This is a genomic window from Streptomyces sp. B93, assembly GCF_018070565.1.
In the GTDB taxonomy this organism is placed as follows: Bacteria; Actinomycetota; Actinomycetes; order Streptomycetales; family Streptomycetaceae; genus Streptomyces.
The window spans coordinates 228,031-285,014 of the sequence record NZ_JAGPXL010000001.1 but is presented as its reverse complement, the minus strand read 5'-3'; the positions used below and the strand labels follow the sequence as shown (position 1 = coordinate 285,014).

The 56,984-nt window shown below is 71.8% G+C and carries 55 protein-coding genes and 1 pseudogene (2 of these 56 only partly in view); 36 read left to right on the top strand and 20 right to left on the bottom strand.

Features of this window, described 5'->3' with window-relative positions:
• The 3 genes from KBY47_RS01330 to KBY47_RS01320 all read left to right on the top strand — a co-directional run.
• On the top strand, positions 1–807 hold the 3' portion of the coding sequence (locus tag KBY47_RS01330) for a TraR/DksA C4-type zinc finger protein (protein WP_374103048.1). It extends 39 nt beyond the left edge of the window; 807 of the gene's 846 nt are visible here — the last part of the coding sequence; the start codon falls outside the window, past its left edge; its stop codon occupies positions 805–807.
• A gap of 72 nt (positions 808–879) precedes the next feature.
• Positions 880–1,587, top strand: coding sequence for a signal peptidase II (gene lspA / locus KBY47_RS01325; RefSeq protein WP_210918954.1), 708 nt, complete (start codon positions 880–882; stop codon positions 1,585–1,587).
• A gap of 56 nt (positions 1,588–1,643) precedes the next feature.
• Entirely contained in the window at positions 1,644–2,588 is a 945-nt protein-coding gene (locus tag KBY47_RS01320; RefSeq protein WP_210918953.1) for an RluA family pseudouridine synthase, read from the top strand.
• A gap of 12 nt (positions 2,589–2,600) precedes the next feature.
• Here the strand turns inward: KBY47_RS01320 and KBY47_RS01315 are convergent, their stop codons facing one another.
• On the bottom strand, positions 2,601–3,728 hold the full coding sequence (locus tag KBY47_RS01315) for a mechanosensitive ion channel family protein (RefSeq protein WP_210918952.1): 1,128 nt from the start codon (positions 3,726–3,728) through the stop codon (positions 2,601–2,603).
• 107 nt (positions 3,729–3,835) lie between these two features.
• On the opposite strand from KBY47_RS01315, the gene KBY47_RS01310 reads away from it, so the two are divergent.
• Entirely contained in the window at positions 3,836–4,405 is a 570-nt protein-coding gene (locus KBY47_RS01310; protein ID WP_210918951.1) for a dienelactone hydrolase family protein, read from the top strand.
• Between the two features lie 5 nt (positions 4,406–4,410).
• Here KBY47_RS01310 and KBY47_RS01305 read toward each other — a convergent pair whose 3' ends face one another.
• From KBY47_RS01305 to KBY47_RS01285, 5 genes are all read right to left on the bottom strand, one after another.
• Entirely contained in the window at positions 4,411–5,403 is a 993-nt protein-coding gene (locus tag KBY47_RS01305) for a zinc metalloprotease (RefSeq protein ID WP_210918950.1), read from the bottom strand.
• A gap of 340 nt (positions 5,404–5,743) precedes the next feature.
• Positions 5,744–7,405 (bottom strand): alkaline phosphatase, encoded by a 1,662-nt coding sequence (locus KBY47_RS01300; protein ID WP_210918949.1) that lies wholly within the window; start codon positions 7,403–7,405, stop codon positions 5,744–5,746.
• Positions 7,406–7,512: 107 nt separating this feature from the next.
• The gene (locus tag KBY47_RS01295) at positions 7,513–8,313 is read right to left on the bottom strand and encodes a DsbA family protein (RefSeq protein ID WP_210918948.1); all 801 of its coding nucleotides are present in this window, start codon (positions 8,311–8,313) and stop codon (positions 7,513–7,515) included.
• 79 nt (positions 8,314–8,392) lie between these two features.
• Positions 8,393–9,079, bottom strand: coding sequence for a hypothetical protein (locus KBY47_RS01290; RefSeq protein WP_210918947.1), 687 nt, complete (start codon positions 9,077–9,079; stop codon positions 8,393–8,395).
• 70 nt (positions 9,080–9,149) lie between these two features.
• Positions 9,150–10,487: a DUF2252 domain-containing protein gene (locus KBY47_RS01285; RefSeq protein WP_210918946.1), complete on the bottom strand. Its 1,338-nt coding sequence runs from the start codon at positions 10,485–10,487 to the stop codon at positions 9,150–9,152.
• 230 nt (positions 10,488–10,717) lie between these two features.
• On the opposite strand from KBY47_RS01285, the gene dnaE reads away from it, so the two are divergent.
• The gene (dnaE, locus tag KBY47_RS01280; protein WP_210918945.1) at positions 10,718–14,257 is read left to right on the top strand and encodes a DNA polymerase III subunit alpha; all 3,540 of its coding nucleotides are present in this window, start codon (positions 10,718–10,720) and stop codon (positions 14,255–14,257) included.
• Between the two features lie 90 nt (positions 14,258–14,347).
• On the opposite strand, the gene KBY47_RS01275 is transcribed toward dnaE, so the two are convergent.
• Positions 14,348–14,512, bottom strand: coding sequence for a hypothetical protein (locus KBY47_RS01275; protein WP_210918944.1), 165 nt, complete (start codon positions 14,510–14,512; stop codon positions 14,348–14,350).
• A gap of 224 nt (positions 14,513–14,736) precedes the next feature.
• Here KBY47_RS01275 and KBY47_RS01270 point away from each other — a divergent pair, with 224 nt between their 5' ends.
• The 4 genes from KBY47_RS01270 (at position 14,737) to KBY47_RS01255 (ending at position 18,951) form a co-directional block, all read left to right on the top strand.
• A complete protein-coding gene (locus KBY47_RS01270) occupies positions 14,737–15,954 on the top strand; it encodes an NYN domain-containing protein (protein ID WP_210918943.1) in 1,218 nt (405 codons plus the stop codon).
• Between the two features lie 406 nt (positions 15,955–16,360).
• The gene (locus KBY47_RS01265; RefSeq protein WP_210919155.1) at positions 16,361–17,335 is read left to right on the top strand and encodes an ABC transporter ATP-binding protein; all 975 of its coding nucleotides are present in this window, start codon (positions 16,361–16,363) and stop codon (positions 17,333–17,335) included.
• 118 nt (positions 17,336–17,453) lie between these two features.
• Entirely contained in the window at positions 17,454–18,275 is an 822-nt protein-coding gene (locus tag KBY47_RS01260) for an ABC transporter permease (RefSeq protein ID WP_210918942.1), read from the top strand.
• Between the two features lie 34 nt (positions 18,276–18,309).
• Complete coding sequence (locus KBY47_RS01255) at positions 18,310–18,951, top strand: DUF2567 domain-containing protein (protein ID WP_210918941.1); 642 nt, start codon at positions 18,310–18,312, stop codon at positions 18,949–18,951.
• A gap of 293 nt (positions 18,952–19,244) precedes the next feature.
• Here the strand turns inward: KBY47_RS01255 and ybaK are convergent, their stop codons facing one another.
• From ybaK to KBY47_RS01240, 3 genes are all read right to left on the bottom strand, one after another.
• Entirely contained in the window at positions 19,245–19,757 is a 513-nt protein-coding gene (gene ybaK / locus KBY47_RS01250; protein WP_210919154.1) for a Cys-tRNA(Pro) deacylase, read from the bottom strand.
• A gap of 15 nt (positions 19,758–19,772) precedes the next feature.
• Positions 19,773–20,513, bottom strand: coding sequence for an LON peptidase substrate-binding domain-containing protein (locus tag KBY47_RS01245; protein ID WP_210918940.1), 741 nt, complete (start codon positions 20,511–20,513; stop codon positions 19,773–19,775).
• Between the two features lie 93 nt (positions 20,514–20,606).
• Positions 20,607–22,187 carry an oxidoreductase gene (locus KBY47_RS01240; protein ID WP_210918939.1) on the bottom strand — a complete coding sequence of 527 codons (1,581 nt, stop codon included), beginning with the start codon at positions 22,185–22,187 and terminating at the stop codon, positions 20,607–20,609.
• A 194-nt stretch (positions 22,188–22,381) separates the two neighbouring features.
• Between KBY47_RS01240 and hisD the strand changes: the two genes are divergently transcribed.
• From hisD to hisF, 8 genes are read left to right on the top strand one after another with little or no spacing between them, the layout of a single operon-like run.
• Positions 22,382–23,707: a histidinol dehydrogenase gene (gene hisD / locus KBY47_RS01235; protein WP_210918938.1), complete on the top strand. Its 1,326-nt coding sequence runs from the start codon at positions 22,382–22,384 to the stop codon at positions 23,705–23,707.
• Entirely contained in the window at positions 23,704–24,810 is a 1,107-nt protein-coding gene (locus KBY47_RS01230; protein WP_308404998.1) for a histidinol-phosphate transaminase, read from the top strand. The genes hisD and KBY47_RS01230 overlap by 4 nt, the downstream gene beginning before the upstream one ends.
• A complete protein-coding gene (gene hisB / locus KBY47_RS01225; protein ID WP_210918936.1) occupies positions 24,807–25,400 on the top strand; it encodes an imidazoleglycerol-phosphate dehydratase HisB in 594 nt (197 codons plus the stop codon). The genes KBY47_RS01230 and hisB overlap by 4 nt, the downstream gene beginning before the upstream one ends.
• Complete coding sequence (locus KBY47_RS01220) at positions 25,397–25,561, top strand: hypothetical protein (RefSeq protein ID WP_210918935.1); 165 nt, start codon at positions 25,397–25,399, stop codon at positions 25,559–25,561. The genes hisB and KBY47_RS01220 overlap by 4 nt, the downstream gene beginning before the upstream one ends.
• The gene (gene hisH / locus KBY47_RS01215) at positions 25,558–26,205 is read left to right on the top strand and encodes an imidazole glycerol phosphate synthase subunit HisH (RefSeq protein WP_247694015.1); all 648 of its coding nucleotides are present in this window, start codon (positions 25,558–25,560) and stop codon (positions 26,203–26,205) included. The genes KBY47_RS01220 and hisH overlap by 4 nt, the downstream gene beginning before the upstream one ends.
• A complete protein-coding gene (gene priA / locus KBY47_RS01210; RefSeq protein ID WP_210918933.1) occupies positions 26,205–26,933 on the top strand; it encodes a bifunctional 1-(5-phosphoribosyl)-5-((5-phosphoribosylamino)methylideneamino)imidazole-4-carboxamide isomerase/phosphoribosylanthranilate isomerase PriA in 729 nt (242 codons plus the stop codon). Before hisH ends, priA begins: the two co-directional genes overlap by 1 nt.
• Complete coding sequence (locus KBY47_RS01205) at positions 26,930–27,334, top strand: RidA family protein (RefSeq protein WP_210918932.1); 405 nt, start codon at positions 26,930–26,932, stop codon at positions 27,332–27,334. Before priA ends, KBY47_RS01205 begins: the two co-directional genes overlap by 4 nt.
• Complete coding sequence (gene hisF, locus KBY47_RS01200; protein WP_210918931.1) at positions 27,331–28,086, top strand: imidazole glycerol phosphate synthase subunit HisF; 756 nt, start codon at positions 27,331–27,333, stop codon at positions 28,084–28,086. Before KBY47_RS01205 ends, hisF begins: the two co-directional genes overlap by 4 nt.
• A gap of 28 nt (positions 28,087–28,114) precedes the next feature.
• Here hisF and KBY47_RS01195 read toward each other — a convergent pair whose 3' ends face one another.
• Entirely contained in the window at positions 28,115–28,750 is a 636-nt protein-coding gene (locus KBY47_RS01195; protein ID WP_210918930.1) for a TIGR03085 family metal-binding protein, read from the bottom strand.
• Positions 28,751–28,833: 83 nt separating this feature from the next.
• Between KBY47_RS01195 and hisI the strand changes: the two genes are divergently transcribed.
• The 11 genes from hisI (at position 28,834) to lgt (ending at position 37,702) form a co-directional block, all read left to right on the top strand.
• Positions 28,834–29,220 (top strand): phosphoribosyl-AMP cyclohydrolase, encoded by a 387-nt coding sequence (gene hisI, locus KBY47_RS01190; protein ID WP_210918929.1) that lies wholly within the window; start codon positions 28,834–28,836, stop codon positions 29,218–29,220.
• A gap of 11 nt (positions 29,221–29,231) precedes the next feature.
• A complete protein-coding gene (locus KBY47_RS01185) occupies positions 29,232–30,728 on the top strand; it encodes an anthranilate synthase component I (protein ID WP_210918928.1) in 1,497 nt (498 codons plus the stop codon).
• Positions 30,729–30,785: 57 nt separating this feature from the next.
• On the top strand, positions 30,786–31,430 hold the full coding sequence (locus KBY47_RS01180) for a TIGR02234 family membrane protein (protein ID WP_210918927.1): 645 nt from the start codon (positions 30,786–30,788) through the stop codon (positions 31,428–31,430).
• Between the two features lie 127 nt (positions 31,431–31,557).
• Complete coding sequence (locus KBY47_RS01175) at positions 31,558–31,806, top strand: HGxxPAAW family protein (protein ID WP_210918926.1); 249 nt, start codon at positions 31,558–31,560, stop codon at positions 31,804–31,806.
• A gap of 78 nt (positions 31,807–31,884) precedes the next feature.
• Complete coding sequence (locus tag KBY47_RS01170) at positions 31,885–32,331, top strand: DUF2752 domain-containing protein (protein WP_210918925.1); 447 nt, start codon at positions 31,885–31,887, stop codon at positions 32,329–32,331.
• A gap of 180 nt (positions 32,332–32,511) precedes the next feature.
• Entirely contained in the window at positions 32,512–33,321 is an 810-nt protein-coding gene (trpC, locus tag KBY47_RS01165) for an indole-3-glycerol phosphate synthase TrpC (RefSeq protein ID WP_210918924.1), read from the top strand.
• A 34-nt stretch (positions 33,322–33,355) separates the two neighbouring features.
• Positions 33,356–33,529, top strand: a complete 174-nt coding sequence (trpM, locus tag KBY47_RS37310; RefSeq protein ID WP_374103047.1) for a tryptophan biosynthesis modulator TrpM — start codon at positions 33,356–33,358, stop codon at positions 33,527–33,529.
• Positions 33,530–33,636: 107 nt separating this feature from the next.
• Positions 33,637–34,923 (top strand): tryptophan synthase subunit beta, encoded by a 1,287-nt coding sequence (gene trpB, locus KBY47_RS01160; RefSeq protein ID WP_210918923.1) that lies wholly within the window; start codon positions 33,637–33,639, stop codon positions 34,921–34,923.
• Positions 34,920–35,738, top strand: coding sequence for a tryptophan synthase subunit alpha (trpA, locus tag KBY47_RS01155; RefSeq protein WP_210918922.1), 819 nt, complete (start codon positions 34,920–34,922; stop codon positions 35,736–35,738). The genes trpB and trpA overlap by 4 nt, the downstream gene beginning before the upstream one ends.
• An 88-nt stretch (positions 35,739–35,826) precedes the next feature.
• Entirely contained in the window at positions 35,827–36,603 is a 777-nt protein-coding gene (locus KBY47_RS01150; protein WP_210918921.1) for a thioredoxin domain-containing protein, read from the top strand.
• Positions 36,604–36,676: 73 nt separating this feature from the next.
• Positions 36,677–37,702, top strand: a complete 1,026-nt coding sequence (gene lgt / locus KBY47_RS01145; protein WP_210918920.1) for a prolipoprotein diacylglyceryl transferase — start codon at positions 36,677–36,679, stop codon at positions 37,700–37,702.
• A 194-nt stretch (positions 37,703–37,896) separates the two neighbouring features.
• Here the strand turns inward: lgt and KBY47_RS01140 are convergent.
• Positions 37,897–38,228: pseudogene (locus tag KBY47_RS01140) on the bottom strand (ADP-ribosylglycohydrolase family protein); the annotation flags it as partial.
• A 248-nt stretch (positions 38,229–38,476) separates the two neighbouring features.
• Here KBY47_RS01140 and KBY47_RS01135 point away from each other — a divergent pair.
• The 3 genes from KBY47_RS01135 to KBY47_RS01125 all read left to right on the top strand — a co-directional run bounded on the left by KBY47_RS01135 (position 38,477) and on the right by KBY47_RS01125 (position 45,661).
• The gene (locus KBY47_RS01135; RefSeq protein ID WP_210918919.1) at positions 38,477–39,208 is read left to right on the top strand and encodes a VIT1/CCC1 transporter family protein; all 732 of its coding nucleotides are present in this window, start codon (positions 38,477–38,479) and stop codon (positions 39,206–39,208) included.
• Positions 39,209–39,606: 398 nt separating this feature from the next.
• A complete protein-coding gene (gene gltB, locus KBY47_RS01130) occupies positions 39,607–44,205 on the top strand; it encodes a glutamate synthase large subunit (RefSeq protein ID WP_210919153.1) in 4,599 nt (1,532 codons plus the stop codon).
• Positions 44,198–45,661, top strand: a complete 1,464-nt coding sequence (locus tag KBY47_RS01125; RefSeq protein WP_210918918.1) for a glutamate synthase subunit beta — start codon at positions 44,198–44,200, stop codon at positions 45,659–45,661. The genes gltB and KBY47_RS01125 overlap by 8 nt, the downstream gene beginning before the upstream one ends.
• Positions 45,662–45,771: 110 nt before the next feature.
• Here KBY47_RS01125 and KBY47_RS01120 read toward each other — a convergent pair whose 3' ends face one another.
• Complete coding sequence (locus KBY47_RS01120) at positions 45,772–46,695, bottom strand: chitosanase (RefSeq protein WP_210918917.1); 924 nt, start codon at positions 46,693–46,695, stop codon at positions 45,772–45,774.
• A 22-nt stretch (positions 46,696–46,717) separates the two neighbouring features.
• Positions 46,718–47,641 (bottom strand): rhomboid family intramembrane serine protease, encoded by a 924-nt coding sequence (locus KBY47_RS01115; protein WP_210918916.1) that lies wholly within the window; start codon positions 47,639–47,641, stop codon positions 46,718–46,720.
• A gap of 154 nt (positions 47,642–47,795) precedes the next feature.
• Here KBY47_RS01115 and KBY47_RS01110 point away from each other — a divergent pair, with 154 nt between their 5' ends.
• A complete protein-coding gene (locus tag KBY47_RS01110) occupies positions 47,796–48,515 on the top strand; it encodes a VWA domain-containing protein (protein ID WP_210918915.1) in 720 nt (239 codons plus the stop codon).
• Positions 48,516–48,530: 15 nt separating this feature from the next.
• Here KBY47_RS01110 and KBY47_RS01105 read toward each other — a convergent pair whose 3' ends face one another.
• Both KBY47_RS01105 and KBY47_RS01100 read right to left on the bottom strand, forming a co-directional pair.
• Positions 48,531–49,490 (bottom strand): acyl-CoA dehydrogenase family protein, encoded by a 960-nt coding sequence (locus tag KBY47_RS01105; RefSeq protein WP_210918914.1) that lies wholly within the window; start codon positions 49,488–49,490, stop codon positions 48,531–48,533.
• Positions 49,490–50,629: an acyl-CoA dehydrogenase family protein gene (locus tag KBY47_RS01100; protein WP_210919152.1), complete on the bottom strand. Its 1,140-nt coding sequence runs from the start codon at positions 50,627–50,629 to the stop codon at positions 49,490–49,492. Before KBY47_RS01100 ends, KBY47_RS01105 begins: the two co-directional genes overlap by 1 nt.
• A 72-nt stretch (positions 50,630–50,701) precedes the next feature.
• Between KBY47_RS01100 and KBY47_RS01095 the strand changes: the two genes are divergently transcribed.
• From KBY47_RS01095 to KBY47_RS01085, 3 genes are read left to right on the top strand one after another with little or no spacing between them, the layout of a single operon-like run.
• Positions 50,702–51,490, top strand: a complete 789-nt coding sequence (locus tag KBY47_RS01095) for an SDR family oxidoreductase (protein WP_210918913.1) — start codon at positions 50,702–50,704, stop codon at positions 51,488–51,490.
• A gap of 27 nt (positions 51,491–51,517) precedes the next feature.
• Complete coding sequence (locus tag KBY47_RS01090; protein ID WP_308404997.1) at positions 51,518–52,132, top strand: TetR/AcrR family transcriptional regulator; 615 nt, start codon at positions 51,518–51,520, stop codon at positions 52,130–52,132.
• Between the two features lie 41 nt (positions 52,133–52,173).
• On the top strand, positions 52,174–53,331 hold the full coding sequence (locus tag KBY47_RS01085) for an acetyl-CoA C-acetyltransferase (RefSeq protein ID WP_210918911.1): 1,158 nt from the start codon (positions 52,174–52,176) through the stop codon (positions 53,329–53,331).
• 42 nt (positions 53,332–53,373) lie between these two features.
• Here the strand turns inward: KBY47_RS01085 and KBY47_RS01080 are convergent, their stop codons facing one another.
• The 4 genes from KBY47_RS01080 to KBY47_RS01065 are packed head-to-tail and all read right to left on the bottom strand — an operon-like array spanning position 53,374 to position 56,781.
• Positions 53,374–54,423, bottom strand: coding sequence for a nitronate monooxygenase family protein (locus KBY47_RS01080; RefSeq protein ID WP_210918910.1), 1,050 nt, complete (start codon positions 54,421–54,423; stop codon positions 53,374–53,376).
• On the bottom strand, positions 54,423–55,163 hold the full coding sequence (locus KBY47_RS01075; RefSeq protein WP_210918909.1) for a CoA-transferase subunit beta: 741 nt from the start codon (positions 55,161–55,163) through the stop codon (positions 54,423–54,425). Before KBY47_RS01075 ends, KBY47_RS01080 begins: the two co-directional genes overlap by 1 nt.
• Positions 55,160–55,978: a CoA transferase subunit A gene (locus KBY47_RS01070; RefSeq protein ID WP_210918908.1), complete on the bottom strand. Its 819-nt coding sequence runs from the start codon at positions 55,976–55,978 to the stop codon at positions 55,160–55,162. The genes KBY47_RS01075 and KBY47_RS01070 overlap by 4 nt, the downstream gene beginning before the upstream one ends.
• 56 nt (positions 55,979–56,034) lie before the next feature.
• Positions 56,035–56,781 carry an enoyl-CoA hydratase family protein gene (locus KBY47_RS01065; RefSeq protein WP_210918907.1) on the bottom strand — a complete coding sequence of 249 codons (747 nt, stop codon included), beginning with the start codon at positions 56,779–56,781 and terminating at the stop codon, positions 56,035–56,037.
• A gap of 112 nt (positions 56,782–56,893) precedes the next feature.
• Here KBY47_RS01065 and KBY47_RS01060 point away from each other — a divergent pair, with 112 nt between their 5' ends.
• Positions 56,894–56,984, top strand: partial view of an SDR family oxidoreductase gene (locus KBY47_RS01060; RefSeq protein ID WP_210918906.1) — the start only. The gene runs 671 nt beyond the window's last position; the window shows 91 of its 762 coding nt (coding positions 1–91); its start codon is at positions 56,894–56,896; its stop codon lies off the right edge, out of view.

Sequence of the window (56,984 nt, the reverse complement as noted above, 5' to 3'; positions counted from 1 at the left end):
GCCTCGAAGAAGAAGGCGGTCGGGAAGACGGCTGCCGGGGAGACGACGGCCCCGGCGAAGAGGACGGGCGCGAGGACCACCGCCAGGAAGGCGACCGCCGCCAAACCGGCGGCCGGGCAGGTCCCGGCTCCGGAGGGTGCCGGTGCCGGGAAGGACACGGCCGGGGGCACCACCCGGAGCAGTACGAAGAGCACCACCAAGAGCACCACCAAGAGTGCGGCCAAGAGGACCACGGTCAAGAAGACGACGGCCAAGAAGACGACGGCCAAGAGGAGCACGGCCAAGAAGGCGGGCGCGGCCGAGGCCGCGAAGCAGACGGGAGCCACGACGGTGGTTGCGAAGAAGACTCCTGGCACGGCCACGGCGGCCACGACCGCCGTCCCCAAGGCGCGGGTCGCCGCGGTGGAGCCCGGCGAGCTGGCGGTTCGCCCCGGTGAGGACCCCTGGACCCCCCAGGAGGTCGCGGAGGCCCGTGCGGAGCTGGTGTCCGAGGCGGAACGACTGCGCGAGGAGATCTCGGGGATCGAGCGGTCCCTCGCCGGTCTGATGCGGGACTCCGGGGACGGAGCGGGCGACGACCAGGCCGACACCGGCGCCAAGAACATCACGCGCGAGCACGAGCTGGCGCTGGCGGCCAACGCGCGCGAGATGCTCACCCAGATTGAGCGGGCCCTGGAACGGATCGACGCGGGCACCTACGGACTCTGCGACAGCTGCGGCAACCCCATCGGCAAGGCGCGGATGCAGGCCTTCCCGAGGGCGACGCTGTGTGTGGAGTGCAAGCAGAAGCAGGAGCGCCGGTACTGAGCCGAGCATCGGGGTCCCGGACGGTGTGCCGTACCCTCGTGCTCAGTCAGGTACCTAGGTTGAGGGACTCACGTGGCAGAGGCGGAGCGGATCATCGGTACGCCGGACACTCCGGACGCGGCGCGGGCCGAGCGGGAGCGGCCGGGCGACGACGCGGCGTCGGGCGAGCGGTCCGGCGGCGGCGACCCGGCGGCGGAGACCGTGGCTGGTGCGCCCGGTGGGGCCGGGGAGACCACGGCGGCGGTCGGCGTGTCCGGCTCCGGTGAGCCGGAGGACGCGGACGGGCGGCCGCGGGGCAGGCGGCGGATCGCCGTGCTGTTCGCCGTCGCCGTGTTCGCGTACGCCCTCGACCTGATCAGCAAGATGATCGTGGTCGCCAAGCTGGAGCACCAGGAGCCGATCCAGGTCGTCGGCGACTGGCTGGAGTTCCGGGCGATCCGCAACGCGGGCGCGGCCTTCGGCTTCGGCGAGGCGTTCACCGTGATCTTCACGGTGATCGCGGCCGTGGTGATCGTGGTGATCGCCCGGCTCGCCCGCAAGCTGTACAGCCTGCCCTGGGCCATCGCGCTCGGGCTGCTGCTCGGCGGGGCGCTCGGCAACCTCACCGACCGGATCTTCCGGTCGCCGGGGGTCTTCGAGGGCGCGGTCGTCGACTTCATCGCGCCGAAGCACTTCGCCGTCTTCAACCTCGCCGACTCGGCGATCGTGTGCGGCGGCATCCTCATCGTGCTGCTGTCGTTCCGGGGCCTCGACCCGGACGGCACGGTCCACAAGGACTGAGCGCGGGGGCGGGCCTCTCGTACGGGGCTGTCCGACCCGTCCGGCATACTCGACGGGTGAGCACGATTCCCGAGATCCGTACCCTGCCCGTGCCGGACGGCCTGGAGGGCGAGCGCGTCGACGCCGCCATCTCCCGCATGTTCGGCTTCTCCCGTACCAAGGCGGCCGAGCTGGCCGCGGCGGGCAAGGTGCTCGTGGACGGCACGGTGGTCGGCAAGTCCGAGCGGGTCCGTGGCGGCGCCTGGCTGGAGGTGGAGATGCCGCAGGCGGCCGCGCCGGTGCAGGTGGTCGCCGAGCCGGTCGAGGGCATGGAGATCGTGCACGACGACGATGACGTGGTCGTCATCGTCAAGCCGGTCGGTGTCGCCGCGCACCCGTCGCCGGGCTGGACCGGGCCGACGGTGATCGGCGGTCTCGCCGCCGCCGGGTACCGCATCTCGACCTCCGGCGCCGCCGAGCGCCAGGGCATCGTGCACCGTCTGGACGTCGGCACCTCCGGCCTGATGGTGGTGGCCAAGTCCGAGTACGCGTACACGTCGCTGAAGCGCCAGTTCAAGGAGCGCACGGTCGACAAGCGCTACCACACCCTGGTCCAGGGCCACCCCGACCCGACCAGCGGCACCATCGACGCCCCCATCGGCCGCCACCCGCAGCACGACTACAAGTGGGCGGTCACCGCGGACGGCAAGCCCTCCGTCACCCACTACGACCTGATCGAGGCGTTCCGCGCGGCCTCCCTGCTCGATGTGAAGCTGGAGACCGGCCGCACCCACCAGATCCGGGTCCACATGGCCGCCCACCGCCACCCCTGCGTCGGCGACCTCACCTACGGCGCGGACCCGACGCTGGCCAGGCGGCTCCGCCTGACCCGGCAGTGGCTGCACGCCGTACGCCTCGGCTTCGAGCACCCCGGCGACGGCCAGTGGGCGGAGTTCTCCTGCGACTACCCCGAGGACCTCCAGCAGGCCCTCGACCAGGTCCGGGCGGAGACCTACGGCTGAGCGAGGGCGGCCTCAGGGCCGGTTCGCGCGGGGAGCCGGGTGGGGTGTCGTGTGCGCCCGCCGTACGGCGCCGTCCGGGGAGGGCTGGCGCGGGACGCCGTTCGGCAGGACCGCGTCGGCCGTGTTGACCCGCGGCAGGGCGTAGGGGTGCTCCTTCGCCAGCCAGGTGATCATCTGCTCGCGGACCGTGACCCGGACCGTCCAGACGTCGTCCGCGTCCTTCGCGGTCATCAGCGCCCGCACCTCCATGGTGCTCGGCGTGCTGTCGGTGACGGACAGGTTGTAGTCGCGGCCGTCCCACGCCGGGCAGTTGCGCAGGATGTCCCGGAGCCGCTCGCGCATCGCGTCCAGGGGCGCGGAGTGGTCCAGGTGCCAGTAGACGACGCCGGTGAGCTGCGAGGTGCCGCGCGTCCAGTTCTGGAACGGCTTGGAGGTGAAGTACGACACCGGCATGGTGATCCGGCGTTCGTCCCAGGTGCGGACCGTGAGGTAGGTCAGGGTGATCTCCTCGACGGTGCCCCACTCGCCGTCCACCACCACGGTGTCGCCGAGCCGGACCATGTCGCCGAAGGCGATCTGGAAGCCCGCGAACATGTTGCCCAGCGTGGACTGGGCGGCGACACCGGCGACGATGCCGATAATGCCCGCGGAGGCCAGCAGCGAGGCACCGGCGGCGCGCATCGCGGGGAAGGTCAGCAGCATCGCCGCCGCGGCCACCACCCCGACGACCGCCGCGACCACCCGCATGATCAGCGACACCTGGGTGCGCACCCGGCGGACCCGGGCGGGGTCGCGCTGGGCGCGGTGGCTGGCGTAGCGGCTGTACGACGTCTCGACGACCGCCGCCGCGATCCTGATGACCAGCCAGGCCACCGAGCCGATCAGCACCAGTGTCAGCGTCCGGCCGATGCCGACCTCGTGTTCCTGGAGCAGCCGTGCCGAGTCGTAGGAGCCTCTCAGCATGGCCGCGCAGAGCATCAGCTGGTAGGGGATGCGGCCACGCCTGAGCAGACCCCACAGCGGGGTCTCGGGGTGGCGCCGGTCGGCCTTGCACAGCAGGCGGTCGGTGGCCCAGCCGATGAGCAGCGTCAGGACGACCGAGCCGCCGACCACGATCAGCGGGCGGAGCAGATTCTCCATGCCTTCGAACGTAACCGCCGTCGGGCGGGCCTGAACATGTGACTTCGGGAACGTTCCGGGTAGGGGAGCGGGCGTGTGATGTCGTACCCGGCTGGCACCATGGCCCCATGAACATCATGCTCTTCCACTCGGCCTACGGACCGCGCCCGGCGGTGCGCGCGGCGGCGGACCGGCTGCGCGCCGCGGGACACGAGGTGTGGACGCCGGACCTGTTCGACGGCGCGACGTTCGAGACGGTCGAGGAGGGCATGGCCCACCAGGACGCCATCGGCAAGGACGAGCTGCTGAAGCGGGCGGTGCTGGCCGCCGCGCCGTACTCGGAGCGGGGCCTGGTGTACGCCGGGTTTTCCCTCGGCGCGTCCATCGCCCAGACCCTCGCCCTGGGCGACGAGCGGGCGCGCGGGCTGCTGCTCCTGCACGGCACCTCCGACCTCGCGCCGAACGTCGCCGTGGACGGGCTGCCGGTGCAGCTGCACGTGGCCGAGCCGGACCCGTTCGAGACGGACGACTGGCTGAGCGCCTGGTACCTCCAGATGGGCAGAGCGGGCGCCGACGTGGAGATCTACCGGTACGCCGGGGCCGGTCACCTCTACACCGACCCCGGCCTCCCGGACTACGACGAGGAGGCGGCCGAGGCCACCTGGCGGGTGGCGCTCGGCTTCCTCGGGACGCTCTAGCGTGCTCAGCCCGCGGCTCGGTACGCCGCCCAGCTCTGCTGCATGCGCGTCACCTGGCCCGAGGTGAACTGGTACATGCAGGAGTCGTAGGTGTAGTCCATGAAGTTGTGGATCGGGTCCACACCGCTCTGGCGGGCGCAGCTGTCGCGGCCCTCGGGGCACTGGTAGGCGGCGCTCTTCTCGGCGGGGGTGTCGTCGACGTAGTCGCCGTTGCCGTTGCAGCCGCCCTGGAAGGTGTGGTACAGGCCCATCCAGTGGCCGACCTCGTGGGTGCCGGTGTCGCCCTCGTTGTAGTTGGCGGCCGAGCCGCCGGGCAGGGACGCGTCGAGGATGACGACGCCGTCCATGGAGGGGCTGGACTTGTAGGAGCTGGGGAAGGTGGCCCAGCCGAGGAGGCCGCCGCCGATGTTGGCGGTGTAGATGTTGAGGGCGTTCGCGCCACCGGTGCGCAGGGCGGCCTTCATGGCCTTCTCCTCCTGCGAGCCGTAGCCGACGGTGTACCAGGCGGCGTTGTCGGTGTAGTCGGTGCCCGCCAGGGTGAACTGGAAGCCGGAGTCGGTGTTGCCGCTGCCCTGGCCGCCGAAGGCCGAGTTCAGCACGTTCATCTGGGCGTTGATGTCGGTGGCGGAGAGCTTGCCCGCGCTGCCGTTGTGGATCACGTGGAAGTACACGGGGATGCTGGTCGCCGCGGCGGCGCTGAGGCTGCGGCGGTTGGACGGCAGCTGGTCGAGCTTCTTGCGCAGGTCGGCGTCCATCGCCTGGGCGCGGGCGGCGCTGATCTCGTTGGGCTCGGCGATGTGCTCGCCCGCCCCGGGACGGATCTCGCGGGCCGCGGCGTGGGCGTCGGTCTCCTCGGTGCACTCGGCGGCCGACGGGGTGCCCGCCGCGGCGACGCCGGTGGGGGCCGACAGCGGGGTGAGCAGCAGGGTTCCGGCCACGACGGCCGTGCCGAGAAGGCGTCTGCTCGTAAGGGGTGATATCCGGGCAAGCGCACGCATGTTGACTCCTGGCGGATGCGGTGGGGAGAGAGGCGCAGGGGTCTTCCTGGCCATCCGCCCGGAGATTACGTGGACATGACCAGGCCGGAAGAGGAGTGATCAAGCCCAATCAAATAACCGGCGAACAGGGGTAATCGGGATGATGAACTGATCGGTCGTCCGGAGTTTGAGACTCCGGCGTAACGGGAGCGGTGACCGGGGCGGGTGGTGTGTCCGCATTCGGGATGCCGTTCACACCACCCGCCGTAGCGATGTGATCTCCCCTTAACCGCGCGCAAACGGGCCACGGTTGGCTGGAAATCGACGGTCTGTCGTCGGAGTCACCGGCCGGTCGCCGGGATCACACCGGGTCGTAGGCGCGCTCGACCTTCTGGGTGCCGCTGCGCGTGCGGTACGAACGCACCCACGAGGAGGCCGTGTCCGCCTTGGTGCGGTCGGCCAGGACGTAGTAGTCCATCTGCGCCCGCTCGGCGGTGAGGTCCAGGACGCCGTAGCCGTGGCGGTCCGTGTCGACCCAGTGGACATGCCGGTTGGCGGCCCGGATCACCGGGGAGGCGAGGGCGGAGACGGCGCCCTCGGAGACCTTCAGGATGTCGTCGAGGTTGTCGGAGGTCACCGAGGTGACGACGAACTCGGTCGCCGCCGAGGCGGACAGCGGGTACGTGCCCGCGTTCACCGGCACGTCGTTGGCCCACGCCATGTGGATGTCGCCGGTGAGGAAGACGGTGTTGCGGATGGCGTGGGAGCGCAGGTGGGCCAGCAGCTCCCGGCGGTCGTCGGTGTAGCCGTCCCACTGGTCGGTGTTGACCGCCAGCCCCTCCTGCGGCAGCCCCAGCAGCTTGGCCAGCGGCTTCAGCAGCTCCGCGGAGAGCGAGCCGACGGCGAACGGCGCGATCATCACCGAGTTGCCGACCAGCCGCCAGGTGGTGTCGGAGGAGGCGAGTCCCGCCTTCAGCCAGTCGAGCTGCGCCCGGCCGGTCAGGGTGCGCTCCGGGTCGTCCACCGAGCCGTTGCCGAGGGCCGCCTGCTGGGAGCGGAAGCTCCGCAGGTCGAGCAGCGACAGGTCGGCCAGCTTGCCGAAGCGCAGCCGTCGGTAGGTGGTGCCCGCGATCGCCGGGCGCACCGGCATCCACTCGAAGTAGGCCTGCTTGGCGGCGGCCTGCCGGGCGGCCCAGGCGCCCTCCGCGCCCTCCGTGTGGTTCTCGGCGCCGCCCGACCAGGCGTCGTTGGCCATCTCGTGGTCGTCCCAGATGGCGACCACGGGCGCGGCGGCGTGCAGCGCCTGGAGGTCGGGGTCGGTCTTGTAGCGGCCGTGCCGGGTGCGGTAGTCGGCCAGTGTGAGGATCTCGTGGGCGGGTTCGTGGGGCCGTACGACGGTGCCGCGGGTGCCGTACTCGCCGGTGCCGTACTCGTATATGTAGTCACCGAGGTGCAGCCAGGCGTCCAGGTCTCCGCGGGCGGCGAGATGCCGGTACGCCGCGAAGCGGCCCGCCTCCCAGTTGGCGCAGGAGACCACGCCGAAGCGCAGGCCCGTCACCGCGGCGTCGACGGCCGGGGCGGTGCGGGCGCGGCCCACGGGGGAGTCGGTGCCGTCCGCCGAGAAGCGGAACCAGTAGTCGGTCGCGGGCCGCAGGCCGCGGATGTCGGCCTTGACGGTGTGGTCGGAGGCGGCGGTCGCGGTGGTGGCGCCCTTGGCGACGACGTTGCCGAACGCCCGGTCCGTGGCGACGGTCCAGGAGACGGTCACGTCCGGGCCGAGCCCGGAGCCGGGTACCGCCTCCTCGGTCGGCGTTACGCGCGTCCACAGCAGGATGCCGTCGGGCAGCGGGTCCCCGGAGGCGACGCCGTGCAGGAAGGCGGGGGCCTCGGCGGCGGCGCGGGCGGGTGCCGCGGCGGCCAGCGGAGCGGCCAGGACCGCACCGGCGGCGGCCGCTTTGACGACCGTACGACGGCGCGGGGCAAGGGAGTTGGGGTCCGTGTGGGATCTGTGGCGACTGGTCACGGCCGATCAGATTACTGATCGGTAGGGGACTGGGTAAGGCCGCGGACGTGAAGAGCGGGCGAACCCCGGGGAGTTCGCCCGCTCCGCTCGCCGTCCTGTCGCTCCGGCTACTTGGTGACGCCCGCGTCCTTGAGCGCCGTCTGCCACTCCTCGACGCTGCTCGGGTTGCTGATCACCTTGTCGTTGATCTTGATGGTCGGGGTGGAGCTGACGTCCTCGGTGTCGTCGAAGGTCTTGCTCATCTTCATCGCCCAGGCGTCGTAAGTGCCCTGCTCGACGGCGTTCTGGAACTCCTTGTTGTTCTTCAGGGCGTCGACCGTGTTCGCGACCTTGATCAGGTAGGCGTCGTCGGCCAGCTCGTCGGTGGACTCCTCGGGGTGGTACTCGGCCGAGTACAGCGCGGCCTTGTAGTCGAGGAACGCCTCCGGGCTCACGTCCAGCGCGGCGCCCATCGCGCTCAGCGCGTTCTTCGAGCCCTCGCCGCCGAGGTTGCCGTCCAGGAAGGTGCCGATCGTGAGGGACAGCTTGTAGTCGCCGTCCTCCATGCCCTTGTTGACCGTCTCGCCGATGTTCTGCTCGAAGGAGGCGCAGGCCGGGCAGCGCGGGTCCTCGTAGAGGTGGACGACGTTGTCCGTCTCGGAGTCGCCGATCAGGACCGTGGTGCCGTCCTTGCCGGAGGTGTTGGCGGGGGCGACCACCGTCGCCTTCGCCGCCTCCTCCCACTTGGTGGGCTGGTTGTTCTGCACGACGGCGTAACCGATGCCGCCGGCTATCGCCAGGACGCCGACGATCGACGCGGCGACGATCAGCTGCCGCTTGGCCTTGTCCCGCTTGGCCTGGCGCTCGCGCTCCTGGCGCAGCCGCTCCCGGGCCGCCTGCTTGGACGCCTGGCTGTTCCGCTTGCTCATGGTGATGCTCTCCGTGGTGGGACGCGCGCACATCCGGTGCGCGGGAGGTGTGAAGGTGGGGTCGTGCCTCGGCGGGCCCTCAGACGAGGGCGGCCGGGCACGGCGGTCCACGCCGTCCCAGACAGTGGGTGAGCAGCAGGTCACGCGCGGCGGCCGTACGGTGCGCGGGCCGCGGCAGCCGGGTGCGGGCCGGGGCGCGGCGGGTGCCGATCGCGGCGACCGCGAGCAGCAGCGGCCGGAAGGTGGCGGTGGCCGCCGCCCGCAGCAGCCGGTCCAGTGCCCGTTCGCCGCGGTGCAGCCACCAGGCGGCCAGCAGTCCGACGCCGATGTGGGCGCCCAGCAGCAGCCACGCGGTGCCCGGGCGGGCGTCGGCCAGCAGGGCGGCGAAGCGGTCCTGCCCGGTCCCGGCGACCTGGGCCAGCGGGGTGCCGATCTCCCCGGCGCACAGCACGTCGAGGCCGACCGAGCGCAGCGGGCCCGCGACCGGGCCGCCGGCCGCGCCGTAGCAGGCGTGCTGGCCCGCGGTGAAGACCGTGTCGGCGGCCAGCTCCAGCGGGATCAGCAGGGCGGCGATCCGGCCGAAGCCGCGGGCGCGGCCCGCGAGGGCGTAGGCCAGGACGAACACGGCCGCGGCGATCGCCGAGACCGTGCCCAGCGGCAGCGGGACGCCGGACAGCAGCACGTGCGACGCGGTGCTGAGCGTCACGACCAGTGCCGTGAACAGCGCCGCGCGTACGGCTCGCAGCTGGGTCCCTGATATGTCCATCGCGCTAGAAGTGTGGCACGGACCGTCGTAAGGGACTCCTAAAGGGTCCCTGTGAGACCGCGCACGGACGTCACAGACCGGGTATCCGGCCGTTGCGGAACAGGTCGACGAAGATCTGGTGGTCGGCACGCGCGCGTGCCCCGTAGGTGTGGGCGAAGTCGGTCAGCAGCGGCGCGAAGCCGTCCTCGTCGGCGGCGAGCGCCGCGTCGATGGCGCGCTCGGTGGAGAAGGGCACCAGGGACTCGCCGGAGGTGTCGTCCGCCGCCGCGTGCATCGTCGCCGTGGCCCGGCCCAGGTCGGCGACGACCGCGGCGATCTCCTCCGGGTCGTCGATGTCGTCCCAGTCCAGGTCCACGGCGTACGGCGAGACCTCGGCGACCAGCTGCCCCGAGCCGTCCAGCTCGGTCCAGCCCAGCCACGGGTCGGCGTGCGCCTGGAGGGCGCGCTGGGAGATCACCGTGCGGTGGCCCTCGTGCTGGAAGTACGCGCGGATCGCGGCGTCGGTGACGTGCCGGGAGACGGCCGGGGTCTGGGCCTGCTTGATGTAGATCACGACGTCGTTCTCCAGGGCGTCGCTGTTGCCCTCCAGGAGGATGTTGTACGACGGCAGACCGGCCGAGCCGATGCCGACGCCGCGGCGGCCCACGACGTCCTTGACGCGGTAGGAGTCGGGCCGGGCCAGCGAGGACTCCGGCAGCGTCTCCAGGTAGCCGTCGAAGGCGGCGAGCACCTTGTAGCGGGTGGCCGCGTCCAGCTCGACGGAGCCGCCGCCGGGGGCGAAGCGGCGCTCGAAGTCGCGGATCTCCGTCATCGAGTCCAGCAGGCCGAAGCGGGTCAGGGAGCGGGCGTCGCGCAGCGCGTCCAGCAGCGGGCCCTCGGCGGTGTCCAGCGTGAACGGCGGGACCTCGTCGCGCTTGGCGCCGGTCGCCAGGGCGTGGATGCGCTCGCGGTAGGCGGCGGCGTAGATCCCCACCAGCTCGGTGATCTGCTCGTCGCCGAGCGCCTTGGCGTACCCGATGAGGGCGACGGAGGCGGCGAAGCGCTTGAGGTCCCAGGTGAAGGGGCCGACGTAGGCCTCGTCGAAGTCGTTGACGTTGAAGATCAGGCGGCCCGTGGAGTCCATGTACGTGCCGAAGTTCTCCGCGTGCAGGTCGCCGTGGATCCAGACGCGCGAGGTGCGGTCGTCCAGGAACGGGCCGTCGCGCTTGTCGGCGCCCGGGTCGTGCTCCAGGTCGTGGTAGAAGAGGCACGCCGTGCCGCGGTAGAACGCGAACGCGGAGGCCGCCATCTTGCGGAACTTCACGCGGAACGCGGCCGGGTCGGCGGCGAGCAGTTCGCCGAAGGCGGTGTCGAAGACGGTGAGGATCTCCTCGCCGCGGGGCTCGGCGCTGAGCTGCGGTACCGACATCGCTGGGTGCCTCCTGGTGCCTGGCTGCTGAGGGTGACGGCGGCCGTGCTCCGCGCGCTGGCGGCGGCCGTCGTTGTCGTAACGTCCGGGGGTCCGCGGGAGTGCCCGCGGCTCCCGCCCGAAGGTACGTGGATCAGCCCCGCGAGTGTCAGTGCCGGGGCATAGACTTCGACGCTGTCCCCCCAGACTGTCCGCAGCCTGTCGCCGACTGTTCTCCTAGGAGGCCGAACGTGTCGAAACCGCCGTTCACGCACCTGCACGTCCACACCCAGTACTCGCTGCTGGACGGTGCCGCGCGGCTGAAGGACATGTTCAACGCCTGCAATGAGATGGGCATGACGCATATCGCCATGTCCGACCACGGCAACCTGCACGGGGCGTACGACTTCTTCCACACCGCACAGAAGGCCGGAATCACCCCGATCATCGGGATCGAGGCCTATGTCGCCCCCGAGTCCCGGCGCAACAAGCGCAAGATCCAGTGGGGGCAGCCGCACCAGAAGCGGGACGACGTCTCCGGTTCCGGCGGCTACACCCACAAGACGATGTGGGCCGTGAACAAGACGGGGCTGCACAACATCTTCCGGCTCTCCTCGGACGCGTACGCCGAGGGCTGGCTCCAGAAGTGGCCCCGGATGGACAAGGAGACCATCGCCCAGTGGTCCGACGGCATCGTCGCCTCCACCGGCTGCCCCTCCGGCGAGGTGCAGACCCGGCTGCGGCTCGGCCACTTCGACGAGGCCCTGAAGGCCGCGGCCGACTACCAGGACATCTTCGGCAAGGACCGCTACTTCCTGGAGCTGATGGACCACGGCATCGACATCGAGCACCGGGTCCGCGACGGCCTGCTGGAGATCGGCAGGAAGCTCGGCATCCCCCCGCTGGTCACCAACGACTCGCACTACACGTACGCGCACGAGGCGACCGCCCACGACGCCCTGCTGTGCATCCAGACCGGCAAGAACCTCTCCGACCCCGACCGCTTCAAGTTCGACGGCACCGGCTACTACCTGAAGTCGACCGACGAGATGTACGCCATCGACTCCTCGGACGCCTGGCAGCAGGGCTGCGCCAACACCCTCCTCGTCGCCGAGATGGTCGACACCACCGGCATGTTCGAGAAGCGCGACCTGATGCCGAAGTTCGACATCCCGGAGGGCTACACCGAGGTCACCTGGTTCAAGGAGGAGGTCCGCCGCGGGATGGAGCGCCGCTTCCCCGGCGGCGTCCCCGAGGACCGCCAGAAGCAGGCCGAGTACGAGATGGACGTCATCATCTCGATGGGCTTCCCCGGCTACTTCCTCGTCGTCGCCGACTTCATCATGTGGGCCAAGAACAACGGCATCGCGGTCGGCCCCGGCCGCGGCTCGGCTGCCGGTTCGATCGTCGCCTACGCCATGGGCATCACCGACCTCGACCCGATCCCGCACGGCCTGATCTTCGAGCGGTTCCTCAACCCCGAGCGCATCTCCATGCCCGACGTCGACATCGACTTCGACGAGCGCCGGCGCGTCGAGGTGATCAGGTACGTCACGGAGAAGTACGGCGCCGACAAGGTCGCCATGATCGGCACCTACGGCACCATCAAGGCGAAGAACGCCATCAAGGACTCCGCGCGCGTGCTGGGCTACCCGTACGCGATGGGCGACCGGATCACCAAGGCCATGCCCGCCGACGTCCTCGGCAAGGGCATCAACCTCGACGGCATCACCAACCCCGAGCACCCGCGCTACTCCGAGGCGGGCGAGGTCCGGGCGATGTACGAGAACGAACCGGACGTGAAGAAGGTCATCGACACCGCCAAGGGCGTCGAGGGCCTGGTCCGGCAGATGGGTGTGCACGCCGCCGGCGTGATCATGTCCAGCGAGACCATCACGGAGCACGTCCCGGTCTGGGTGCGGCACACGGACAACGTCACCATCACGCAGTGGGACTACCCGAGCTGTGAGTCGCTCGGCCTGCTGAAGATGGACTTCCTGGGCCTGCGCAACCTGACGATCATGGACGACGCCGTCAAGATGGTGAAGTCCAACAAGGGGATCGACATCGATCTCCTCGGCCTCCCGCTCGACGACCCCACGACCTTCGAACTCCTCCAGCGCGGCGACACCCTCGGCGTCTTCCAGTTCGACGGCGGCCCCATGCGCTCCCTGCTCCGGCTGATGAAGCCGGACAACTTCGAGGACATCTCCGCCGTCTCGGCCCTGTACCGGCCTGGCCCCATGGGCATGAACTCCCACACCAACTACGCGCTGCGCAAGAACGGCCAGCAGGAGATCACGCCCATCCACCCGGAGCTGGAGGAGCCGCTCAAGGAGGTCCTGGACGTCACCTACGGCCTGATCGTCTACCAGGAGCAGGTGCAGAAGGCCGCCCAGATCATCGCGGGCTACTCGCTCGGCGAGGCCGACATCCTCCGCCGCGTGATGGGCAAGAAGAAGCCGGAGGAACTGGAGAAGAACTTCGTCATCTTCCAGGGCGGCGCCCGCAAGAACGGCTACAGCGACGAGGCCATCCAGGCCCTGTGGGACGTGCTGGTCCCGTTCGCCGGGTACGCGTTCAACAAGGCGCACTCGGCGGCGTACGGACTGGTCTCCTACTGGACCGCCTACCTGAAGGCGAACCACCCCGCCGAGTACATGGCGGCGCTGCTGACCTCCGTCAAGGACGACAAGGACAAGTCGGCGATCTACCTCAACGAGTGCCGCCGCATGGGCATCAAGGTGCTCCCGCCGAACGTCAACGAGTCGGTGCACAACTTCGCCGCCCAGGGCGACGACGTGATCCTCTTCGGCCTGGAGGCGGTGCGCAACGTCGGCACCAACGTGGTCGAGTCGATCATCAGGAGCCGCAAGGCGAAGGGGAAGTACGCCTCCTTCCCCGACTACCTCGACAAGGTCGAGGCGGTCGCCTGCAACAAGCGGACCACGGAGTCGCTGATCAAGGCGGGCGCCTTCGACACGCTCGGCCACACCCGCAAGGGCCTGACCGCGCAGTACGAACCGATGATCGACAACGTGGTCGCGGTCAAGCGCAAGGAGGCCGAGGGCCAGTTCGACCTCTTCGGCGGCATGGGCGAGGAGGAGACCAGCGAGCCGGGCTTCGGGCTCGACGTGGAGTTCACCACCGAGGAGTGGGACAAGACCTATCTGCTCGCCCAGGAGCGCGAGATGCTCGGTCTGTACGTCTCCGACCACCCGCTCTTCGGTCTGGAGCACGTCCTGTCCGACAAGGCCGACGCGGGCATCTCCCAGCTCACCGGCGGTGACTTCGGGGACGGCGCGGTGGTCACCATCGGCGGCATCATCTCCGGCCTCCAGCGCAAGATGACCAAGCAGGGCAACGCCTGGGCGATCGCCACCGTCGAAGACCTCGCGGGCTCCATCGAGTGCATGTTCTTCCCGGCGACCTACCAGCTCGTGTCGACCCAACTCGTCGAGGACGCGGTGGTGTTCGTCAAGGGCAGGCTCGACAAGCGCGAGGACGTGCCCCGACTGGTCGCCATGGAGCTGATGGTCCCCGACCTGTCGAACGCGGGCACCAACGCGCCCGTGGTGCTCACCATCCCGGCGACCCGGGTCACCCCGCCCATGGTGAGCCGCCTCGGTGAGATCCTCAGCCACCACAAGGGCGACAGCGAGGTGCGGATCAAGCTCCAGGGGCCGACGAAGACGACCGTGCTGCGGCTCGACCGGCACCGGGTCAAGCCGGACCCGGCGCTCTTCGGCGATCTGAAGGTGCTGCTGGGACCGTCCTGCCTGGCGGGCTGAGCCAGGCACTTGACGTGCGCGAGGGGCGCATCCGACAGCGGATGCGCCCCTCGTTCCCTGCCCGGGCGGTCACCGCCCGTCAGCGGATGTTCAGTTGTGGCCGAAGCGCTTCTGGCGGCCCTTGCGCGCCACGTCGTCCGGGGTGGCCTGGGTGAGACGCTCCTCCGCCTCCGACACGATCGCCGACTGCTGGGCGTCCTGCGGCACGCGCGCGGACTGGGGCTGCTTACGGTCACGGTTCTTGTTCTTGGCCATGGTGATCTGCCTCCTGTGGGGGGTCTAGGGGCCAGGGCCGGGACCAGATTCACATAGGCTGACACACGACGCATTTCGGATAATTACCGTGTGTGACAGGCGTGGTCGCCGTCCGCCCGCCCGATACGCCACGCCGAAGATCGAGTTCCGACCGTTAACCTCCGCACGGTCGGGCAGACTCGAAGGAAGCCCGAAGCAAACCTCCCGGGAAGAGGGTGAGTCGCGTGGACCGCTGCGTCGTCCTGGTGGACGCCGGGTATCTGCTGGGGGCCGCCGCCAGTCTCCTCGCCGGGGAGCCCTCACGGTCCCGGATCACCGTCGACCACACCGCCCTCGTCCAAGGGCTGCGCGAGCGCGCCGAGTCGGACACCGAACGGCAGCTGCTGCGCATCTACTGGTTCGACGGCGCCCCCGACCGCGTCCCCCAGCCCGAACACCGCAGACTGCGGGTGATGCCCCGGGTCACCGTCCGGCTCGGCGCCCTCACCCGCAGCGACGGCCGCTGGGCGCAGAAGGGCGTCGACGCGGCCATGCACGCCGAGCTGACCGAGCTGGCCCGCAACCGCGCCTGCTCCGACATCGTCCTCGTCACCGGCGACGGCGACCTGCTGCCCGGCATGATGGCCGCCAAGGAGCACGGCGTCGCCGTCCACCTGTGGGCCGTACAGGCCGCCGACGGCGACTACAACCAGTCCGAGGACCTCGTCGCCGAGGCCGACGAACGGCGCGTGCTGGACCGCGCCTGGATCACCCAGGCCGTACGCGCCAAGGAACTGTCGGGGGTGTGCGCACCGCCGCCGGTGCCGCGGCCCGAGATCGCCGCGATCCTCTCCGCGCCGCTGCCCGAGTCCGCGCTCACGGCGTCCGGTGAACCGGCCACCGAGGACGCCCCGCACCCCGCCGCCGCGACCACCGCGCCCCGGCTCGCCGAGGACCGGGTGCCCGCGCCCAAGGGCGTGCCCACCCCCAAGGACCTCGCCGCGCTGCGCGCGCCCGGCCCGCAGTCCGCCCAGCAGCCGCCGACCGCGACCCTGCGCTGGTCCTCCGACAAGGGCTGGGTGGACCGGCCCGGCTCTCCCGAGCCGCCCGAGGCCGCCACCATGCCGACGCTCGCCCAGCTGACCACCGCCGAGCAGCGGTGGGCCGACCGGGAGGAGGACATCACCACCGTCGGCGGCGACCCCTACGAGGTCGGACAGGTGTTCGCCCGGCGCTGGATCTCCCGGCTCGGCGACCAGATCCACCTCCAGCGGCTGTCCACGCTGTACCCGCGCATCCCGCACCGCATCGACGGTGAGCTGCTGCGCTACGCCGCCCGGTTCGGGCTGCTCGCGCACAAGGACGACCAGATCGACGAGCACGACCGTTACGCCATCCGGGCGGGCTTCTGGCGCGAGATCGACGTACCGACGGCGGCGGAGCACGCGTCCGCGGGGGAGTGAGACGGGGCGCTTCGCCTCGGGGCGCGGGCTTGGCGGGGAACTGGAGGGGGCGTTCCATGTCGGGGCGCGGGTCCGGGCGGGGAGTTGGGGGTGTTCCATGTCGGGACGCGGTTTCGGGCGGGGAGCTGAGGGCGCGTTCGTGCCGGGACGCGGGTTTCGGGCGGGGAGTGGCTGGAGGGACGTTTCACCTCGGGAGGCGGCTCGGCCGGAGCCTCGGGGCGCGGGTTCGGCCGGGGCGCGGAAGGGGCGTTTCGCCTCGGGGTGCTGGCCTGGGCGGACGGGGGCGTTCCGCACTCGGGCGAGGGTGTGGAGGCCTACCCGCGCGCGGGGGATGCCCGTCGACCCCTTAGGCTCGTCCTTTGTGAATGAACGCGCGGCACCAGCACACCGGCACCCGGCCGAGGTCGTGTGCGCCGTACGCGGACTGACCAAGACCTACCCCGCCGTCCGCGGACGGCGCGGCACCCCCGGCACCCCCGAGGTCCGGGCCACCGACGACGTACGGCTGGACGTGCGACGCGGTGAGATCTTCGGGCTGCTCGGCCCCAACGGCGCGGGCAAGTCCACCCTCGTCCGCCAGATCACCGGGCTGATGCGGCCCGACCACGGCGGCGTCGAGATCCTCGGCCACGACATCGTGCGCCACCCCGAACGCGCCTCGCGCATCCTGGCCTACCTCGGGCAGGAGTCCAGCGCCCTCGACGAACTGACCGTGTCCCTCGCCGCCGAGACCACCGGACGGCTGCGCGGACTCGACATCCGCCGGGCCCGCGCCGAGCGCGACGACGTACTGGACGAACTCGGCCTCACGGAGATCGCCGGGCGCGCCCTGAAGAAGCTCTCCGGCGGTCAGCGCCGCCTCGCCTGCTTCGCCGCGGCGCTGGTGGGCGAGCGGCCACTGCTCGTCCTCGACGAGCCGACCACCGGCATGGACCCGGTCGCGCGCCGCGCGGTGTGGTCCGCCGTCGACCGGCGGCGCGCCGAACGCGGTACGACGGTGCTGCTGGTCACCCACAACGTCATCGAGGCCGAGACGGTCCTCGACCGGGTCGCCGTCATGGACCGCGGCCGGGTCATCGCCTGCGACACGCCCACCGGGCTGAAGGAACAGGTCGCCGGTGAGGTACGGGTCGATCTGGTGTGGCGGGAGCGGGCACCGCTGGACGTGCCCGAGGTCGCCGCGCTGCGCGAGCGGGTCGAGGAGTCCGGACGCCGCTGGACGCTCCGGCTCGGCCCCGAGGAGGCCCGCGCGGTCGTCTCCACCGTCACCGGCGGTGCCGCCTTCGCCGCCCTCGACGACTTCACCCTGACCACGCCCAGCCTGGAGGACGTGTACCTCGCGCTCGGCGGGGCGGCACGGCAAGGGCTGGTGAAGGCGTGAACGGCGGACGGGAGCGGGCGAGCGCGGTGAGCGGACGCACCGTCGTATCCGTATCGGACGGGGCGGGCGCCGCAGTGCACCCCAGGAACGTGGACCCTGCGAAAGGGAGCAGCGCGACGTGAGTGTCGTACCCGCGGAGGTACTGCCGGGCAGCGCCCTGGCCGTCGACGAGCACGCCGGACCGGCGGCGGAGCTGGGGCCGCGCGCGCGGCTGTGGCCGTCGCTGGCGGCCGTCTACCGGGCCCAGCTGTCGCGGGCCCGGGTGGCGCGGATCCCGCTGCTGTTCGTGGCCACCTTCCAGTCCGTCGGCATCATGGTCATGATGCGGGGCGTGGTGGACGGCGGCAGCGAGGCACAGGCCGTGGTCGCCGGGTCGTCCATCGTCGTCGTCGCGTACGTCGCGCTGAACCTGCTCGCCCAGTACTTCGGCCAGCTGCGCGCCACCGGGGGCCTCGACCACTACGCCACCCTGCCGGTGCCGCCCGCGGCCGTGGTGCTGGGGGCGGCGGGGGCGTACGCCTCGTTCACCGTGCCCGGGACCGTGGTCACGGCGCTGTTCGGGTGCGTGCTGTTCGGGCTGCCGCTGACCCACCTGTGGATCCTGCTCGCCGTGATCCCGCTCGCGGGCGCCGCGCTCTCCGGGCTCGGTGCGGCCTTCGGGCTGCTCGCGCCGCGGCCCGAGCTGGCCACGCTGCTCGGGCAGCTCGGCATGTCCGCCGCGCTGCTGCTGGGCGTGCTGCCCGCCGAGCGGATGCCGGAACCGATCCAGCTGCTGCGTGACCTGCTGCCCTCGACGTACGGCGTCGAGGCGTACGCCCGGACCTTCTCCGCGGACCCGGACTGGGCGCTGGTCGTCGGTGACCTCGCCGTGTGCGCCGGGGTCGGGGTGATCTCGCTGGCCGTGGCGACCTGGGCCTACCGGCGGGCGGCCGTCCGGTGACGCGTGTCCGGGTGCGGCCTGGCACGATGTCAGGGTGACCGCTCCGTTGACTCCACCGCCGCCGCCGCATGAACAGTCCTCGCAGGCCTCGCCGTACTCGCGTCCTGCGTGGCCGCCGTCGCCCGCCGGGGCCGTACAGGACGGGCCAGGGATGAGGACCGAGCTGCGGGAGGCCGCGTTCGTCACGGTGGTCGTGGCGCTCGCGGGGGTGCTGCTGGGCGTGCTGTGGAACTGGCTGGCGCCTCGGGTGCCGCTGGTGGGTGAGGTGACGGACGGCAGCTGGGTCGTCTACCTCAAGGACACCGAGGGGGAGCAGCGGATCGGGGTGGACGGGACGTTCACGCTGCTGGCGCTGGCGTTCGGCGTCGTGAGCGCGGTGGTGGTGTTTCTGCTGCGGCGGCGTGGGGGTGTGCCGTTGGTGGTCGCGCTGGGGGTTGGCGGACTGCTCGGCGCGTTGCTGGCCTGGCGGGTGGGGGTGTGGCTCGGGCCCACGTCGGATGTGATCGGGCATGCGAAGGATGTGGGGCGGGGGGTCACGTTCGCCGCGCCGTTGAAGCTGGGGGCGAAGGGGGCGTTGTTGGCGTGGCCTGTCGCGGGGCTGGTGGTGCACCTGGGGCTCACGGCGTTGTTCGGGCCGCGGGATCCTGAGGTGCCGTACGGGGTGCCCAAGGGGTAGGTCCGGTGGGTGCCCGGCGTTGGGGCTGGGCGGGGGGCGTTGCGCAGCCCGGCGCGGCGGGGTGCCTCCCCCAAGCTCTTCGAGCAGGGGGTACCCCCAGCGCCCACCCGTGCCGCCCCAGCGGCACGACTGCCCGCAGCTATGTGCGAGCTGGTGCCCGCAGCTGTGTCGCTGGAGTTACGCCGGGCGTCTGCCGTGGTTGGACTTGCCCTTGCGGGTGCGCCACTTGCGTTTGCGGGTCTTCTTCGACATGCCCTTTTTCTCTAGTCGAGGGGAGGGCGTTCGTCGAGGGGTCAGGGGCGGGCGATGGGGGCGAGGGTCGCGGTCGTGAGGTCGGCCAGGTCGGTGGGGGAGAGTTCGACCTCCAGGCCCCTGCGGCCCGCCGAGACGCAGATCGTGGTGTGGGCGGTGGCGGAGGCGTCCAGGACCGTGCGGAGCTTCTTGCGCTGGCCGAGGGGCGAGATGCCGCCCCGGACGTAGCCCGTGGTGCGCTCGGCGAGGGCGGGGTCGGCCATCGCGGCGCGCTTGCCGCCCACCGCGCTCGCGAGGGCCTTCAGGTCGAGGGAGCCCGCCACCGGGACCACGGCCACCGTCAGCGTGCCGTCGACGTCGGCCACCAGGGTCTTGAAGACCCGGTCCGGGGAGACACCCATCGCCTCGGCCGCCTCCTCGCCGTAGGACGGGTGGGAGGGGTCGTGGTCGTAGGAGTGGAGCGTGTGGGGGACGCCCGCGGTGGTGAGGGCCACCGTGGCGGGCGTGCCGCCCAACTGCTGCTGTTTCTGCTGCTTCTTCGACTTCTTCGCCATCTTCGCCATCGGTTCTCAGTTCAAGCTGGTCGGGCCCCTGGTCAGGTCCGACGCGGGCAACGACGGCAGACTACGGATGATCGCCGTCTCGGAGCGAAGGAGTTTCAGTTCGTCCCGCAGCCGGGACGCAGTGTCGGGGGCCTGGAGGAGCCGCTGCTTGGTCGGTGTGTCCAGCATCATCGCGGCGGCGACCAGGTAGGACACCACGGACGGCTCGTCGGGGAGTTCCCCGCCGGTCGACAGTGACCGCTCCCGCGCTCCCGCAAGCCGCTTCTGGTACTGCCGGAACGACCGCAGCACGCCCTCCGCGAGCGCGCCCGCCTCGTCGCCGGGTTCCTCGGTGAGTTCCTCCAGCTCGGCGGTGAGGAACGGGCCGGAGGAGTCCACCGACAGCAGCCGCACCCGGGTAGTGCCGGTCGCCAGCACCTCGAAGGTGCCGTCGGCCCGCTCCCGGATGGTCGCCGCGTCGGCCACGCAGCCGATGCCGTGGAAGGCCTTGGCGGGGTCCGTGCCGAACCCGGCGGCGGGCCCGCGCTCCGGCACCGCCGTGGGGTCCGGCATGCCGGATGCGCTCGGCGCGACCTCGTGGCCGTCGCGGATGGCGACCACGGCGAACCGGCGCGGCTCGTCCTCCGGCATCTTCAGCAGCGTGCGCATCATGGCGCGATAACGCTCCTCGAAGACGTTCAGAGGAAGGACGAGCCCCGGGTACAACACCGAGTTCAGGGGAAAGAGCGGCAGCCGGACGGTGGTCACGGCGCAAAAGCCTAATGGTCGGCGGAGGTGGCGCGTCCGTCCCGCCCGCACAGTGGGCGTCCGGGGACCGGAATCGGTCAGCCGACGAGTGGGTCAGTTGCGGCGCAGCAAACGGGTCGCGCCCGCCGCCACCGTGGTGGCCAGCACCCAGCCGAGGAGGACCAGCGCCGCGGCCAGCCACTGCCACCCTCCGGTCAGGTGCCAGAAGCCGACCTGGCCCAGGTCGATCACCGGCAGGAGCAGGTCCAGGGCGAAGAGGGCGGGGTTCCACGGCGGCTGCTCGGCGAAGTCCCCCGAGCCGGGGCGGCCCGCGCGGGCGAAGGCGAGGGAGCCCGCCGCCCACAGCACCGCCATCCACACCGCGGCGCGTCCGGGCCGGTAGCCGTAGGCGACCGTCCAGTCCTGCGCGTACCCCCAGAGCTTGGGCCCGAGCGGCAGCGTCTCGCGGCGGCGGCGCTGCCGGGCGAGCAGCACCTCACGCGCGTCCTCGTCCTCGCCCCCGGCCCGCAGCACGGCGGCCAGCCGCTCGTACGGCTCCGGGTGGTATTCGGCGGTGGCGGCGGCCAGCCAGCGCAGCCGCTCGGCCAGCGGGAACGGACCGCGCGGCACCAGCACCTCGTAGCTGAAGCCGCTCATCTGGAGGCTGCCGGGCCCCGGCCAGCTGCTCGCCCGGTCGACGAGGTTGACGACCCGCGCCCCGGACAGCACCACCCGCCCACGCTCCGGCCGCTCCCCGAGGAAGCGCAGCTCGGGCACCTGGACGCGGCGCAGCGACACCTCCTGGTCGTCGGTGAGGACGAACCGGGCCCGGTCGAGGTCGACGGCATCGCCGAACCGGCCGTCGTCGAGCCGTATCCCGCCCCTGCACTCGAACCGCCGCACCCGGGTCCCGCGCGCCGGTGTGGTGCCGCTGAACTGCGCCGCGCCCACGCCCGCCGGGGTCAGGTAGAGGGTGCGCTCGACGGTGAGCTGCGGCGCGTTCAGCGCGAGCCGGGTGTACGGGCTGGTCAGACGGGCGCCGCGGAGGCTCAGCGAGACGCCTATGGTGGCGCTGCGCAGGCTCAGCTCGCCGTACGACTCCAGCAGCTCGGCCTGGAGGTCCTGCCCGACGTTCAGCCCGTCCGCGGCGATGGACCGGCCGCCCCGGTCCCGGTTCACGACCGCCTGGTTGAGGAGCAGGTCGGTGCCGATCTGCGCGTCGGTGAGGCGTATGCCGTGGTGGAAGCGGCAGCGCGGGAGGTGCAGATCGCCCTCCGTCTGGAGCCGGGCCGCCTCCAGGCGCGGCACCGCGCAGTTCACCAGCCGTACGGTCGTGAAGCGGGTCTCCGGCAGCAGCACCTCCGCGTCGAAGCGGCAGCTCTGGAACTCCACGTAGGGCACCACCGTGCCGCCCGCGAGGTCCATGCTGCCGCTGACGCGGACGCCGGTGAGCTTGAGCGAGGAGACCCGGCCCGCGAGGGCGGGCGGCCCGTCGAGGAGCAGCCAGCACACCACGCGGGCCCGCACGGTCCGGTCGTCGCCCCAGGGCCGACGGCCGTGCGGGTCATCGGCGGCCGTGTCGCCGGCGCGCAGGTCGTACACGCTGCCGTCGCGGAAGGCCTGCCACATCCCCGCCTCGACGGTGGTCAGTTCCGCCGGCGGTTCCCCCTCGCGGTCCCGGGTCCCTACGGTCACCTCTCGCTCGTCCTCCTCCCGCGTCGGCTGCGTGCTCTCGGGTTTCGTACAGCTGTTCATGCCCGCTGAGTGACGCTCCGAACACAGAAAGTGAGGGAAAAGTTGCGGGCGGTCACCCGGTGTGCGTCCACGGTCTGTATCAGCCATTGATACGCGCGAACGGCGTCCCGCGCGGGTCTGCGAGAATTGGCCCTGTGATCTCCCGAATCGATCTGCGCGGCGACGCCCTCCCGGAGGGTCCCGCCCTGCGCGACCTGCTGCCCCGAGCCGACTTCGACGTATCGACCGCCCTGGAGAAGGTGCGTCCGATCTGCGAGGCCGTGCATCATCGTGGCGACGCGGCGCTGATCGACTTCGCCGAGAAGTTCGACGGGGTCCGGCTCGACCGGGTACGTGTGCCCGCCGAGGCCATCACCCGGGCGCTGGAGGAACTCGACCCGGCCGTCCGCGCCGCCCTGGAGGAGTCCATCCGCCGCGCCCGGCTCGTCCACCGCGAGCAGCGCCGTACGACGCACACCACCCAGGTCGTGCCCGGCGGCACCGTCTCCGAGAAGTGGGTGCCCGTCGACCGGGTCGGGCTCTACGTGCCCGGCGGGCGCGCCGTCTACCCGTCGTCCGTGGTCATGAACGCCGTGCCCGCGCAAGAGGCCGGGGTCGAGTCGATCGCGCTCGCCTCGCCCGCGCAGGCCGACTTCGGCGGGCTGCCGCACCCGACGATCCTCGCCGCGTGCGCGCTGCTCGGCGTCGACGAGGTGTACGCGGCGGGCGGCGCGACCGCCGTCGCGATGTTCGCCTACGGCACCGAGTCCTGCCCGCCCGCCAACATGGTCACCGGCCCGGGCAACATCTGGGTCGCCGCCGCCAAGCGCTACTTCACCGGCAAGATCGGCATCGACGCCGAGGCCGGGCCGACCGAGATCGCGATCCTCGCGGACGACACGGCCGACCCGGTGCACCTCGCCTCCGACCTGATCAGCCAGGCCGAGCACGACCCGCTCGCCGCCGCCGTCCTCGTCACCGACTCCGCGGAGCTGGCCGAGGCGGTCGAGAAGGAGCTGGCCACCCAGGTCGCCGCCAGCAAACACGTCGACGACCGGATCGTGCCCGCGCTCAGCGGCAAGCAGTCCGCGATCGTGCTGGTCGACGGCGTCGAGGAGGGCCTGCGGGTCGTCGACGCCTACGGCGCCGAGCACCTGGAGATCCAGACCGCCGACGCCGCCGCGGTCGCCGACCGGGTGCGCAACGCGGGCGCGGTCTTCATCGGCCCCTGGGCGCCGGTCTCCCTCGGCGACTACGCCGCCGGGTCCAACCACGTGCTGCCCACCGGCGGCTGCGCCTGCCACTCCTCCGGGCTGTCCGTGCAGTCCTTCCTGCGCGGCATCCACATCGTCGACTACACGCGCGAGGCGCTCGCCGAGGTCGCGCACCACGTGGTGACGCTGGCGGAGGCGGAGGACCTGCCCGCGCACGGCGCGGCGATCAAGGCGCGGTTCGGATGGAAGGTGCCCGAGAGCAAGTGACCCGCATTGACGATCTCCCCGTACGGGACGAGCTGCGCGGCAAGTCCCCCTACGGCGCGCCCCAGCTGGACGTCCCCGTACGGCTGAACACCAACGAGAACCCCTACCCGCTGCCCGAAGCCCTGGTCGAGCGGATCGCCGAGCGGGTGCGCGACGCCGCCCGCACCCTCAACCGCTACCCCGACCGGGACGCGGTGGAGCTGCGCACCAAGCTCGCCGAGTACCTGACGACGACCTCCGGCCACGAGGTCGGCCCGGCGAACGTCTGGGCCGCCAACGGTTCCAACGAGGTCATCCAGCAGCTGCTCCAGACCTTCGGCGGGCCGGGCCGCACCGCGATCGGCTTCGAGCCGTCGTACTCGATGCACGGCCTGATCGCGCGCGGCACCGGCACCGGCTGGATCTCCGGTCCCCGGAACGAGGACTTCACCATCGACCTCGCCGCCGCCGAGCGGGCCGTCGCCGAGCACCGGCCGGACGTGGTGTTCGTCACCACCCCGAACAACCCGACCGGGAACGCCGTCCCGCGCGAGAGCGTGATCGCGCTGTACGAGGCCGCGCAGGCGGCGAAGCCGTCGATCGTCGTGGTCGACGAGGCGTACGTGGAGTTCAGCCACGGCGACTCGCTACTGCCGCTGCTGGCGGGGCGCCCGCACCTGGTGGTGTCCCGCACGATGTCGAAGGCGTTCGGCGCGGCGGGCCTGCGCCTCGGGTACCTCGCCGCGGACCCGGCCGTCGTCGACGCCGTCCAGCTCGTCCGGCTGCCGTACCACCTCTCGGCCGTCACCCAGGCGACCGCGCTGGCCGCCCTGGAGCACACCGACACCCTGCTCGGCTACGTCGAGCAGCTGAAGTCCGAACGGGACCGGCTCGTCGCCGAGCTGCGCGCGCTCGGCTACGAGGTGACGGAGTCGGACGCCAACTTCGTGCAGTTCGGCCGGTTCCCCGACGCGCACCGGGTCTGGCGGCAGATCCTCGACCGGGGCGTCCTGGTCCGGGACAACGGCGTACCGGGGTGGCTGCGCGTCACCGCCGGGACCCCCGAAGAGAACGACGCGTTCCTCGACGCGGTCCGTGAACTGAAGAAGGAGCAGAGCGCATGAACCGCGTGGGACGCGTGGAGCGGGTGACCAAGGAGACCTCGGTCCTCGTGGAGATAAACCTCGACGGCACCGGAAAGGTCGACGTGTCGACCGGGGTCGGCTTCTACGACCACATGCTCGACCAGCTCGGCCGCCACGGTCTGTTCGACCTCACCGTGAAGACCGAGGGCGATCTGCACATCGACTCGCACCACACCATCGAGGACACCGCCCTCGCCCTCGGCGCCGCCTTCAAGCAGGCCCTCGGCGACAAGGTCGGCATCTACCGCTTCGGCAACTGCACGGTCCCGCTGGACGAGTCCCTCGCCCAGGTGACGGTCGACCTCAGCGGACGCCCGTACCTGGTGCACACCGAGCCGGAGAACATGGCGCCGATGATCGGCGAGTACGACACCACCATGACCCGGCACATCCTGGAGTCCTTCGTCGCCCAGGCGCAGATCGCCCTGCACGTGCACGTGCCCTACGGGCGCAACGCGCACCACATCGTGGAGTGCCAGTTCAAGGCGCTCGCGCGGGCGCTGCGCTACGCCTCCGAGCGGGACCCGCGCGCCGCGGGCATCCTCCCCTCCACCAAGGGCGCGCTGTGAGCGGCGCCGCGACCGCCCTCATCCTCGTCGGCCTGTTCCTGGCGGGCGGCGTCTACTCGTTCGTCAAGCAGCAGATGCCCAGGAGCCTGATCGTGCTGCTGTCCATCGGCGCCGCGATGTGTCTCGTCGCGGGCGTCCTGCGGCTGGAGGTGTGGAATTGAGCACCGGAGCACCCAAGCGGGTCGTCGTCTTCGACTACGGCTTCGGCAACGTCCGCTCCGCCGAACGCGCCCTCGCGCGCGCGGGAGCCGAGGTCGAGATCACCCGTGACTACGACCGGGCCATGAACGCCGACGGGCTGCTCGTCCCCGGCGTCGGCGCCTTCGCCGCCTGCATGCGCGGCCTGAAGGAGGCCCGCGGCGACTGGATCATCGACCGCCGGCTGTCCGGCGGACGCCCGGTGATGGGCATCTGCGTCGGCATGCAGATCCTCTTCGCCCGCGGCATCGAGCACGGCGTCGAGACCGACGGCCTCGACGAGTGGCCCGGCGCGGTCGAACCGCTCCAGGCCGACATCGTGCCCCACATGGGCTGGAACACGGTCGAGGCCCCGGCCGACTCCGAACTCTTCGCCGGGCTCGACGCCGACGCCCGCTTCTACTTCGTGCACTCCTACGCCGTCCACGACTGGAACCTCCAGGCGCACAACCCGGCCATGGCCGCGCCCAAGGTCACCTGGTCGACGCACGGCAAGCCCTTCGTGGCCGCCGTGGAGAACGGCGCCCTGTGGGCCACCCAGTTCCACCCCGAGAAGTCCGGCGACGCCGGAGCGCAGCTGCTGAACAACTGGATCGGAACCCTCTGATGGCTTCGAAGCTCGAACTCCTCCCCGCCGTGGACGTCCGTGACGGCCAGGCCGTCCGCCTCGTGCACGGCGAGTCCGGCACCGAGACGTCCTACGGCTCCCCGCTGGAGGCGGCCCTCGCCTGGCAGCGGGCGGGCGCCGAGTGGCTGCACCTGGTCGACCTGGACGCCGCCTTCGGCACCGGCGACAACCGGGAGCTGATCGCCGAGGTCGCCGGGGCCATGGACATCAAGGTGGAGCTGTCCGGCGGCATCCGCGACGACGCCTCCCTCGCCGCCGCGCTCGCCACCGGCTGCACCCGCGTCAACCTCGGCACGGCCGCGCTGGAGACCCCGGAGTGGGTCGCCGAGGTCATCGCCGAGCACGGCGACAAGATCGCGGTGGGTCTGGACGTACGGGGCACCACGCTCCGCGGGCGCGGCTGGACCCGCGACGGCGGCGACCTCTACGAGACGCTGGAGCGGCTCGACAAGGAGGGCTGCGCGCGGTACGTCGTCACGGACATCGCCAAGGACGGCACGCTCCAGGGCCCCAACCTGGAACTGCTGAAGAACGTCTGCGCGGCCACGGACCGCCCGGTGGTGGCCTCCGGCGGCGTGTCGTCCCTGGACGACCTGCGCGCCCTGTCCGGCCTGGTCTCCCTCGGTGTCGAGGGCGCCATCGTCGGCAAGGCGCTGTACGCGAAGGCGTTCACCCTGGAAGAGGCCCTGGAGGCTGTGTCGTCATGACATCCGACGCCGTGCGGCGCGTGCAGGGCGGAAGCCCCTGGGAAGAGAGTTTCGGTTTCGCGCGCGCCGTCGCGGCGGGCGACCGCGTCCTGGTCGCGGGGACGACGGCCTTCAAGGGCACGGTGCTGTACGGCGAGGGCGATCCGTACGAGCAGGCGAAGGCCGCCTTCACCACCGCGGTCGAGGCGCTCGGCGAGTTCGGGCTCGGGGCCGATTCCGTGATCCGCACCAGGATGTACCTGACCCACGCGCGGGACGTGGAGGCGGTGGGCCGGGCCCACAAGGAGTTCTTCGACACGGTCCGGCCGGTCTCGACCCTCCTGGTCGTCGAGGGGTTCGTCGACCCGCGCATCCTGGTCGAAGTCGAAGTAGAAGCATTCAGAGGAGCCGAACAGTCATGACCCTGGCGGTCCGAGTCATCCCCTGCCTGGACGTGGACAACGGCCGGGTCGTCAAGGGCGTGAACTTCCAGAACCTGCGCGACGCGGGCGACCCCGTCGAGATGGCCAAGGTGTACGACGCGGAGGGCGCCGACGAGCTGACCTTCCTCGACATCACCGCGTCGTCCGGCAACCGCGAGACGACCTACGACGTCGTACGCCGCACCGCCGAGCAGGTGTTCATCCCGCTGACCGTCGGCGGCGGCGTGCGCACCGCCGACGACGTCGACAAGCTGCTGCGCGCGGGCGCCGACAAGGTGGGCGTCAACACCGCCGCCATCGCCCGTCCCGACCTCATCCGGGAGATCGCCGAACGCTTCGGCCGCCAGGTCCTGGTCCTGTCGGTGGACGCGCGCCGGACCCCCTCCGGCTCCTTCGAGGTCACCACCCACGGAGGCCGCCGGGGCACCGGCATCGACGCCGTCGAATGGGCGCACCGGGCGGCTGAGCTGGGCGCGGGCGAGATCCTGCTGAACTCGATGGACGCCGACGGGACGAAGGACGGCTACGACCTGGAGATGATCGCCGCCGTCCGTAAGCACGTCACCGTGCCCGTCATCGCCTCCGGCGGCGCGGGCGCCCTCGCCCACTTCCCCCCGGCCATCGAAGCGGGCGCCGACGCCGTCCTCGCCGCCTCCGTCTTCCACTTCGGCGACCTCCGCATCGGCGAGGTCAAGGAGACGCTGCGGGGGGCGGGGCACCCGGTGCGGTAGCCCCACGCGCGCGTGGGGCCTTGGCGGACTAGATCCCCAGTTGCTTGCTCTCGTGGAGCTTGGCGATGGCGTTTTCGTCGCCGTCCAGTTCGACCTTGGCGGCGCTCTGGCGGCCGTAGAGGAACAGCAGGAGTTCGGAGGGTTCGCCGGTGACGGTGACGACGGGGGCGCCGCGGTGGGCGACGGCGGTCTGGCCGTCGGGGCGGCGCAGGACCAGGCCGGTGGGGGCGGAGCGGCCCATCAGGCGGGCGGAGCGTTCCAGGCGGGACCAGAGGGCGTCCTGGAAGACCGGGTCAAGTTCGCGGGGCGTCCAGTCGGGCTGGGCACGGCGGACGTCCTCGGTGTGGACGTAGTACTCGATGGTGTTCGACGCCTCGTCGAGCTGTTTGAGGGCGAAGGGGGAGAACCGGGGCGGGCCGGTGCGGATGAGCTGGATCAGCTCCTCGTACGGCTTGGCCGCGAACTCCTCCATCACCTTCTCCAGGCGCGGCGCGAGCTGCTTGATCAGGATGCCGCCGGCGGCGTCGGGGCGGCGCTCGCGCACCACCACGTGCGCGGCGAGGTCACGGGTCTGCCAGCCCTCGCAGAGGGTCGGGGCCTCGGGGCCCGCGGTCTCCAGGAGGTCGGCGAGAAGGAGCCGTTCACGCTGGGCAAAGGTCGACATGGGGTCAGCCTATGACCGGGGCGGCGGTCCGCCCAGTGGACGCCCCGCCGGGAATGTCGGTGGGGCGCGGCAGAATGGCAGGCATGACCAGCACGCCTCCGCCCAGCCGCCTGGACCCCGAGATCGCCGCCCGCCTCAAGCGCAGCGCCGACGGTCTCCTGCCCGCCATCGCCCAGCAGTACGACACCGGCGAGGTGCTGATGCTGGGGTGGATGGACGACGAGGCGCTGCACCGGACCCTGACCACGGGCCGGTGTACCTACTGGTCGCGCAGCCGTCAGGAGTACTGGGTCAAGGGCGACACCTCCGGGCACTACCAGTGGGTGAAGTCCGTCGCCCTGGACTGCGACGCGGACACCGTGCTCGTCCAGGTCGACCAGGTCGGCGCCGCCTGCCACACCGGCGCGCGCACCTGCTTCGACGCCGACGTGCTGCTCAAGGACGGCGCCGCGGCCGCCGCGGATCAGTAGGGTCGGCCGCCATGGACCTCGAGACCTTCCGCAAGCTGGCCACCGACCGGCGCGTCATCCCCGTCACCCGCAAGCTCCTCGCCGACGGCGACACCCCGGTCGCGCTGTACCGCAAGCTCGCCGCCGAGCGCCCGGGCACCTTCCTGCTGGAGTCCGCCGAGAACGGGCGGTCCTGGTCGCGCTACTCCTTCGTCGGGGTGCGGTCCGCCGCCACCCTCACGGAGCGGGAGGGAGGGGCGCACTGGCTCGGCGTCCCGCCCGTCGGCGTCCCCGTCGACGGAGACCCCCTCGCCGCCCTGCGCGCCACCATCGAGGCCCTGCACACCCCCCACCAGGAGGGCATGCCGCCCTTCACCGGCGGCATGGTCGGCTACCTCGGGTACGACATCGTGCGCCGCCTGGAGAAGATCGGCCCCGGCGAGCGCGACGAACTGAGGCTGCCCGAGCTGACCATGCTGCTCACCAGCGACCTCGCCGTCATGGACCACTGGGAGGGCTCGGTCCTGCTGATCGCCAACGCGATCAACCACAACGACCTGGACACCGGCGTCGACGAGGCGTACGCCGACGCCGTGGCCCGGCTCGACGCCATGGAGGCCGACCTCACCCGCGCGGTCGCCCAGCCGCCCGCCGTGCTGCCGCCCTCCGAGCTGCCCGAGTACACCGCCCGCTGGGGCGGACCCGACTTCCGTGCCGCCGTCGAGGACATCAAGGAGCGCATCCGCGCCGGGGAGGCCTTCCAGGTCGTCCCCTCCCAGCGCTTCGAGACCCCGTGCGAGGCCAGCGCGCTGGACGTGTACCGGGTGCTGCGGGCCACCAACCCCTCCCCGTACATGTACCTGTTCCGGTTCGACGGCTTCGACGTCGTCGGGTCCTCACCCGAGGCCCTGGTGAAGGTGGCGGACGGGCAGGCCATGGTGCACCCCATCGCCGGTACCCGGCACCGCGGGGCCACCCCGCAGGAGGACCAGGCCCTCGCCGAGGAACTCCTCGCCGACCCCAAGGAGCGCGCCGAGCACCTCATGCTCGTCGACCTCGGCCGCAACGACCTCGGCCGGGTCTGCGAGCCCGGCTCGGTCGAGGTCGTCGACTTCATGTCCATCGAGCGCTACTCGCACGTCATGCACATCGTGTCGACCGTGACCGGACGGGTCGCGCCCGGCCGCACCGCCTTCGACGTGCTCACCGCCTGCTTCCCCGCGGGCACCCTCTCCGGCGCCCCCAAGCCGCGCGCCATGCAGATCATCGACGAACTGGAGCCGTCCCGGCGCGGGTTGTACGGCGGCTGCGTGGGCTACCTCGACTTCGCGGGCGACTCGGACACCGCCATCGCCATCCGCACGGCGCTGCTGCGGGACGGCACGGCGTACGTCCAGGCGGGCGCCGGGATCGTCGCCGACTCCGACCCGGTCGCCGAGGACGACGAGTGCCGCAACAAGGCCGCGGCGGTCCTGCGCGCGGTGCACACGGCCAACCGGCTGGGACGGCACGACACCAACCGCGCGTGAAAATGGGGCGCTTCTCACGTGAACCCGGGTGCGGAAACACCCGGGCCGCACGCCATAGTGGAGTACGTGACTGCCCTACCTCACCCCCGTTCCGAAGCCGCAGGGTCCGCGCGGACCGGCCGCCGGAGCCTCGCCGTGGCGCTGCTGTGCGGTGCGCTCGGCGCGGCCGTGGCGCTGCTGGCCACCCGCCAGCAGTGGTCGGAGGGCACCGCGAGCGTCGCCGGTGGCGCCTTCCCGCTGACCGCCAAGGGCAGTGACGTCACCGGCGTCCCCGCCGCGCTCGCCATAGTCGGTCTCGCCGCGCTCGTCGCCGTCTTCGCCGTCCGCCGCAGCGGCCGGTACGCGGTCGCCGCGGTCCTCGCGCTGTCCGGCGTCGGCACCCTCGTCGCGGCGCTGCTCGGTGCCTCCGACAGCGCCGCCCTCGACCAGCAGGCCGCGCAGGTCTCCGGCGACACCTCCGCCACCGTGGACGCCCTCAGCCACACCGCCTGGCCGTACGTCGCCGCCGCGGGCGGCGCGCTGATCCTCCTCGCCGGTCTCCTCGCGCTGCGCTACGGCCGTCTGTGGCCCGCCATGTCCGGCCGCTACGAGCGTTCCGGCGCCCCCCGCCAGCGCCGTGGCGCCGACCCCGACCGCCCCGAGGACCTGTGGAAGGCCCTGGACCGGGGCGAGGACCCGACGACGGGCGCCGACCCGGCCTGACGCCGGTGCCCGTCCGGTGGCACAGGGGTGCCCCCCGGTCACGCGGCGGGTACCCGTACGGGACAATGAGCGGTGAGCGGCAGGCTCACCCCACGTACACGGCGTACACGGCAACGAGGAGCAAGCAATGGCGGGCAGCAGCCACGGTCACGGTCACACCCCGGCCGCCTGGACGGGTGTCATCATCGTCTTCATCGGGTTCTGCGTGGCGGGCCTGTTCATGGTGGCGGACAACCCGGTGGGCTTCTGGGCCGGTATGGGTGTCATCGCCCTGGGCGGCGTCGTCGGCGCGATCATGCGGGTGATGGGTCTGGGCGCCCCCAAGGCGGAGCCCCTCAAGATGGCCGACGGTGCCACGGCCGGTGCCAAGGGCTGAGGTCACCTTCCCCGAGGGGCGGCCGGCGCTGACGCCGGTGCCGCCCCTCTGGTGCTTCCAGGGCCCGTGCGGGGCACAATGCGAGGCGTGAATGCCGACAGCCGGAGCGTGACACCGTCCACCCCCGGGAGCGTCGCCGGGCGGCTGGCCGTCCCGGCCGGGATGCTCGCCGCCACCGCCGCCGCCTTCGCCTACGTCGGCGCCGTCGACCCCAACGAGCCGGGCCACTACCCCGCCTGCCCGCTGCTCCAGTACACGGGCGTCTTCTGCCCCGGCTGCGGCGGTCTGCGCAGCGCCCACGCCGTCGTGCACGGCGACTTCGCGGCGGCCCTCCAAGCGAACGCCGTGGCCGTCGTCGGCTACGCGGTCCTCGCCGTCGTATGGACCGTCTGGGTGGTGCATGCGGCGCGCGGGCGGCCGATGCGGGTCGAGCTGCGGTCGGGGCACCTGTGGGCCCTGGGAACATTGCTGCTGGTGTTCACGGTTGTCCGGAACCTGCCGTTCGGTGGCTGGCTGCATCCTTGATCATTTGGCGAACGTCCAGGATGGGGGCACCTCCCGCCCGAGCATGCGAAGCTGGTTCGAGGGTGGGGGAGGGACCGGCGTCAACCGGATGCGGGGCCTCGGCCGTCCTGCGGATACCATCGCAGTGACCATAGGTTTTGTTTGCTGCATTCTGTGCCGTCCTGGAAGGGGGCCGCTCGCGTGAGTGTGCTCGACGAGATCATCGACGGAGTCCGTGCCGACCTCGCGGAGCGGCAGGCGCGCGTCAGCCTCGACGAGCTGAAGGAGCGCGCGGCGAAGGCTCCCGCGGCCAAGGACGGCGCCGCCGCCCTGCGCGGGAACGGCGTCCAGGTGATCTGCGAGGTCAAGCGTTCCAGCCCGTCCAAGGGCGCGCTGGCCGCCATCGCCGACCCGGCCGGACTGGCCGCGGACTACGAGGCGGGCGGCGCGGCCGTCATCTCCGTCCTCACCGAGCAGCGCCGCTTCGGCGGCTCGCTGGCGGACCTGGAGGCGGTCCGCGCGCGCGTGGACATCCCCGTGCTGCGCAAGGACTTCATCGTCACCTCGTACCAGCTGTGGGAGGCCCGGGCCTACGGCGCCGACCTCGCGCTGCTGATCGTGGCCGCCCTCGAGCAGTCGGCCCTGGAGTCGCTGATCGAGCGTGCCGTGTCCATCGGGCTGACCCCGCTGGTGGAGGTGCACGACGAGGAGGAGGTCGACCGTGCCGTCGACGCGGGCGCCAAGGTCATCGGTGTGAACGCGCGCAACCTCAAGACGCTGGAGGTCGACCGCACGACCTTCGACCGGGTGGTCCCGGAGATCCCCGCCGGGATCGTCAAGGTCGCCGAGTCCGGTGTCCGCGGCCCGCACGACCTCATCGCCTACGCCAACGCGGGCGCCGACGCCGTCCTCGTCGGCGAGTCCCTCGTCACCGGCCGCGACCCCAAGGCCGCCGTCGCCGACCTGGTCGCCGCGGGCGCCCACCCGGCGCTGCGGCAGGGCCGCGACTGACCCGGACGGCCGTACGCGGCTAGTATTTCTCGCGATGACTCTCCCGATCACCCTGACGACCAGGGACCCGTACGCCCGTCTGGCCCGGGGCTGCCGCCCGCGCGGCTGCCGCGCGCCCGCGAGGCGTGTCCACGGCCGCCGGGTGCGGTACGTGATCGGGGACGAGCCCGGGCAGGTCAACGGGCGTCGATGGCAGCGCCCCTCTTAGGGGCGCGGGGAACTGCGCGAACGGCCACAACCGGCCCGCAGCCGCCAGACAACCCTTCGCCCCACGGCGATTCGTTTGACCACCAAACACTCCCGTGAGGTTTCCGCATGCCCAGCGAGTTCTTCATCCCCGACCCGGAGGGTCAGCTCCCGAGCCCCGAAGGCTACTTCGGCGCGTTCGGCGGCAAGTTCATCCCGGAGGCCCTCGTCGCCGCCGTCGACGAGGTCGCCGTCGAGTTCGACAAGGCCAAGGCCGACCCCGAGTTCGCCCGTGAGCTGGACGACCTGCTCGTCAACTACACCGGCCGCCCCAGCGCGCTCACCGAGGTGCCCCGGTTCGCCGAGCACGCCGGTGGCGCCCGGGTCTTCCTCAAGCGCGAGGACCTGAACCACACCGGCTCCCACAAGATCAACAACGTGCTCGGCCAGGCCCTGCTCACCAAGCGGATGGGCAAGACCCGGGTCATCGCCGAGACCGGCGCCGGTCAGCACGGCGTCGCCACCGCCACCGCCTGCGCCCTGTTCGGCCTTGACTGCACCATCTACATGGGCGAGATCGACACCCGCCGCCAGGCCCTCAACGTGGCCCGGATGCGGATGCTCGGCGCCGAGGTCATCGCCGTGAAGTCCGGCAGCCGCACCCTGAAGGACGCCATCAACGAGGCCTTCCGCGACTGGGTCGCCAACGTCGACCACACCCACTACCTCTTCGGCACCGTCGCCGGACCGCACCCCTTCCCGGCGATGGTCCGCGACTTCCACCGCGTCATCGGGGTCGAGACCCGCCGCCAGCTGCTGGAGCGCGCCGGGCGCCTCCCCGACGCCGCCATCGCCTGCGTCGGCGGCGGCTCCAACGCCATCGGCCTCTTCCACGCCTTCATCCCCGACGCCTCCGTCCGCCTCATCGGCTGCGAACCCGCCGGGCACGGCGTCGAGACCGGCGAGCACGCGGCCACCCTCACCGCGGGCGAGCCCGGCATCCTGCACGGCTCCCGGTCCTACGTCCTCCAGGACGAGGAGGGCCAGATCACCGAGCCGTACTCGATCTCCGCGGGCCTGGACTACCCGGGCATCGGCCCCGAGCACTCCTGGCTCAAGGACAGCGGCCGCGGCGAGTACCGCGCGGTCACCGACGACGCGGCCATGCAGGCGCTGCGCCTGCTGTCACGCACCGAGGGCATCATCCCGGCCATCGAGAGCGCCCACGCCCTCGCGGGCGCCCTTGAGGTCGGCAGGGAACTGGGCGAGGACGGGCTGATCGTGGTCAACCTGTCCGGGCGCGGCGACAAGGACATGGACACCGCCGCCCGCTACTTCGGCCTCTACGACACCGACGCCGAGGTCGCCGCCGACGCGGACACCGACACCGCCGAGATCGAGGGGGACGCCAAGTGAGCGGCAACATCCAGCTGTTGACGGACACCCTCGCGGGCGCCAGGGCCGAGGGCCGGTCCTCGCTCATCGCCTACCTGCCCGCCGGGTTCCCGACCGTGGACGGCGGCATCGAGGCGGTCAAGGCCGCGTTCGACGGCGGCGCCGACGTCGTCGAGGTCGGGCTGCCGCACAGCGACCCGGTGCTCGACGGCCCGGTCATCCAGACCGCCGACGACATCGCCCTGCGCGGCGGTGTGAAGATCGCCGACGTGATGCGCACGGTGCGCGAGGCGTACGAGGCGACCGGGAAGCCGGTGCTCGTGATGACGTACTGGAACCCCATCGACCGCTACGGCGTCGAGCGGTTCACCGCCGAACTGGCCGAGGCGGGCGGGGCCGGGTGCATCCTGCCCGACCTGCCGGTGCAGGAGTCGGCGCTGTGGCGCGAGCACGCCGAGAAGCACCAGCTCGCCACGGTGTTCGTGGTCGCGCCCAGCAGCAAGGACGCGCGGCTCGCCGAGATCACCGCCGCGGGCAGCGGGTTCGTCTACGCCGCCTCCCTGATGGGCGTCACCGGCACCCGCGAGTCGGTCGGCGCACAGGCCCACGACCTGGTCGAACGCACCCGCGCGACCGGGACCGCGCTGCCCGTCTGCGTCGGGCTCGGCGTCTCGAACGCCACCCAGGCCGCCGAGGTCGCGGGCTTCGCCGACGGCGTGATCGTCGGGTCGGCCTTCGTCAAGCGGATGCTGGACGCCCCCGACCACGCGGCCGGGCTCGAGGCCGTGCGCGCGCTCGCGGGCGAGCTGGCCGAGGGCGTGCGCGCACAGGCCTAGCGGGGCGGCCCTTCGCCGGGGGTCGCTCGAACGGGTGGACCTGGGACCGGGGAGGCGCGCTGCGCCTCTCCGGTTCGTTCTGCGGGGTGTGAGCGAGAAGAACCGTGAGGGAAAGCGGACCGCCCGGGAGCGGCTGGCGGTCGAGCGTGAGAAGCAGAAGCGCGCGGAGAAGCGGCGGCGCGGACTGATCGTGGGCGTCACCGTCATCGGCGTGCTGGGACTCGCCGCGGTGGTCGGCGTGATCGCGGCCAACGCGGGCAAGGACGACGGCGGCGAGAAGGCGGGCCCGGTCGTGGCGCCCTCCGGCGCCCAGGGCAAGGACAGCCTGGCCATCCCGGTCGGCCAGGAGGGCGCGAGGTCGACGCTCACCGTCTGGGAGGACTTCCGCTGCCCGGCCTGCAAGTCCTTCGAGCAGGCCTACCGCTCGACGATCCATGAGCTGACCGACGCCGGAAAGCTGAAGGTCGAGTACCGACTGGCCACCATCATCGACGGCAACATGGGCGGCAGCGGCTCCCGCCAGGCCGCCAACGCCGCCGCCTGCGCGCAGGACGCCGGGCACTTCACGGCGTACCACGACGTGCTCTACGACCAGCAGCCCCCCGAGACCGACGACGCCTTCGCCGACTCCGGCAGGCTGATCGAGCTGGCGGGCGAGGTGGAGGGCCTGGACACCCCCGCCTTCCGCGCCTGTGTGCAGGACGGGACGCACGACAGCTGGGTCGACAAGTCCAACCAGGCCTTCCGCGCCGGCGGTTTCACGGGCACCCCGACCGTCCTCTTCCAGGGCAAGAACATCGTCCAGGACCGCGCGATGACCCCGGCGAAGCTGAAGGAGCTGGTCGAGCAGGCGGACCAGAACTGAGCGTTCCCGTTATGGACCCGTAGCCGGTCCGCCTGCCGTCAGGCGGGCCCGGCAGGGTAGCGTCGACCTTGCCATGGAACTTGCCTACATCCCCAGCCCGTCGCGCGGAGTGCTGCACCTCGGCCCCATCCCGCTGCGCGGATATGCGTTCTGCATCATCATCGGCGTCTTCGTGGCCGTCTGGCTCGGCAACCGGCGCTGGATCGCCCGTGGCGGGCGGGCCGGCACCGTGGCCGACATCGCGGTCTGGGCGGTGCCGTTCGGCCTGATCGGCGGCCGTCTCTACCACGTGATCACGGACTACGAGCTGTACTTCAGCGAGGGCCGTGACTGGGTGGACGCCTTCAAGATCTGGGAGGGCGGCCTCGGCATCTGGGGCGCGATCGCCTTCGGCGCGCTCGGCGCGTGGATCGGCTGCCGCCGCCGTGGCATCCCGCTGCCCGCGTACGCCGACGCCGTCGCGCCCGGTATCGCCTTCGCCCAGGCGATCGGCCGCTGGGGCAACTGGTTCAACCAGGAGCTGTACGGCAGGGAGACGGACCTGCCGTGGGCCCTGCACATCACCTCCTCCGCGGACGGCCGGGTGCCCGGGTACTACCACCCGACGTTCCTGTACGAGTCCTTGTGGTGCATCGGCGTCGCGCTGCTGGTGATCTGGGCCGACCGCCGCTTCAAGCTGGGCCATGGCCGGGCGTTCGCGCTGTACGTCGCCGCGTACTGCGCGGGCCGCTTCTGGATCGAGTACATGCGCGTCGACGAGGCGCACGAGATCCTCGGGCTGCGCCTGAACAACTGGACCGCGCTGTTCGTGTTCCTGCTCGCCGTGCTCTACATCGTGCTGTCGGCACGGATGCGGCCGGGGCGGGAGCCGGTGGTGGAGCCGGGCGCGGCGGACGACGGCCCGAAGGACGGCGCCGACACCGACGCGGACGGGGCGGCCGAGGGCGACAAGGACGCCGAAGCCGCCCAGGACACCGAGGCCGACGGGCCCGCAGACAGCAAGACTGGGGACACCGAGTCCGAGGACGGCGAGTCCGAGGACGACGAGGCCAAGGACGACGAGGCCAAGGACGAGGCCGGGTCGGCGAAGAAGAGCTGACCGGCGGTCGTACGACGTCGAGGGCGCCCGGAGTGATCCGGGCGCCCTCGGTCGTGTGGCCTCGGCGCCGGACCGCCAGCGACGAAGACGCGCAGGCCGGTGGGCGGGGGCGGCTGGGTTCGTCATGGACGGGCGGGCTACCGGCGGCTGGGGTGGGGGAGCCGGGCCAGTACGCAGGCGCCGCCTGCGTCCGGGACGGAGATCCGGGCGCGCAGCGGGAGCGCGGCGGACTCGGCCGTGGGGGCGCGTTCGGCCGCGGCGGCGATCTCACCGGCCACGGCGTTCCAGGTCAGGTCGATGGCGGCGCGTGTGCGGCGCTCCCGGCCGAGATCGCCGAGCACCCTGCCGTCCCCCCGGCCCGCAGCAGTTCCTCCGCCGCGAACGCCGCCCACTCCGCGTCGTCGGAGGGACCGAGGCGCAGCGGCTCCTGGGGCTGGTTCAGGGCGATGGGGAGGGGGAGCGTCGTCGTCGGGTTGTGCGCGGCGAGGGTGTCCAGTTCCCGGGTGAGCCGCCGCGTCCCGGAGGGCCGGAACCGGAGGGGCGCACGCGGTCGATGCCCTGGGGGATGTGTCCCCGTCGGGCGATTCCTCCGAGCCGTCGGCGCCGCACTGTGACCCGGTCGACATCTGTGAGGAAGATCCTTCAGACAAGCGCAGAACGGTAAAACCGCAGGTTAGCGCAGCCTTTCCTTGCTGGCGGGCGGGGAATTCCCGGCGTACTGTTGATGCCGTCAAGAAGTGGAATCTGTCTAAAGAGGCTCCCTGGGGGGAACGCATGGCCATCATCGAGACCGAGGCGGCGCTGCACGAGGCACACCGCGACAACCACACGCACCGGGACGTCAACGGCGGCTGGCTGCGCCCCGCCGTCTTCGGCGCGATGGACGGTCTGGTGTCCAACCTCGCGCTGATGACCGGCGTCGCCGGTGGCTCGGTCGGTCAGCAGACCATCGTGCTGACCGGGCTCGCCGGGCTCGCCGCCGGCGCCTTCTCGATGGCCGCCGGCGAGTACACCTCGGTCGCCTCCCAGCGCGAGCTGGTCGAGGCCGAGCTGGACGTGGAGCGGCGGGAGCTGCGCAAGCACCCCAAGGACGAGGAGGCCGAGCTGGCCGCGCTGTACGTGGCCCGCGGGGTGGAGCCCGGCCTGGCGGGGGAGGTGGCCCGGCAGCTCTCCCGCGACCCGGAGCAGGCGCTGGAGATCCACGCCCGTGAGGAACTGGGCATCGACCCCGGCGACCTGCCCTCGCCCCTGGTCGCCGCGGTGTCCAGCTTCGGCGCCTTCGCGCTGGGCGCCCTGCTGCCCGTACTGCCGTACCTGCTCGGGGCGAGTGCGCTGTGGCCCGCCGTGCTGGTCGCGCTGATCGGGCTGTTCGCCTGCGGTGCCGTCGTGGCCAAGGTGACCGCGCGGAGCTGGTGGTTCAGCGGACTGCGGCAGCTGGCGCTGGGCGGTGCGGCGGCCGGTGTGACGTACGCCCTGGGCAGCCTGTTCGGAATCGCCCTAGGATAGCGAGGGCTCGCATTTATGCGTTGGGCCGCATAAATAACCGTTACTGGTTGGTTTCGAGTGCTTAACCGCGGGGCATGAGCCGTAAGCGCTGTGGGCAATGACGCCTGCCGCGCACCCGTGGGGTCAGCGACGACACTCTCCTCGCCCTCGGGCCGACGGGCATGGATCTGTCCGCTTCGGTCCCCATTGCTTCCGCCGCTTGTGAGCGGTGCCCCGCCGCCACCCGCGGCGTCCGCATGCTGGAACGGAGTATCCGGTTCCCGGGAACCGCTCCATCATGTAACCTGCACGAAATTTTGCATCCACGCAGAGGGCCAGCGTCGTCCCTTGCGCCTTGCTCCTCCAGGTCGTTCGGCCTCGGAGGGACCTTCAGCCACTTGACGACGACGGGAGAGCCGATGCGTACGCCGCGCCAGCCGTCCCAGCACTCCGCGAACGGCCAGAACTGGACGTTCATGGATGCTCGCCCTGCTGCGCAGGGTATGTACGACCCCCGCCACGAGCACGACGCCTGTGGCGTCGGCTTCGTCGCCACCCTCACCGGCGAGGCGTCCCACACCCTTGTTGACCAGGCACTCACCGTCCTGCGCAACCTGGAGCACCGCGGTGCCACGGGCTCCGAGCCGGACTCCGGGGACGGCGCCGGGATCCTCTCCCAGGTCCCCGACGCCTTCTTCCGCGAGGTGGCCGGATTCGAACTCCCCGAGGCCGGTGGCTACGCCGTCGGCATCGCCTTCCTGCCGGAGGACGGAACCGACGCGACTGTCTCACGTATCGAGACGATCGCCGGTGAGGAGGGCCTCACCGTACTCGGCTGGCGCGAGGTTCCCGTCGCCCCCGAACTCCTCGGCGCCACCGCCCGGTCGACCATGCCGGTCTTCCGCCAGATCTTCGTCACGGACGGCGCCAGCCAGGGCATCGACCTCGACCGCAGGGCCTTCGTGCTGCGCAAGCGCGCCGAGCGCGAGGCCGGGGTCTACTTCCCCTCGCTGTCGGCCCGCACCATCGTCTACAAGGGCATGCTCACCACCGGCCAGCTGGAACCCTTCTTCCCGGACCTGTCCGACCGCCGCTTCGCCTCCGCGATCGCGCTCGTGCACTCCCGGTTCTCCACCAACACCTTCCCGTCCTGGCCGCTCGCCCACCCCTACCGCTTCGTCGCGCACAACGGTGAGATCAACACCGTCAAGGGCAACCGGAACTGGATGGTGGCCCGCGAGTCGCAGCTGGTCTCCGACCTGTTCGGCGGCGACGGCAAGGACCTCGACCGGATCTTCCCGGTGTGCACACCCGACGCCTCCGACTCCGCCTCCTTCGACGAGGTGCTGGAGCTGCTCCACCTCGGCGGGCGTTCGCTGCCGCACTCCGTGCTGATGATGATCCCGGAGGCGTGGGAGAACCACGACTCCATGGACCCGGCCCGGCGCGCCTTCTACCAGTTCCACTCCACGATGATGGAGCCCTGGGACGGCCCCGCCTGCGTCACCTTCACCGACGGCACCCAGGTCGGCGCCGTCCTCGACCGCAACGGTCTGCGCCCCGGCCGCTACTGGGTCACCGACGACGGCCTCGTCGTCCTCGGCTCCGAGGTCGGCGTCCTCGACATCGACCCCGCCAAGGTCGTCCGCAAGGGCCGCCTCCAGCCGGGCCGGATGTTCCTCGTCGACACCGCCGAGCACCGCATCATCGAGGACGACGAGATCAAGGCGCAGCTCGCCGCCGAGCAGCCCTACGCCGAGTGGCTGGAGGCCGGTGAGATCGAGCTGGGCGACCTGCCCGAGCGCGAGCACATCGTCCACACCCACGCCTCCGTCACCCGCCGCCAGCAGACCTTCGGCTACACCGAGGAGGAGCTGCGGGTCATCCTGGCGCCGATGGCCAAGGCCGCCGCCGAGCCGATCGGCTCCATGGGCACCGACTCGCCGATCGCCGCCCTCTCCGAGCGTCCCCGGCTGCTCTTCGACTACTTCACCCAGCTGTTCGCGCAGGTCACCAACCCGCCGCTGGACGCGATCCGTGAGGAACTGGTCACCTCCCTGCGCTCGTCGCTGGGCCCCTCGGGCAACCTGCTCGACCCGAGTGCCGCGTCCTGCCGCACCGTCGTGCTGCCCTTCCCGGTGATCGACAACGACGAGCTGGCCAAGCTCATCCACATCAACGCCGACGGCGACATGCCCGGCTTCAAGGCCGCCACCCTCTCCGGTCTGTACCGGGTGCACGGCGGCGGCGACGCGCTGGCCGCCCGCATCGACGAGATCTGCGCCGAGGCCGACGCCGCCATCGCCAACGGCGCCCGGCTGATCGTCCTGTCCGACCGGCACTCCGACGCCGAGCACGCGCCGATCCCGTCGCTGCTGCTCACCGCGGCCGTCCACCACCACCTCATCCGCACCAAGCAGCGCACCCAGGTGGGCCTGCTGGTCGAGGCCGGTGACGTCCGCGAGGTCCACCACGTCGCCCTGCTCATCGGCTACGGCGCCGCCGCGGTCAACCCGTACCTGGCGATGGAGTCCGTCGAGGACCTGGTCCGCGCGGGCACCTTCCTGCCCGGCATGGAGCCCGAGCAGGCCATCCGCAACCTGATCTACGCCCTCGGCAAGGGCGTCCTGAAGGTCATGTCCAAGATGGGCATCTCCACCGTCGCCTCCTACCGCGGCGCCCAGGTCTTCGAGGCCGTCGGTCTCGACCAGGGCTTCGTGGAGAAGTACTTCAACGGCACCGCCACCAAGATCGGCGGCGTCGGCATCGACGTCATCGCCAAGGAGGTCGCCGCCCGGCACGCCAAGGCGTACCCGGCCTCGGGCATCGCCCCGGCGCACCGCGCCCTGGAGATCGGCGGCGAGTACCAGTGGCGCCGCGAGGGCGAGCCGCACCTGTTCGACCCGGAGACGGTCTTCCGCCTCCAGCACTCCACGCGCACCGGCCGCTACGACATCTTCAAGAAGTACACCGACCGCGTGAACGAGCAGTCCGAGCGCCTGATGACGCTGCGCGGCCTGTTCGGCCTCAAGTCCGGCCGGGCGCCGATCCCCGTCGAGGAGGTCGAGCCGGTCTCCGAGATCGTCAAGCGGTTCTCCACCGGCGCCATGTCGTACGGCTCCATCTCGCAGGAGGCGCACGAGACCCTCGCCGTCGCCATGAACCAGCTGGGCGGCAAGTCCAACACCGGTGAGGGCGGCGAGGACCCCGAGCGCCTGTACGACCCGGCCCGCCGGTCCTCGATCAAGCAGGTCGCCTCCGGCCGCTTCGGCGTGACCAGCGAGTACCTGGTCAACTCCGACGACATCCAGATCAAGATGGCCCAGGGCGCCAAGCCCGGCGAGGGCGGCCAGCTGCCCGGCCACAAGGTCTACCCGTGGGTCGCCAAGACCCGGCACTCCACGCCGGGCGTCGGCCTCATCTCGCCGCCGCCGCACCACGACATCTACTCCATCGAGGACCTGGCCCAGCTGATCCACGACCTGAAGAACGCCAACCCGAAGGCGCGCATTCACGTCAAGCTGGTCTCCGAGGTCGGCGTCGGCACCGTCGCCGCGGGCGTCTCCAAGGCGCACGCGGACGTCGTCCTGATCTCCGGCCACGACGGCGGCACCGGCGCCTCCCCGCTGACCTCGCTGAAGCACGCGGGCGGCCCCTGGGAGCTGGGCCTCGCCGAGACCCAGCAGACCCTGCTGCTCAACGGCCTGCGGGACCGGATCGTCGTCCAGACGGACGGCCAGCTGAAGACCGGCCGGGACGTCGTCATCGCCGCGCTGCTCGGCGCCGAGGAGTTCGGCTTCGCGACCGCGCCGCTGGTCGTCTCCGGCTGCGTGATGATGCGCGTCTGCCACCTGGACACCTGCCCCGTCGGCATCGCCACCCAGAACCCGACCCTGCGCGGCCGGTTCTCCGGCAAGGCCGAGTACGTCGTGAACTTCTTCCAGTTCATCGCCGAGGAAGTCCGCGAGCTGCTCGCCGAGCTGGGCTTCCGCTCCATCGAGGAGGCCGTCGGCCACGCCGAGGTCCTCGACGTCAGCCGCGCGGTCGACCACTGGAAGGCCCAGGGCCTGGACCTGGCGCCGCTGCTGCACGTGCCCACGCTGCCCGAGGGCGCCGTGCGGCACCAGATCGTCGCCCAGGACCACGGCCTGGAGAAGGCGCTCGACAACGAGCTGATCAAGCTCGCCGCGGACGCCCTGTCCGCCGACTCCGCCACCGAGGCGCAGCCGGTGCGCGCCCAGGTCGCCATCCGCAACATCAACCGCACGGTCGGCACCATGCTCGGCCACGAGGTGACCAAGAAGTTCGGCGGTGCGGGCCTGCCCGACGACACCATCGACATCACCTTCACCGGCAGCGCCGGCCAGTCCTTCGGCGCCTTCGTCCCGCGCGGTGTCACGCTGCGGCTGGAGGGCGACGCCAACGACTACGTCGGCAAGGGCCTGTCCGGTGGCCGGATCGTCGTCCGCCCGGACCGGGGCGCCGACCACCTCGCCGAGTTCTCCACGATCGCGGGCAACACCCTCGCCTACGGCGCCACCGGCGGCGAGATGTTCCTGCGCGGCAAGGTCGGCGAGCGGTTCTGCGTGCGCAACTCCGGCGCGCTGGTCGTCTCCGAGGGCGTGGGCGACCACGGCTGCGAGTACATGACCGGCGGTCACGCCGTCGTCCTCGGCGAGACGGGACGCAACTTCGCGGCCGGTATGTCCGGCGGTGTCGCCTACGTCATCGACCTCGAACGGGACAACGTCAACGTCGGCAACCTGGACGCCGTACAGGCGCTGGACGACGCGGACAAGGACTGGCTGCACGACGTGGTGCGCCGCCACGCCGAGGAGACCGGTTCGACGGTCGCCGAGAAGCTGCTCGCCGAGTGGCCCGCCGCCGTGGAGCGGTTCAGCAAGATCATCCCCAGCACGTACAAGGCAGTGCTCGCCGCCAAGGACGCCGCCGAGCGAGCCGGTCTCTCCGAGTCCGAGACCCACGAGAAGATGATGGAGGCGGCGATCAATGGCTGACCCGAAGGGCTTTCTGAACCACGGCCGCGAGGTCGCCAGGTCCCGCCCCGTCGAGGAGCGCGTCAGGGACTGGAACGAGGTCTACGTCCCCGGCTCGCTGCTGCCGATCATCAGCAAGCAGGCCAGCCGCTGCATGGACTGCGGCATCCCGTTCTGCCACAACGGCTGCCCGCTGGGGAACCTGATCCCCGAGTGGAACGACTACGCCTACCGCGAGGACTGGCAGGCCGCCTCCGAGCGGCTGCACGCCACCAACAACTTCCCGGAGTTCACCGGCCGTCTGTGCCCGGCCCCGTGCGAGTCGGCGTGTGTGCTCGGCATCAACCAGCCGCCGGTCACCATCAAGAACGTCGAGGTCTCGATCATCGACAAGGCGTGGGAGACCGGTGACGTCGCCCCGCAGATCCCCGAGCGGCTGTCCGGCAAGACCGTCGCGGTGGTCGGCTCCGGCCCCGCCGGTCTCGCCGCCGCGCAGCAGCTGACCCGGGCCGGGCACACCGTCGCCGTCTTCGAGCGCGCCGACCGCGTCGGTGGCCTGCTGCGGTACGGGATCCCCGAGTTCAAGATGGAGAAGCGGCACATCAACCGCCGTATCGAGCAGATGCGCGCGGAGGGCACCCGGTTCCGCACCGGCGTCGAGATCGGCCGCGACCTGAAGGCCACCGACCTGAAGAAGCGCTACGACGCCGTCGTGCTCGCCGTCGGCGCCACCACCGCCCGTGACCTGCCGGTCCCCGGCCGCGAACTCAAGGGCGTCTACCAGGCCATGGAGTACCTGCCGCTGGCCAACAAGGTCCAGGAGGGCGACTACGTCAGCCCGCCGATCTCGGCCGAGGGCAAGCACGTCGTCGTCATCGGCGGCGGCGACACCGGCGCCGACTGCGTGGGCACCGCCCACCGGCAGGGCGCGGCCTCGGTGACACAGCTGGAGATCATGCCCCGCCCGAACGACGAGCGGGACGCGGTCTCCCAGCCGTGGCCGACCTTCCCCCTGCTGTACAAGGTCACCTCCGCGCACGAGGAGGGCGGTGAGCGGGTCTACTCCGTCTCCACCACCCACTTCGAGGGCGACGAGGACGGCAACGTGCAGTGGCTGCACCTGGCCGAGGTCGAGTTCGTCAGCGGCAAGCTGACCCAGAAGCCGGGCACCGAGCGCAAGATCCCCGCCCAGCTGGTCACCCTCGCCATGGGCTTCACCGGCACCGACCGCGACAACGGCCTGGTGGAACAGTTCGGCCTGGACCTCGACGAGCGGGGTAACATCGCCCGCGACGCCGACTTCCAGACCAACGTCCCCGGAGTCTTCGTCGCCGGTGACGCGGGCCGCGGCCAGTCGCTCATCGTGTGGGCGATCGCCGAGGGCCGCTCGGCCGCCCGCGGTGTCGACCGGTTCCTGACCGGCGCGAGCGACCTGCCCGCCCCGATCCGCCCGACCGACCGCGCCCTGGCGGTCTGACGGGTCCTCACAAAGACGTTTCCGTACAAAGGCGTACGGGACACAGACGGCGCCTGCCCACCAGTCCCCGACCGGACCGTATGGGCAGGCGCCGCCGCATGTCTCGGCTCTCAGGGGACCTGGTAGGTCTCGCCGTACATCCGCCACACCAGCGGGGTGTCCAGGTTCAGGTTCCCGGCCTGGAGGAAGGCGCGCTGGGCGGTGTCGATACGGCTGGTGTCGTTGTGCCGCGCGTGCTCGCTGGACTTCATCGCCTCGCGGCGCACGTCCAGGAACGTGTTGAGGAACTCCGTCTCCGAGCCGCCCGCCGCCGGGGTGCCGGCCTTCTCGAGGGCCAGTTCCCGCATGCCGTAGAAGCCGGTCGGGTCGGTGTCGGGGCCGTGGAAGACCATCGCGTCGTAGTAGACGAACTGGCCGAGGGTGCCCAGGCCGTCCAGCTTGGCCAGGCGCACCGCCGGGTCGAAGTAGGCGCGGTCGCGCTCCTGCTCCTGCGCCTCACGGAACGCCGGAACCTCCGCCTCCGCGCGCCAGGCGTCGGTGAAACCGGGGTCGAGACCCTCGTGGGAGTCCGTGCCGTCGACCTCACGCAGGGCGGGCAGATAGGCGGCGAGGCCGTTGTCGGGGTGGTCCTCGGTGTAGCGCTCGACGAGGGCGAGCAGATCGTGGGTGCCGGTGCAGAAGCCCGCTATCCCGGCCGTGTAGCCCTGGCCGTCGTCGAGGTCCTCTATGTAGTCGTAGGAAGTGCGCCAGTCCAGCGTGGAGTTCTCCGCGGTGGAGACGATCTTGTGCGCGAGTTCCTTCTTGTCCGGCGCCGCGAGGCCCGGCGGCAGGGACGCGATCAGCTTGTCGTCGGCGGCCCGGTCGTCGGCGTGCTTGCGCTCGGCCTTCGCCCTGGCGTCGTCACGCGCCGCCTGGGACGTGGACACGGACTCCTTCGACGCGTCCGTCCCCGAGTCGGACGGCGCCAGGAAATACGCCCCGGCCGTCACCAGGACGGGTACGACGGCGAGGAACAGACAACCGGCTCTTTTCATGTCGTTCACCGTACGGCCGAAACTAGGCCGCTCCTCCCGTCAGATCCGTCACTCTCACATATGCCAGCAGCAGGAGCACCACCAGCACCCCCGCGCAGGCGCCCGCCTGGATCAGCGTCCGGCGCGGCCCGGCGGGTGCGTAGGCGTACGCCGTCATCACCGCGGCGCCGGTCAGCAGCCCGCCGAGGTGGCCCTGCCAGGAGGTGAGCCCGGCGGAGATCAGCAGCCAGATCAGCAGGAAGGCCATGAACCGGTTGACGTCGGCCATGTCGGCGCCGAGGCGGCGGGCCATCACGTAGTACGCAGCGCCCAGACCGAAGATCGCGCCGGACGCGCCGACGAAGGGGACGCCCGGGTCGGCGAGCAGCAGCTCGAGGACCGAGCCGCCGAGCGTCGCCAGCAGGTACAGCGCCAGATAGCGGACGCGGCCGAGGTGCGGTTCCACGATCCGGCCGAGCTGCCACAGCGCGAGCATGTTCAGCACGATGTGCGCGATGCCGAAGGTGCCCTCGGTCGGCTGGAGGTGCAGGAACCCGCTGGTGATCAGCCGCTCCCACTCACCGGCGGCGACCCCTTCGGCGTCGAAGTGCCCCAGCAGGACGGCGTCGTGGACGTAGTACGCGCCGTCCGGGCCCACCACACGGGCCGCGACCATCTCGAACCGGTCCACGATCCCCGGCCGCACCAGCGCGGCCAGATAGATCAGGACATTCAGTCCGATCAGGGTGTACGTCACCACGGGCGCCGTCGCGATCCGGCCACCGAACGCCGTGCGGGCCTCGCGGACCGACCGCGCGCCCTCCTTCACGCACTCCACGCACTGGTGACCGACCGGTGCCTCGCGCATGCAGTCCGGGCAGATGTACCGGTCGCACCGGGTGCAGCGGACGTGCGACTCCACCGCCGGATGTCGGTAGCAGGTGGTCAGGGTGGACTCGGGCTCCACGGCCGGCTCCTCGGAACGGGACAGATCGGGACGGGTGAGCCGGTGGGGACGGCGGCGAACCAACCTATCGAACAGCTGTGGGAGGTGAGATCGCAGGGGCGGCTGTCGTACGGTCGACGGACCGTTTGCACCGACAGGACCCGGGGGGACTCGAATGGCCGCGATCAGTCTGAGCAAGGTGGCGGAAACCGCGCCCGCGCTCGTCGACCTCTACAAGAAGGCCGGAACCTCCCTCGACAAGCACGGGCTGGGCGGCGTGCGGGCCGCGGTCTATCTGGTGATCGACTACTCCGGTTCCATGAAGCCGTACTACAAGGACGGCACCGTGCAGGCGCTGGCCGACCGGGTGCTCGGGCTGTCGGCGCACCTCGACGACGACGGGATCGTGCCGGTGGTGTTCTTCTCCACCGACGTCGACGCGGTCACCGACCTCGCGCTCGACGGCCACCAGGGGCGGATCGAGCGGATCGTGGCCGGGCTCGGGCACATGGGCAAGACCAGCTACCACCTGGCCATGGACGCCGTCATCGACCACTACCTCGACAGCGGCACCGGGGAACCGGCGCTGGTCGTCTTCCAGACCGACGGCGGGCCGATCAACCGGCTCGCCGCGGAACGGTATCTGTGCAAGGCGGCCCGGCTGCCGCTGTTCTGGCAGTTCGTCGGCTTCGGGGACCCGGGCAGCAAGCAGTTCGACTATCTGCGCAGACTCGACGAGCTGCCCGTGCCCGGCAAGCGTGTCGTCGACAACGCCGGGTTCTTCCACGCCGGACGCGACCCGCGGAAGGTCTCCGACGCGGAGCTGTACGACCGGTTGGTGGGCGAGTTCCCGCAGTGGCTGGCGGCGGCTCGGGCTCGGGGGATCGTGGGGTGACGGGGGCGGCCCAGGTCATGGGCCGCGGCGGTGTCCGTCCAGGACGACGGAACGGCAGGTGTCGGGGTCGCCCCAGGCCGTGCGCAGGGCGCGGGCCTTGGTCAGCCACAGGGACAGGTCGTACTCCGCGGTGTAGCCGAGCGCGCCGTGCAGTTGCAGCGCGGCACGGGCCGCCCGGTACGCCGCCTCGCAGGCGCTCACCTTGGCGGCGGCCGCGTCCGCCGGGCGCAGCGTCAGCGCGGCGCCGAACACCAGCGGCCGGGCGAACTCCAGGGCGATCATGACATCCGCCAACCGGTGCTTGACCGCCTGGAACGACCCTATGCGGACCCCGAACTGGGCCCGCCGCTTGACGTGCTCGACGGTCCGGTCCAGCAGGGCGAGTCCGACGCCGAGCGCCTGGGCGGCGGTCGTGACCCGGGCGAGGACGAGGGCCTGCCCGAGGGGCGGGGCGGTGCTGAGCAGTTCGCCGCCCGGGGCGAGGGGAGTGAGGCGGCGGGCCGGGTCCAGCGAGGGTCTCGGCGGGCCGTGGCCGGGGGTGAGCCGCAGGGCGTGCCGGGTGAGGGTGAGCCGGACGGCGGCCACGTCGCCGTCCAGCGCCCATCGGCCGCCGTACGCCACCGTCGCCATCGACCCGCCCGACGCCAGGGCGGGTAACAGACGCCTGGCGCAGCCGGATTCGGTGAGCAGGGCGGCGGCCGTGACCGTCTCCACCAGCGGGCCCGGCACCGCGTGCCGTCCCAGCTCCACGAAGGCCACGGCGAGTTCCACGGGCCGCAGGCCCAGCCCTCCGTGCTCCTCGGCCACCGCCAGCGCGAACACTCCCGCCTCCGCGAGGCGCCCCCACAGCGCGCGCCCGGCCGTGTGGTCGCCGCCGCTCCAGTCCCGGACGACCGAGGGCGTGTCCGACGCGGTCAGCATCGCGTGCAGCGAGGCGGCGAACGCCCGGTGCTCGGGGTCGGGCGCGAACCGCATCAGCGCCGCCCCCTCGGCAGGCCGAGCAGGCGCTCGGCGATGATGTCGCGCTGGATCTCGTTCGTCCCCGCGTAGATCGGCCCCGCGAGCGCGAACACGTACCGCTCGCACCAGTCGGTGCCGGACAGCTCGCCCTCCGCGCCGAGGAGGTCGAGGGCCGTCTCGTGCAGCGCGATGTCGTACTCGGACCAGAAGACCTTGTTCAGGCTGGCCCGGGGGCCGAGCCGCTCGCCGTCCCGATGGCGGCAGGCCGCGGCGTAGGTGAACAGCTGATGGGCGCGGGCGCCGATCAGCGCGTCGGCCACCCGGTCACGGCCGCTCGCCGGGCTGCCCTGGGCCCGCCAGAGCCGGTGCAGCCGGTCCGCGGCGGCCAGGAAACGGCCCGGGGAGCGCAGCATCAGCCCGCGCTCATGACCGGCCGTCGCCATCGCGATCCGCCAGCCCTGCCCGGGCGCGCCGATCACGTCCTCGTCGGGCACGAACACCTCGTCCAGGAAAAGCTCGGCGAAGGCGGGTCTGCCGTCCAGCCGGGCGATCGGCCGGACCGTGACACCCGGGGCACGCAGGTCGAACATCAGGTACGTCAGGCCCTGGTGCGGTTCGGCCGCCCCCGGGCCGCTGCGGAACAGGCCGAACGCCCGATCGGCGAAGGCGGCCCGCGAGGACCAGGTCTTCTGTCCGCCGAGCAGCCAGCCACCGTCCACCCGCACCGCTCTCGACCGCAGCGACGCCAGGTCCGAACCCGCCTCCGGCTCCGACCAGGCCTGCGCCCACACCACCTCGCCCGTGGCCATCGACGGCAGGAGCCGGGCGCGCTGCTCCGCGGTGCCGTGCTCGAAGAGGGTGGGGGCGAGCAGACTGATGCCGTTCTGCCCGACCCGGCCCGGGGCGCCCGCCGCGTGGTACTCCTCCTCGAACAGCAGCCAGTGGATCAGGTCCGCGCCCCGGCCGCCGTACTCCTCGGGCCAGTCGACCACCGACCAGCGGTCAGCGGCCAGCTCGGCCTCCCAGGCGCGGTGCGCGGCGAAGCCCTCCTCGGTCTCCAGGGACGGCAGCGGGACCGGCGGCACACGGTCCGCCAGCCAGGCGCGGGCGTCGGCGCGGAACGCCTCGTCGGCGGGGGAGAGCGAGAGGTCCACGGTCACCGTCCTTTCCCGGTCGGCCTGCCCGGAAGCTTCCCTAACAAGTGTTTGGTAGATTAGCGTGACGTCATGACAACGGTCGAGGGTGCGCCGTACGTTCCCGGACACGGACTGCTTTCCGGACGCACCGCCGTCATCACCGCCGCCGCGGGCACCGGCATCGGCGGCGCCACCGCCCGCCGCTTCCTGGAGGAGGGCGCCCGCGTGCTGATCAGCGACGCCCACGCACGCCGGCTCGCGGAGCACGAGGCCGAGCTGGAGCGCGAGTTCGGGGCCGCCGTCTCCGCCGTCCCCTGCGACGTCACCGACGACACCCAGGTGCGCGCCCTCTTCGACACGGCCGTACGCACGCACGGACGGCTGGACATCGTCGTCAACAACGCCGGACTCGGCGGCACCGCAGACCTCGCCGACATGACCGACGCCCAGTGGTCCGGCGTGCTCGACGTGACGCTGAACGGCACCTTCCGCTGCACCAGGGCCGCCCTGCGGCTGCTGCGGGCCGCGGGCACGGGCGGCGTCCTCGTCAACAACGCCTCCGTCGTCGGCTGGCGCGCCCAGGCCGGACAGGCGCACTACGCCGCCGCAAAGGCGGGCGTCATGGCCCTCACCCGCTGCGCCGCCATCGAGGCGGCCCCCTACGGCGTCCGCGTCAACGCCGTCGCGCCGAGCCTCGCCATGCACCCCCACCTGGTCAAGGTGACCACACCCGAACTCCTGGCCGAACTCACCGCGCGCGAGGCCCTGGGCCGGTACGCCGAACCCTGGGAGGTGGCCAACGTGATCGTCTTCCTTGCCTCCGGATACTCCTCCTACCTGACCGGGGAAGTCGTCTCCGTCAGCGGCCAGCACCCCTAGGCGCGGGCGGCCACCACAATGGATCCCGTGCCGACCAAGAAGAAGCCCCAGGTGACCACCGCCGCACCGGAGCGCCGCCGCGAACTGCTGCGCACCGCCGCCGAGGTCTTCGCCGAACAGGGCTACAACGCCACCACCGTGCGCACCATCGCCGACCACGCGGGCATGCTCGCGGGCAGCCTCTACTACCACTTCGACTCCAAGGAATCGATGCTGGAGGAGATCCTGCGCACCTTCCTCGACGAACTCTGGGACGGCTACGACACCGTCCTGGACGCCGCCCTGGGACCCCGCGAGACACTGGAAGCACTCGTCACCGAGTCGTTCAGGGAGATCGACCGGCACCGCGCCGCCGTCGCCATCTACCAGAAGGAGTCCCGGCAGCTCGCCGCGCAGGACCGCTTCGGGTTCCTCGCCGAGTCGCAGCGCAAGTTCGAGAAGGCGTGGCTGTCCACGCTGGAACGCGGAGTCGTCGAGGGCGTCTTCCGGGCCGACCTCGACATCCGGCTCACCTACCGCTTCGTCCGCGACACCGTCTGGGTCGCCGCCTCCTGGTACCGGCCCGGCGGACAGCACAGCCCCGAGGAGATCGCCCGCCAGTACCTGTCGATGGTCCTGGACGGAATCGCCGTCCGTACGTAACCCGTCACCGCGTAACCCACCAGGCACATCAGGGAGTCGCCATGGCCGAGGCCTACATCGTCGAAGCGGTCCGTACGCCCGTCGGGCGGCGCGGGGGAGGGCTCGCCGGGACGCACCCCGCCGACCTCGGCGCCCATGTGCTCAGGGAACTGATGACCCGCACGGGCGTCGACCCCGCCGCCGTCGAGGACGTCGTGTTCGGCTGCCTGGACACCGTCGGACCCCAGGCCGGGGACATCGCGCGCACCTGCTGGCTGGCGGCCGGACTGCCCGAGGAGGTGCCGGGCGTGACCGTCGATCGGCAGTGCGGCTCCTCCCAGCAGGCCGTGCACTTCGCCGCGCAGGCCGTGCTCTCCGGCACCCAGGACCTGGTGGTCGCGGGCGGCGTGCAGAACATGTCACAGATCCCGATCGCCTACGCCTCCCGGCAGGCCGCCGAACCCCTCGGACTCACCGAGGGACCGTTCGCGGGCAGCGACGGCTGGCGCGCCCGGTACGGCGACCGTCCCGTGAACCAGTTCGTCGGCGCCGAGACGATCGCCGCCAAGTGGGGCATCAGCCGCGCCGACCAGGAGGCCTTCGCGCTCCGCTCGCACCAGCGCGCGGTACGCGCCGCAGACGAGGGACGCTTCGCACGCGAACTGGTGCCCTACGGCGACGTCACCGCCGACGAGGGGCCGCGACGGGACACCTCGCTGGAGAAGATGGCCGCGCTCGATCCCGTCCTCGACGGGGGCACTATCACCGCCGCCTGCTCCTCCCAGGTCTCCGACGGCGCCGCTGCGCTCCTGATCGCCTCCGAGCGGGCGGTGCGCGAGCACGGACTCACACCCCGCGCCCGCGTGCACCACCTCTCCGTGCGCGGCGAGGACCCCATCCGCATGCTCACCGCGCCCATTCCCGCCACCGCCCACGCCCTGAAGAAGACCGGCATGACCCTCGACGCCATCGACCTCGTCGAGATCAACGAGGCTTTCGCGCCCGTCGTCCTCGCCTGGCTGAAGGAGACCGGCGCCGACCCCGGGAAGGTCAACCCCAACGGCGGCGCGATCGCCCTCGGCCACCCGCTCGGCGCGACCGGCGCCCGCCTGATGATCACCCTGCTGCACGAACTGGAGCGCACCGGCGGCCGGTACGGCCTCCAGACGATGTGCGAAGGCGGCGGACAGGCGAACGTGACGATCGTCGAGCGGGTCTGAGAGGGAGGGGCCACGGGGCGGTCAGGAGGGGCCACGGGGCGGTCATCGCCGCGCTGTGAGCCGTTCGCGCACCTCCTCCGCCTCCTTCATGATCCGGTCCACCAGCTCCGCGCACGACGGCAGATCGTCGATCACCCCCGCGACCTGCCCCGAGGCCATCACCCCCCGATCCGTACGGCCCTCCACCATCGCCGCCCGCAGCAGCATCGGCGTGTTCGCGGCGAGCAGGACCTGGCTCCAGGTCAGGTCCTTGCCGTGCCGCAGCGCCCGCCCGTCGCGCAGCATCCCGCGCCAGGTCACACCGGACAGCCCGCGGTAGGCGACCGCCCCGCGCAGCGCCTGGAGCAGGGCCCCGGCCCGGCCCGCACGCTCCAGCGAGGCCACCAGATCGGTGCGCAGCATCCGGTGCGGCAGGCCGTCGACCGCCCGGGTCACCGTGACGTCCCCGACCGCCGCCGCGAGGTAGCGCGCCTTCACCGCGTCGGGGACCGTCGAGTCCGAGGTCAGCAGGAAACGCGTGCCCATCGCCACGCCCGCCGCGCCGTACGCCAGCGCCGCGACCAGACCCCGCCCGTCGAAGAACCCGCCCGCCGCCACCACCGGTATGTCCACGGCGTCCACCACTTGCGGCAGCAGCACCGTCGTCGCCACCTCCCCGGTGTGCCCGCCGCCCTCGCCGCCCTGCACGATCACCGCGTCCGCGCCCCACGCCGCGACCTTCTCGGCATGGCGGCGGGCCCCGACCGACGGGATCACCAGCACGCCCGCCGACTTGAGCACGGCGATCAGCTCCGGCGACGGCGCCAGCGCGAAGGAGGCCACCCGCACGCCCTCGTCGATCAGCAGCCGCACCCGGTCGGCGGCGTCGCCGGCATCCGCCCGCAGGTTCACCCCGAACGGCGCCGTCGTACGGGAGGCGACGTCCCGTATCGCGTCCCGCAGCTGGTCGAGCGTCATCGTCGCGGAGGCCAGGATGCCGAGCGCGCCCGCGTTCGCCGCCGCCGACACCAGACGCGGGCCCGCCACCCATCCCATGCCGGTCTGTACGACGGGGTGGCGGACGCCGACCAGACGGGTCAGCGCGGTGTCCATCACCGGGGCACCTCCCGGGTGCGGGTGCCGCCGGGGTCGATCACCTCGCGGATCAGGTGCAGCTCCCGCGCGGTCGGCTCGCGGGTCGGGGGCACCTCGGGCGGCACGGTCAGCGGGAAGCCGGTGGCCTCCCGGACCTCGTCCACGGTCACCCCCGGGTGCAGCGACGCCAGCCGCATCGAGTGGTCGGGGGTCGCGAAGTCCAGGACGCAGAGGTCGGTGACGACACGGGCGAGGTGATGGAAGCGGGCTGTCCCCGGGTGCTCGGCCGCTCGGTCGTAGCCGACCCCGCACACCATGTCGACCCGCTCCACGAAGACCCGCCGGGAGTGCCGCGGGACCCAGTAACTCGTCGCATGGTTCAGTGTGTTGACCGGGGCGCCACGCACCCCGAGGAGCTGACGCGTGGGGCGGCCCCAGTCGCCGATGCACGCGATGTTCTGGTTGCCGTGCCGGTCGAGCTGACTCGCGCCCATCATCACGTGCCGTCGGCCCCCGGTGACCAGCGTCAGATGCTGCCGGTAGGGCAGCCAGCCCTCGACGACGCCGTCCGCGTCCACCAGCAGCGCCTCACCGTCGGTCAGCAGCAGGTCGGGGGTGAAGGTGAGCCGCGCGAGGCGGGCACCGACGGACGGGACCGGCCCCATGGGAGCGGCGAGGATCTCACCGGCCCCGCGCCAGACCTCGGCGCAGGCGACGACGCAGTACTCGGCGCGGGTGGGCGGGGGAGAGACGGTCATGTCCGCCCTCCGAGGGGAGCCTCGGCGAGGAACCGTGTGGCGAACTCGGTCCAGGGCGTGGTCGCGTACTCCCGCTGCGCGGCCTCGTCCCGGGCGTAGTCGGGGGCACAGGACGTGAAGTGCGCGCCGTTCGGAGCCTCCACCACACCGGTCACCGTGTGCCGTTTGACCAGCAGTGTCTGGGGCGCCGCCGCCTTGGTCAGCTCCGCCGTCTCCACGACCCGCTCGCACGACACGTACGCCGCGTCAGCCGCCTCGCAGAACAGGTCGTCGAAGTACGGGTCGGGCCCCAGATACTGGCCGTTGCCCCGCCGGTCGGCGCGGTTGACGTGCACCAGGGCGGCGTCCAGCCGTAGCGCGGGCACCGCGACGAACGTCTCCCCGTCGTCGTACGGCGAGGTCACCGTCCGCAGGCCCGGGTTGACCCGCATCACGTCGGAGCCGAGCCCGGCCCGCAGCGGGAGGAACGGCAGCCGGTTCGCGGCGGCCCGCAGACCCCACAGGAACATCGCCTCGTCGATCTCCGTCAGCTCGAGCGTGCCCCGCTCGCGCGCCGCGCGGTAGTGCGGTTCCAGCGGGATCGAGTCCAGCGTCACGAACGGGGCCACCAGCCTGCGGATCCGTCCGGCGGCGGCGAGCATGCCGACATCGGGGCCGCCGCACGACACCACCGTGAGATCACTGATGCCGGACCTGAGCAGCGCCCTGACCAGCGCCATCGGCTTGCGGCGGGAGCCCCAGCCGCCGATGCCGAGGGTCATGCCGTCGGCCAGCCGGGAGACCGCGGCGTCGGCGGTCATGGTCTTGTCGCTCACCTGGGCACTCACTCCGGCACTCACGGGGGCCTCCACCGGGGCGTTCACCTGCGCGTTCACCGGGGCACATCCCTTCCGAAGCCGTCGCGGACCCGGGCGGCCACCCCGCTGAGAGCGGCCTCGTAGGTGAAGCCCTGCTCGAAGCGGTAGTCGCGGCGCACGTCGACGGGGTCGATGCCGTTGAGGGCGGCCTTGGCCAGCCGCAGCAGCACCCCGTCCCTGGCGGCGATCTCACGGGCCAGCTCCAGCGCGGCGTCGCGCAGTGCCGCTCCGGGCACCACCCGCCACACCGAGCCGTGCGCCCGCAGCTCGGCCGCGGTGACCGTGCGCGCGGTGTAGTACAGGGTGCGCAACAGGTGCTGCGGGACCAGCCGGGCCAGATGCGTGGCCGCGCCCAGGGCCCCGCGGTCCAGCTCGGGCAGGCCGAAGACGGCGTCGTCGCTCGCCACGATCGCGTCCGCGTTCCCCACCAGGCCGACACCACCGCCCAGACAGTGGCCCTGCACGGCCGCCACCACCGGCGTCTCGCACTCGTACACCCCCAAGAAGGCCGCCGCGCAGCCGGAGTTGGCGGCCAGCAGCGCGCTGTCGCCGCCCGCCTGTATCTCCTTGATGTCCACGCCCGCGTTGAAGCCACGGCCCTCGGCCGCCAGCACCACACACCGGACGGCCGGGTCGTGACCGGCCGCGCGCACGGCCTCGGCCAGCGCGAACCAGGCCCGCGCCGGAAGCGCGTTCACCGGCGGAACGTCGACGGTGACGACGGAAATCCCCTTTTCCGGGGACGAGGTGGAGACACCCATGGCCACATCAGCTACCTTTCCACCAAACATTTGTTAGGTTCGGCGACGCTTCGAAGCTAGCAGCACCCGAAGTCCGACGGGAGGCCCTGTGGACAACCGACCCCGAGGGCCTGTGGAAAACTGGCGGGACCGGGTCGTCGTCGTCACCGGAGGCACCCGCGGCGTCGGAGCCGGGATCGCCCGGGCCTTCACCGAGGCCGGGG

Coding starts and splice junctions, on each gene's coding strand:
- hisB (WP_210918936.1), top strand. CDS start 24,807: ATGAACCGCGTGGGACGCGTGGAGCGGGTGACCAAGGAGACCTCGGTC.
- KBY47_RS01080 (WP_210918910.1), bottom strand. CDS start 54,423: ATGGACACCGCGCTGACCCGTCTGGTCGGCGTCCGCCACCCCGTCGTA.
- ybaK (WP_210919154.1), bottom strand. CDS start 19,757: ATGGCGAAGAAGTCGAAGAAGCAGCAGAAACAGCAGCAGTTGGGCGGC.
- KBY47_RS01120 (WP_210918917.1), bottom strand. CDS start 46,695: ATGAAAAGAGCCGGTTGTCTGTTCCTCGCCGTCGTACCCGTCCTGGTG.
- KBY47_RS01085 (WP_210918911.1), top strand. CDS start 52,174: ATGGCCGAGGCCTACATCGTCGAAGCGGTCCGTACGCCCGTCGGGCGG.
- KBY47_RS01295 (WP_210918948.1), bottom strand. CDS start 8,313: ATGAGCAAGCGGAACAGCCAGGCGTCCAAGCAGGCGGCCCGGGAGCGG.
- hisF (WP_210918931.1), top strand. CDS start 27,331: ATGACCCTGGCGGTCCGAGTCATCCCCTGCCTGGACGTGGACAACGGC.
- gltB (WP_210919153.1), top strand. CDS start 39,607: ATGCGTACGCCGCGCCAGCCGTCCCAGCACTCCGCGAACGGCCAGAAC.
- KBY47_RS01135 (WP_210918919.1), top strand. CDS start 38,477: ATGGCCATCATCGAGACCGAGGCGGCGCTGCACGAGGCACACCGCGAC.
- priA (WP_210918933.1), top strand. CDS start 26,205: ATGGCTTCGAAGCTCGAACTCCTCCCCGCCGTGGACGTCCGTGACGGC.
- hisI (WP_210918929.1), top strand. CDS start 28,834: ATGACCAGCACGCCTCCGCCCAGCCGCCTGGACCCCGAGATCGCCGCC.
- KBY47_RS01305 (WP_210918950.1), bottom strand. CDS start 5,403: ATGCGTGCGCTTGCCCGGATATCACCCCTTACGAGCAGACGCCTTCTC.
- KBY47_RS01290 (WP_210918947.1), bottom strand. CDS start 9,079: ATGGACATATCAGGGACCCAGCTGCGAGCCGTACGCGCGGCGCTGTTC.
- KBY47_RS01105 (WP_210918914.1), bottom strand. CDS start 49,490: ATGCGGTTCGCGCCCGACCCCGAGCACCGGGCGTTCGCCGCCTCGCTG.
- KBY47_RS01315 (WP_210918952.1), bottom strand. CDS start 3,728: ATGGAGAATCTGCTCCGCCCGCTGATCGTGGTCGGCGGCTCGGTCGTC.
- KBY47_RS01095 (WP_210918913.1), top strand. CDS start 50,702: ATGACAACGGTCGAGGGTGCGCCGTACGTTCCCGGACACGGACTGCTT.
- KBY47_RS01310 (WP_210918951.1), top strand. CDS start 3,836: ATGAACATCATGCTCTTCCACTCGGCCTACGGACCGCGCCCGGCGGTG.
- KBY47_RS01185 (WP_210918928.1), top strand. CDS start 29,232: ATGGACCTCGAGACCTTCCGCAAGCTGGCCACCGACCGGCGCGTCATC.
- KBY47_RS01195 (WP_210918930.1), bottom strand. CDS start 28,750: ATGTCGACCTTTGCCCAGCGTGAACGGCTCCTTCTCGCCGACCTCCTG.
- KBY47_RS01170 (WP_210918925.1), top strand. CDS start 31,885: ATGCGAGGCGTGAATGCCGACAGCCGGAGCGTGACACCGTCCACCCCC.
- KBY47_RS01110 (WP_210918915.1), top strand. CDS start 47,796: ATGGCCGCGATCAGTCTGAGCAAGGTGGCGGAAACCGCGCCCGCGCTC.
- KBY47_RS01075 (WP_210918909.1), bottom strand. CDS start 55,163: ATGACCGTCTCTCCCCCGCCCACCCGCGCCGAGTACTGCGTCGTCGCC.
- KBY47_RS01125 (WP_210918918.1), top strand. CDS start 44,198: ATGGCTGACCCGAAGGGCTTTCTGAACCACGGCCGCGAGGTCGCCAGG.
- KBY47_RS01285 (WP_210918946.1), bottom strand. CDS start 10,487: ATGTCGGTACCGCAGCTCAGCGCCGAGCCCCGCGGCGAGGAGATCCTC.
- KBY47_RS01175 (WP_210918926.1), top strand. CDS start 31,558: ATGGCGGGCAGCAGCCACGGTCACGGTCACACCCCGGCCGCCTGGACG.
- trpM (WP_374103047.1), top strand. CDS start 33,356: ATGACTCTCCCGATCACCCTGACGACCAGGGACCCGTACGCCCGTCTG.
- trpB (WP_210918923.1), top strand. CDS start 33,637: ATGCCCAGCGAGTTCTTCATCCCCGACCCGGAGGGTCAGCTCCCGAGC.
- KBY47_RS01065 (WP_210918907.1), bottom strand. CDS start 56,781: ATGGGTGTCTCCACCTCGTCCCCGGAAAAGGGGATTTCCGTCGTCACC.
- KBY47_RS01205 (WP_210918932.1), top strand. CDS start 26,930: ATGACATCCGACGCCGTGCGGCGCGTGCAGGGCGGAAGCCCCTGGGAA.
- lgt (WP_210918920.1), top strand. CDS start 36,677: ATGGAACTTGCCTACATCCCCAGCCCGTCGCGCGGAGTGCTGCACCTC.
- KBY47_RS01275 (WP_210918944.1), bottom strand. CDS start 14,512: ATGGCCAAGAACAAGAACCGTGACCGTAAGCAGCCCCAGTCCGCGCGC.